Raw genomic sequence first — 57,671 nt, 5'->3', positions numbered from 1 at the left:
TGAATTGTTCCAGGGATTCCCGACTGACCTGATCCAGGATATGTCCGGAGAACTCTACCGCATTCGATTGGCCAAAGATGTCCTTCTTTTTCGTCAGGGTGACATCGCCGATGCGATTTATCTGGTCCTGAACGGAACGCTTCGCGTCACGGTGAAGCAGCCAGAAGGGCATGAACAAACCGTGGGCACGGTGCTGGTGGGGCAACCAGTTGGGGAAATTCAGGTTTTGACCGGCGGCAAACGGACCGCCAGCGTGTATGCCGATACTGAGGCTATGGTCCTGAAAATTCCACGGGCCACGTTTGAACATGCCATCAGCCGCGTTCCCGACCTGATCAACCGCGTCACTCAGATTATTCAGGTTCGGCTCCAGCGGGAGCTAATGCTGACGGTGCTGCCTCCGCTGGTTGGTTCAATGGATGATGAAGCCCTCCAAATGGCCGAAGAACACGCCGAATGGGTATATCTGCAACAAGGTGAATGTCTGTTTTCACAAGGGGATGTCGGAGGCGCCGTGTATCTGGTCATGAGTGGTCACCTTTATGCGGTGCTCAATGATCAAAGCGGAAATCAGCGAGTCCTCAATGATATTGGCCGTGGAGAAATCATTGGGGAGATTGCCTTTTTCACTCACGAATCTCGCACCGCCAGCATTTTTGCCTCACGTGACAGCATTCTGATTCGATTTAATCATGCCAGCTTCACCCGGTTGAGCGAGCGCTACCCAAACATCACCCAGTTTATTATTCAAACACTGATCAAGCGGCTGCGGACGCGTGAACTCCATCAAGGGAACAAAGGCAGCATTCGCTACGGAGGACTCGGTCAGCAGTCAACGTCGCGCATCCGCTGGTCATCGGTCACCCGCAAAATTTCAAACATTGCGATCATTCCACTCAGTAACGGGTTGCCGGTTGAACGCTTTGCTCAAAAACTGGAAGCTGCCCTGCACACCTTTGGCAAGGTTTTGGTGTTGACGGCGCAACGGGTTGATGCTGAGTTAGGAAATCCGGGGATTTCCCAGTCCAGTGTGGAAGACCCGCTGAGCATCCGGTTAACCGCCTGGCTTGACCGACAGGAATTACTCTATCAATTTGTCGTGTATGTGGCCGAGCCTGGGGCCTCGGCCTGGACGCAACGCTGTATTCGGCAAGCAGATCGAATCCTGCTCACGGCGTTCGCCCACGAATCACCCAAACTGCGAGAAGCCGAAGAGCGCTTTCTGGCCGGGATGAATTCGATCACATCGCCACCCCAATCGCTGGTGTTGATCCACCCCAACCGCGATCAACTTCCAAGTGGCACCAAACAGTGGATTGATCTGCGCCCGGTGGAAAACCATTTTCATATTGTCATAGACCGGCAGGAAGACTTTGAACGACTGGCGCGGGTAATGACTGGCCATGCCGTAGGGCTGGTGTTGGGTGGTGGTGGTGCCCGGGGCCTGGCGCACCTCGGGGTTTATCGAGCGTTGCAGGAAATTGGCATTCCAATTGACATCATCGGAGGCACCAGCATGGGCGCCATTGCCGGGGCTCAAATTGCGCTTCAGTGGAATTGGGAACAACTCAAGCACCGGAACAAAATCGGATGGGTTGATATGGAGCCAGCTTCGGATTACACCATCCCGGTGTTTGCTTTTTTGAAAAGCCATCGTGCCCTCAGAGCCATCCAGTCTTCATTTGAAGACCATCAAATTGAAGACACCTGGATCAATTTCTTTTGTGTTTCCAGTAATTTAACCACGGCTGAAATTATGATTCACCGCGAAGGGCCGCTCGTCAATGCCTTGCGGGCCAGCAGTTCGCTCCCTGGTGTCTTTGTCCCGGTCATTGATGGGAAAAATATTTTGGTTGACGGCGCCGTCTTTAATAACTTACCTGGAAACCTTGTCCGCGATTTTGGGAGTGGGTTTAACATTGTGATCAATGTGAGCCCGGAAGAAGATCTGGTCCCCAAGCGCGAACAGTTTCCTTCGGCCTGGGGCGCCTTGAAAGATCGGGTGCTGCACGGTGAAAAAAACCTCGGCGTACCGACTATCCTCGATACAATTATCCGGTCGTTACTGCTCAGTAGTACCAACGTCGCCAATGCCGTCCAGCGGGATGCCGATTTATATCTGGCGCCGCCAGTCAGTGAGTTTGGAATGCTTGAATTTACCGCCTTTGAACAAATCATCGAGGCCGGCTATCGTTACGGGGTTGATACCCTCAGGTATTTTAAGTTGCCCTGGACCTGAAGAATGAAGAATGAAGAATTGAGAATGAACAAATATGTCAGCAAACCCAAAGTACTTGTATTCATTAGAAATGACTGACTGACAAGGTGACAAGGTGACAGGGTGACAGGGTGACAGGGTGACAGGGTGACAAGGTGATTTTTTTCATCCCTCATCCTTCATCCCTCATCCCTTGAAAGAGAATCCCGAACCCCGATTCAGCCACCCAACGGCAGTTTCCCTTCCCAACTGACCACCACGCCATTTTCAAAATTCACCGTGAATTTAATCTGATTGGGTTTGCTTCCGGCATATTTCCAGGTCACATGGTTTTTGCCTTGCAGGAGTTTAGCTTCGGTTGTGGTCGGCGAACCGATGATGGCTTTGACAATTTCCTCGCTATCGCCTTTTTCAATCCGGCTGATGTTGATGCGTTCGGCGACAAAGCGGCCAAACAGCTTTTCAGCCGTTACCTGGCGGATTTCAAGTTCTTCAGCCGTCAGGCTTGAAAGTTGACGCCGATCAAGCCAGCCCATGGATTCTTTTTCCTCACGGGTCAACGCGGCCAGTTCAAGCTTGCGCGACAGCATACAATCGGTTGGCATCCAGTCATTCAATTCAGCGGCAGTTCGAAACGGTGTGATCGGTGCCGCAATCGCCGTCCGCGAACACTTGCGCCGCAATTTGAACTGTTCAAAAAAGCCGAAGACATCCACATTTTTCAAGTTTAAAAAATCAACCTTGATCCACTCTACCCGTGGAACCTGGACGCTGAGCAGGTACTGATCTTCCATGACTCCGGTTTGGGCATTGGGGCGTTGCGAATATCCCGACAAAATGACTGATGTCACCTTCGGAAGCGCCCAAAAAATTTCACCAACCACGCGAAAGGCAACCGAATGAATATGATGGATGTATTCTTTTTGGCGGCGATAGGTTGACCGTGGGTGCACGTTGAGGCGAAATCCAGGGAAATCAATCGTCGCGGTGTAGGCCGGCATGTCTTCAATTTCCGGGAAATCCACATCCACCCACACGGTTTGGGCATCAGGTGTCACTTCAAAACTGGCGGTCGTTTCCCGAAACCAGTCAATTTCCTTAAACACTTCTCCGAGCAAATCTTCCATTGCTTCGGGGTTGCCTTCGCGGCCATTGGTCAAGGCCGACTGACGCACCCGATTGCGCTCGGTGATATCAGCCTTGAGCCGTTTGTAATTGGCCAGTTGGTCCTGGTAATCGGCCATCGCTTCGGTTTTATAGGTCGTGTGGGCATTGCGGCGGCGTTCCCATTCGCGCTGGGCCTGGACGTAGGCTTCACGCAACCGGTTATTCTCAGCTTCAATCTGGTCGCGTTTGGATTTCAACAATCCGCCGAGGAACCCCGGAGTCTTTAATTCCGGCGGAAGTGGAATCGGTTCTGAAAAATCGAAAATCTCAGGTGGCGCCGGCACACTGCCGGCCAGGATCAGCTCCGGTAAATCAAAGGATTTGCGCGGTGAAGGCGTTTCCAGATGCAGGTCTAATCCGGAATCCTGGTTATAGGCCGCCGCTTCGCGTTCCAGAATTTCAGTCACGGCCTTCCAGTTCTGTGAAACCAGTTGCTCAAGCCAGGTATCAGGAATCACCTGCCCATATTGATTATAAAAACAAATTCGTGAGTCAGTATTGAGCCCAATCGAGGCCGGAACCACCGTCGGCTGGGTGCCCGGAGGTGAAGGTTGCTGGCTCCACCCAGGTTGGGTGCCAGGTAGTGGTGGCAGGGGCGTGGGCGGTGGCGGCGTCGCCGGGTTCTTGCGGCGATTGCTGGATACTTTTGTCCGATACGACAGCCCGGTGCCAGGTAAACCGAGATTCAAAAATGTGCCGGCAGAGCCAACATTGACTGAAGCCCCCTGTCCACCAACAGTCAAACTCATGCCTTTGGTGCTGAGATTGACCTTGAGACCTGGTGCAATTTTGATGGATTTGCGAAACCGAAAGCCCATGGCATTTCCAAATGACGAAGTGGTTTTTTGGTGCTTGGTGCTTGGAAAGAAAGAGAAACTTCAACCCAAAGCCCGAAGTCTTCAGCCCCAAGCCCGAAGTCTTCAGCTCCAATTCGCAGCATAGCCTAATTCCATACACTGATTCCACCTGCTCGATACTGGGAGCCGTGTTGATTCTGCCTCAAGCTTGGCTATAATCGCGCCGCTTTTGTACCTTCCAGGCAGACTTTCCAATTGTGTTCTGCCCGTTTCAAGTCGTGAAAACAAATCTGCTTTCAAACACAAGGAGAACTTTCAATGGTCAAAGAATATGATCTGGTCGTGCTGGGTGCGGGTCCAGGCGGATACGTGGCAGCCATTCGCGCCAGTCAACTCGGCCTCAAAACAGCCATCGTCGAAAAGAAATACTGGGGCGGAGTCTGTTTGAACGTCGGCTGCATTCCGTCAAAGGCATTGCTCAGAAATGCTGAATTGGTGCATATCCTCAAGCACAAAGCCAACCAGTTTGGAATCAAAGTGGATGGGACGCTCAGTTTTGACTATGGTGAAGCCTTTCGCCGCAGTCGCAAAGTCGCCGATGGACGCGTGAAAGGCGTCCATTTTCTGATGCGCAAGAACAAAATTGACGAATACGACGGGTGGGCAAGTTTTCAGGATGCCAACACGCTGGAAGTTGCTCTCAACAAAGGCGAAAGCGAAACCATCAAGTTCAAGAACTGCATTATTGCCACTGGGGCGACGACCCGTTTGATTCCAGGTTCGAAATTGAGCGAACGCGTGGTGACCTACGAAGAGCAAATCCTTGAAGACAAAGTTCCGGGCAGCATCATTATTGCCGGGGCGGGCGCGATTGGGGTCGAATTTGCCTACGTTTTGAGCAACTACGGCTGCCAGGTAACGATTGTCGAATTCCTGGATCGGATTGTGCCGCTTGAAGATGAAGAAATTTCGGCTGAACTCAAAAAGCATTATGAACGCGCCGGCATCAAAATCATGACCAGCACTCGCGTTGATCTGATTGAAGATACTGGCTCAAACGTCCGGGTCACCGTGGCCGATGGCACAGGTCAGCAGAAAGTACTCGAAGCCGACAAAGTGATGCAGGCGATTGGATTCAAACCACGCGTTGAAGGCTATGGCCTGGAAAAAACCGGTGTGAAGCTGACCGACCGTGGGGCCATTGAAATCAGTGACTATATGCAAACCAATGTGCCGCACATTTATGCCATTGGTGATGTAACGGCCAAATTGATGCTTGCCCACGTGGCCGAAGCGATGGGGGTCATTGCCGCCGAACACATGACCGGAACGGAAACCATGGGCCTCAATTTTGTGATGATGCCTCGCGCAACTTACTGCCAGCCGCAAGTTGCCAGCTTTGGCTACACGGAAAAACAGGCGATTGAACAGGGGTATGACGTCAAAGTCGCCAAATTCCCATTCACCGCCAATGCCAAAGCCCACGGCTTAAACGACGCCATCGGCTTTGTGAAACTCATCAGCGACAAAGCCCACGGTGAATTGCTGGGTGGTCACTTAATCGGCCCGGAAGTCACCGAATTGCTCCCCGAACTCACCCTGGCACAGCAGTGGGAACTGACGGTTGAGGAAATGTCGCGCAACGTTCACGCTCACCCAACCCTGTGCGAAGCAGTCAAAGAAGCCATCCATGGTCTGGCTGGCCACATGATCAATATGTGAAGAATTGAGAATGAAAAATCTTTTTAGTGCTGGACGCCTGGTGACTGATGCTTGGGGTCAATATCTTCTAATACCAGTTTGTAGTCAGTAGATCGTAGTCAGTAGTTCACTAAATTCAATTGATTGAATTACTTGACTGTTCCCTAATACGATAACTTCATTCCAAAATGGTATAAGACCCAAATAGTGATTGGTATTTGGTGTTTAGCACTTAGTACAAGTCCCCATAAAAGGGGGATGAAATTCGACCATTCGTTGGCAGAACCATTGGTTTTCGCCCGGATGGGCGGTGGAAAATAGCCGGTGGCAAGTGTCGCTTTGGACACGCGGCCACCGGACAGAGTCGCCATCACGGGTTCGCGCCCGGATGGGCGCTGGAACAACGGTGAGAGAGAAGCTGAAAATTCCATAAAAACCGGGATCAAACCAGCTTCCAGCGCCCATCCGGGCGAAAGCCAATTCGGAATCACCGAAATTCCATCCCCCTTTTATGGGGACTTGTACTTAGAAATCAATAGCATCCAAAAACAAAGAACCAATCAGTTTCTTCATTCTTCATTCTTCATTCTTCATGCTGCTCTTTTTCCCGTTCAGTCAGCAAAATCAACCATTCAGAAATCATCGTTTGGCCTCGCGAGCAAATCCTTTTAGCGTGACTGAAATTGACACATTCACGTTACCAAGGAGATTCACGATGGCCAGACGATTTTTTCTTTTGTTCGGATGTATTGGGTTCATGCTGATAAGCGGAACTGATTTCTCAATTCTGGGACAAGCACCCGCCAATAAACAAGCGGCCCAACTGGCAGCCATGAAAAAGCTGGAGGGCATGGTCGGAGACTGGACGGGAAGCGGATGGATCGAATTTGGACCACAACGCCAAACCTTTACCAGTGTCGAAACGATTCAATCCCGGCTGAATGGCATGATTTTGATTATCGAAGGACTGCATAAAGCCAAAGCTGAGACGAACAGTCCTGAAAAAATCATCCATCACGCTCTGGCCTGGCTTTCATTCGATGACCAGACCAATCAGTATCGCATCCGCCCGCATAAAGCGGATGGGGCTTCCCTAGACACGGTTTTAGTTCCAACCGAAAATGGAAGCTGGCAATGGGGAATTCCAAGCCCCAACGGCGGAAGCATCCGCTATACCATTACTTTTAAAGAGAATAAGTGGCAGGAAGTCGGCGAGTTTTCAATGGATGGCAAACAGTGGCGCAAGTTCTTTGAAATGAATTTAGAGAAGAAATAGCCGGGAAAGAGCGAGATAGTGAATAGCGAACCAATAGCGAGTAGCGAGTAGCGAGTAGTGAGTAGTCAATCCAGGGTTCTTTTTGACTAACACCGAAACTCCAGGCTCAATTTACCAAACCTGGTGTTGCAACCAGGGAGTTTTGTTTTACTACCCGCTACTCGCTACTTACTTTTTCTGACTACTCGCTACTCGCTACTCGCTATTCGCTATTGGTTCGCTACTTCGCTCTCACTCCTACTCACCCATAACTTTTTCAATCGCTTTGAGCAAGCCTTCCGGGGTAAAGGGTTTTTGGATAAAACCACTTTTTAACTCACGTTGGGCGTCTACATACTGAGTGACGTCGAGATAGCCGGACATAAACAATATTTTCATTTCCGGGTATTCACGCCGTAACAACTGGGCCAGATCGGTGCCACTCATCGTCGGCAAAACCACATCGGTTAACAACAAATTGATTGGCTGTTTGGAACGCTTGATGATTTCAAGTGCTCTGGGGCCATTTTCCGCTTCAAGGACAGTAAATCCTGAGAGTTGCAGGATTTCGACGGTCAGGCGGCGAATATTGTCGGCGTCTTCAACCACCAGCACCGTTTCGGAACGACTGGATTGACCTGCGGAAATTGTGGTGGCACGGGTTGAAGCAATATCAAACGCCGCAGCCGGAAGGAAAATCCAAAAGCGACTGCCTTTTCCAACCTCACTGGTGACAAAAATATGGCCGTCTGATTGACGAACAATGCCATAGACCGTGGAAAGTCCAAGCCCGGTGCCCTTTCCATCTTCTTTGGTGGTATAAAAGGGTTCAAAAATCTGACTCAACACATCAGGGGCAATTCCGGTGCCGGTGTCAGTCATCGTGATGCTGACAAACTCACCTGGTGGCACGGAAAATTCAAACACGCCCTCTTTTTCAGCGGTGGCATTCTGGGTTTTGAGTTCCAGTTTTCCGCCCTTCGGCATGGCGTCACGGGCATTGACGGCCAGATTGAGCAGAACCTGTTCGAGTTGGCCAGGGTCGGCCTGCACTGGCCGCAGATCGGTGGAAAGGGTGACTTCCAGGAAGATATCCTCACCAATCAACCGCCGCAGCATTTTTTCCAGATTGGCAATGACTTTGTTTAAATCCAGAATTTTTGACTGAAGCACCTGTTTGCGGCTAAATGCCAGCAACTGACGAGTGAGGGAACCAGCACTTTCACTGGCTTTTTGGACTTCAACAAAAAATCGGTAGATCGGATCTTGTGGATGGGTTCGCCGCAGGGCAAGTTCGGTGTACCCACCAATAACCGTCAGAAGGTTATTAAAGTCGTGGGCAACACCACTGGCTAACCGGCCAATCGCCTCCATTTTTTGGGCCTGCAAGAATTGCAATTCTTTCTGGCGGAACTTCTCCTCCGCTTCTTTGAGTTCAGTGATATCCGTAAAGGCGGTGACGAGTTCAGTAATCGAGCCATCATCATCCACGTTTGGGACACTCCGCAGTGAAAACAGGCGATACCCGTTGCCACCAGTTTGAATCAAAAATTCTCCCTGGGCAGAGGTACGGGTTTGAATGGTGGTCTCCAGTAGTTGCGAAATGATGGGTCGGTGGTCAGGATGAAACCCATAGATCCACCCCTTGTCAGCCAGATCTGCGATGGGTTGACCAGTCAGGGCGGCCCAGGCCGATTGATTCCCCACCAGATGACCCTTGATATTGATTGACACCACAACCTGAGCTGAAGCATCCACCAGGGTTCGATAGCGGGTTTCACTTTCCTTGAGGGCCACTTCGGCCTTTTTCAAGGTTGTAATATCAATGGCAACGCCGCCCACCAGCAACTGAAACTCAGAGCGGATCGGAAACCGATAGATCAGGAAAAATCCAGTGGCACCATCTGGACAGGTCAGGGATTCGGTAACTTCAATCGCACGTTCCGTGGCGCACACTTGCTTCATTATAGCCAGGTGATGTTCAGCCTGAACGGGAGGAAACAAGTCCTGAATCAATTGCCCAACTGGATTGCCGTTTCGAAGTTGAAACATCTGGGTAAACCGCTGGTTGGCATACTGGATTGCCCCGGCCTGGTCTGTGATCCAGGTTGCCGCCGGGTTGTAATCCATAAACTCCTGGAACCGGCGTTCGCTTTCTTTGAGCGAGAGTTCAGCCAGTTTGCGCTCTGTAATATTGATATGCATCACAACGACGCCAGCGAACGGCGTTGCCGGCAACGGCGCCACCAGTGCCTGAAACCAGCGTTGTTCGGTAGGGGAATGGCAGGGATATTCAATTGGGTCATGAACCTGCTGGCCAGCCAATGCCATCTCAATTGCCGATTGAACCGCCAGCGCGGAATCTCGATCCTCATCCGTGACACAATCACAGCGCTCAAGGTAGCTTTCGCCAATCCCAAATGGCTCATGGAGCCCGTTCATTCTCCCAAAAGCCTGCCAGGATTCATTCACGGTTTGAATGACACCTTGTTCATCCAAAATCGCAAGATGGACAGGCAACGCATCCAGAATAGAGGTAGTAAGATGGGCCAGGGATTGCTGCTGGTGGATTGTCGCACGGAGGGTCCGCTCAACCTGTTTGTGTTTTGTAATGTCACGTAAGGTTGCGAGCAGCGCGGGTGATTCATCCCATTGAATCTCAACCGTCTGGATTTCGACTATTACGGGGCTTGAATCAGGACGAATCACCTCAGTTTCGATTCGTTCATCGCTGACAATCGGAATCCCCAACGGAAGTCCCACCAGTTCACTCGCGGTCTTGCCAAGAAGTTGCTCAGCCGCCGGGTTCATCAAACTGACTCGGCCTGCCTGATCAAGAACCAGCATGCCATCCGGGTTTTTTTCAAACAAGAGACCAAAGAGATCACCATCCACCTTGCCTGGATGCAAATGTTGAGATTGGCCTTTGAGAGAGTGCGAGATGAGATCTGACATGAAACACCTGGTTCAATGATAATAGGGTCATACCATTTTGGGCTTATGGGGTATCGGGCTAAGAACCATAAGCGCCAGGACAAGGAAATGAGAGCCTGGTTGAGACACGGAGAAGAAGAGGCACGGAGACAGGGAGACAATTTCACAGAGTGTGTCAGCTTGAACGGACTCCGGTTGGGAGCGGAGGAATGAGACTATTGAAGGTGTCTCCTTGTCTCCTTGTCTTCGTGTCTCCTTGTCCAGATCAGACGTTGTTCCCTTATCCTGGCGCTTATGGGGTATCGGGCTAAGGGCTGAGGGGAATACAAGTTTATCAACAACTTAGCCTTTTGCTCATGTGATGGCATCATTTCAAAATGGTATCAGGTAGGTTTTTGGATACTTTCATTTTGAGCATGCAATTGCAAAACCACAGTATTCATCTAATAAAAGAATATAGTAATAGTTCCATCAACTACTTACTTAAAAAGAATTTACATTATTTTCCGCCAAACAGAAAAGCAAGAGTACTCTAACTTTGTAATCCACTCAATACCAGATTGACTCACCGATTTCTGTCCCTGTGTCAGAAAATTGACACCCAGACATTAAACTAAGGTCGCCTTCTGTTCCTCTGTACTTTTCCGTTACCAAAAACGAAAAGCGGTGCAGGCAAACTCAAATCCAGAATTTCACGTATCCCAGAGAACTCATCCAGGAAATCAATTTGGCAACTCAGCCCACAGCCTATTTTTTGAAACCAATTTTGAGGAAGTCCAATGAAAGTTTTTGTGTTTTTTGTTTTATTCGCCTTGCTGGCAAATGTGCCAGTTGCAGCCTCACCGCAAAACCAGCAGCAAGTGATTGAACCCTTTTCAGTTGAATCACTCGAAGAAGAATACAGCGTCTATACCGCGATTTTAAACCGCTACCTGAGCCCGACGTCAAACGTCCAGGTTCTGGTCCTTCGAGACTTTGCCCAAACCGAAACCGAATCCAAAAAGCAACTCCACGACCGGGTCAAATTTGTCAGCCAAAACCTGCCGGCGCTTGAGAAAAAAACCGCTTCCAACTTCAAGAAACAGAACCGAAAGCCGTTCCCGCTTCAGGAACGATTTACACTCTCGGTTCCAGTGCACCTCATTAGTGACGAAGAATTTCGGCAACTGGTGCCCAGCGCGGCTGATTGGAGTGGTTTTTACAAAGCCTATCCAGGTTCACCGGGATTGCTAACCTTTTCCCGCGTAGGCTTTAACCGTGATCTCACCCAGGCCGTGGTCTACCTGTCACAAGTAGCCGGCCCACTCGGAGGTGAAGGCGTCTTTGTCCTACTCCAAAAAGAAAATGGCGTCTGGACACCGACCGAAGAAATCACAGTCTGGATTTCCTGAAAAAGGCAGAATGAAGAATGAAGAATTGAGAAGCACTCTTATCAGGGTTAAAAAGTGACCAGAAATTGAATGAATTCCACGTGGCAAACCACTTGCTCACACAGATGGTACTGATTTGACTCCATCTCTTGTTCGTTCCTGGTGAGTTATCCTCCAATAATGTCTATTCTTCATTCTCAATTCTTCATTCCTTACAGATCAGCCAGCAGAACGCGCCCGGTGGGTTGATAGGTGCGCTGTTGTTCTTCATCCAGACTTTCGTGATGCTGGCTCAAATCAAGGCCAATCACTTCCTGATCAACTCTGACCCGAAGCGGCATAATGGCGTTGGTCAGTTTGAAGAGCAGATACGACCCTCCAAAGGTATACACACCCACAATCACCAACGCATACAAATGATGCAGAAATGTTGTGAACTGACCTGACATCAGGCCAACTTTATCCGCAAACACCGCCGTCAGGATCATTCCGACAATCCCTCCGACCCCGTGGCAGGGAAACACATCGAGCGTATCGTCAAGGGTTGATTTCGACTTCCAGTGAACGGCGGCATTACTGATTACACTTGAAATTGAGCCGATAAAAATACTGGCCCCAACCGTCACAAAACCGGCGGCGGGGGTAATGGCAACCAGCCCAACCACGGCACCGATACAGGCGCCAAGGGCTGATGGAGCACGCCCTTTGAGCATGTCAAAGAAAATCCAGGCCAGCATGGCCGCCGCCGAAGCCGTGTTCGTGGTCAAAAATGCCTGGGCCGCCAGTTCCGAAGCCGCCAGGGCCGATCCGGCATTAAACCCAAACCAGCCAAACCAGAGCATTCCCGTGCCGAGCAACACATAGGGAATATGGGCCGGCATGCCATGGTCGCCGCCTTTATGAACCTGACGCCGTCCCAGCACCATCGCCCCAGCCAACGCTGCAAACCCAGCCGACATATGGACCACGGAGCCTCCGGCAAAGTCGAGCACTCCCATTTGTCGCAAAAACCCTTGCGGATGCCAGGTCCAGTGAGCCAGCGGGGTATAGATAAAGAGCGTGAACAGGCAGATAAACAGCATATAACTGGTGAACTTGACCCGTTCAGCAAAAGAACCAGTGATCAATGCTGGCGTGATAATCGCAAACTTGAGTTGGAAGAGGGCAAATAAAATCAGAGGAATCGTCGGAGAAAGATCCGGGTGAGTTGCCCCAGTGACTCCGCGAAACATAAAGTAGGTCAACGGATTGCCGATTACTCCTTTGATACTATCGCCAAAGGCCAGACTAAACCCCACCACAACCCACAAAATACTGATCAATCCCATGGCAATAAAACTTTGCAACATGGTGGAAATCACATTCTTGCGTTGAACCATGCCTCCATAGAAAAAAGAAAGCCCTGGTGTCATCAATAACACCAACGCGGTGGCGGTCAACATCCAGGCAACATCACCAGTGTTAATGGGCCCACCTTTGACTGCGGCTGTGGAGGCTGGAACAAAGGCTGCCGCACAACTGATAACCATCAATAACCCAAATGGAAGCACACGTTTAAATTCCATGAGCTGTCTTTCACTCCTCAAATCTTGAATGCAGGCAAATGAACTCTCTTCAGCGGAAAATGCCGGGGGTACCAAACTTGAAGGTGTATCACCCCTCAATGAGTGGTTGTCTCCGGCCAGGTCCGGCGATCTAAACACCTAAAAGCAGTTGGAATCTGAAGAGAGGGCCAGGGGGAAAAGAGAGCGGATTGTACTCTCAAGGTCCAGGCGGTGACAAACCAGAAATCACTTGAATTCACACCGGCCTTGCATCAATGACAGATAAACTATCAATCAAATCAGCCACTTACCTTTTTTCATTCTTTGACGCAAAGTGTCATTTCACATCAAAATTTCCGGCAAAAAACCACAAAAATAGCTTGAACCCGGTCAGCCTCGGATCCATACTCCCGTTGCCCTCCTCGTTGGCCTGCCTCAGATACCTGAATCAATTAGTTGTGGAATTCTCCCCTTAAATCTGATAAACAATGGGTGGCCCTCTCAAACACACGCTTTTTTCTGCAACCCAAACCGATTGAATTCATCCCTGCAAGTTTTATTTTCTGGAGAAAACCCACGTGAATCGGCTATTCGCGTTTTATCGAACGACAACTGGAAAGAAGGCGGTGATGGCAATCACCGGCCTGATCGGGTTCGGGTTTGTGATTGTCCACATGCTTGGAAACCTTCAGGTTTTCCTTGGCCCCGAACAACTCGACACGTACGCCAAACTCCTTAAATCCAATCCACTGGTGCTGTGGGGCGCTCGCGCCACCTTGCTCGGTGCGGTGGTGGTGCATATTGTGGCGGCGTTGCAACTCACCCACCAGAGCACCAGTGCGCGTCCAGTGAGCTATCAGCAGTGGAAACCACAGCGATCCAGCTTTGCCTCGCGTACCATGAAGTGGACCGGCCCGATGCTGTTCTTTTTCATCGTGTATCACCTGCTGCACCTGACCAATGGCATGGTTCATAGCGAGGCGTTTCACGATCATCAGGTCTATCGCACTGTGGTTGAAAGCTTTAGCAATCCGTTGATTTCCGCCACCTATATCATCGCCATGCTGCTGCTGAGCTTCCACCTCTACCACGGAGCGTGGAGTCTTTTTCAATCACTGGGGTTGAATCACCCGAAATACAACCCATTGATTCGCTCAGTCGCCACCCTCGGTACGGTGGTTGTCATTGTCGGAAACATCTCGATCCCGACGGCAATCCTGTTGAACCGGGAGTACTTTGAACGCAAGCTCCAAAAACCAATCGTCCAGCAAAAAGTCCATGAAACTAGATTCCAAGATTCCATCCGGACCAATTGAACAGAAGTGGGATAAGCACCGCTTTGACATGAAGCTGGTCAATCCCGCCAATAAGCGAAAATTCACGCTGATTGTGGTCGGCACCGGCCTGGCTGGTGCGGCGGCGGCGGCATCGTTAGCTGAACTGGGCTACAAGGTCTTGTGCTTCTGCTTTCAGGACAGCCCACGCCGGGCGCATAGCATTGCGGCCCAAGGCGGTATCAATGCCGCGAAAAACTACCGCAACGATGGCGACAGCATTTATCGGCTCTTTTACGACACGGTGAAGGGCGGAGACTTTCGCGCCCGTGAAGCCAACGTCTATCGGCTGGCCCAGGTGAGCGTCAATATCATTGACCAGTGTGTGGCCCAGGGTGTCCCGTTTGCCCGTGAATACGGCGGACTGCTCGACAACCGGTCATTTGGCGGTGCCCAGGTTTCGCGAACCTTCTATGCCCGTGGCCAGACCGGTCAGCAATTGCTGATTGGGGCCTATCAGGCCCTGGAGCGCCAGATTCATCTGGGAAACGTCAAAATGTTTCCCCGAACTGAAATGCTGGATCTGGTAACGGTCAACGGCGTGGCGCGGGGAATTGTGACCCGCGACCTGGTCACCGGAAAGATTGACTCCCACGTCGGAGATGCAGTCATTTTGGGCACTGGTGGATATGGGAACGTATTTTTCCTGTCAACCAACGCCAAAGGCTCAAACGTGACGGCGAGTTGGCGCGCCCACAAGAAAGGCGCCGCGTTTGCCAATCCCTGCTTTACCCAGATTCACCCGACCTGCATTCCAGTCAGTGGCGACTATCAGTCAAAGCTCACCCTGATGAGCGAGTCGCTGCGTAACGATGGTCGCATCTGGGTGCCGCTGAAGAAAGGCGACAAACGCTCGCCTGATCAAATCCCGGAAAATGAACGCGATTACTACCTTGAGCGCAAATACCCAAGTTTTGGAAACCTGGTGCCGCGCGATATCGCCTCACGCGCCGCCAAAGATGTGTGCGACCAGGGACGGGGTGTCGGTGAAACGGGCCTCGGCGTCTATCTCGATTTTGGAGACGCGATTAAACGGGTTGGCGAAAAGGTCATCAGCGAAAAATACGGCAACCTGTTTGATATGTATGAGCGGATTACCGGCGAAAACCCATACAAAGTCCCGATGCGAATTTTCCCGGCGGTGCATTACGCCATGGGCGGTCTGTGGGTTGACTATAACCTGATGAGCACGATTCCAGGTCTCTTTGTCCTGGGTGAAGCCAACTTCTCGGACCACGGCGCCAACCGGCTGGGTGCCAGCGCCTTGATGCAGGGACTGGCTGACGGCTATTTTGTTATTCCGTACACGATTGGAAATTACCTGGCCCAGGCCAAACTCGATAAACTGGATCAATCCCACACCGATTTCCAAAAAACCGAAGCCGATGTCAAAGGCCAAATCAATAAGCTGCTCAATCTGAAAGGAAAACGCACGGTTGATTCCTTCCATCGCGAACTCGGCAAAACCATGTGGGATTATTGCGGTATGGCTCGCACCGAAAAAGGTTTAACTCAGGCGCTGGCCAAAATTCCTGAGATCAAAGAGGAATTCTGGAAAAACGTCAGTGTGCTCGGCAGCGGGGAAGAACTCAACCAGTCGCTTGAAAAAGCAGGCCGCGTGGCTGACTTTATTGAGCTTGGCGAATTGTTGTGCCGTGATGCCCTCAACCGCAATGAATCGTGTGGCGGTCATTTCCGGGTTGAATACCAGACCGAGGAAGGGGAAGCCATGCGCAATGATGAAGAATATTCCTACGCCGCAGCCTGGGAATATGCCGGCGAAAATAAGGCCCCAATTCTGCACAAAGAACCCCTCGTCTTTGAATATGTGAAACCTAGCCAACGGAGTTATAAATAACATGAAACTGACGCTTTACGTTTGGCGACAAAAAGGCCCGAACGAAAAGGGCCAGATGGCGAAATACGATGCACCCGACGTCAATCCGGATATGTCCTTTCTGGAAATGCTTGACGTTGTCAACGAAGAACTGACCGCGAAAGGGGAAGAACCCATCGCATTTGACCACGACTGCCGCGAGGGGATTTGTGGAATGTGCGGAGTGGTCATCAATGGAATGCCCCACGGTGGACATCGTGGAACAACCACCTGCCAGCTTCATATGCGACACTTCCGCGATGGTGATTCGGTCTATATTGAACCCTGGCGGTCAAAGGGCTTTCCCGTCCTCCGGGATCTGGTGGTTGATCGGGGCGCTTTTGATCGGATTATCGGCGCCGGGGGCTATGTTTCCGTCCCAACCGGTGCTGTTCCGGACGCCAACGCGATTCTGGTCCCGAAACCCGATGCTGACCGGGCCATGGACGCCGCCGCCTGCATCGGATGTGGTGCCTGTGTGGCAGCCTGTCCAAATGGCTCCGCCGCGCTGTTTACTTCGGCCAAAATTGGTCACCTGGGTGTCTTGCCACAAGGCCAACCCGAACGATACAAACGGGTTCTAGCCATGGTTGACCAGATGGACAGTGAAGGATTTGGCCACTGTACCAGTCATCGTGAATGCGAAGCCGCCTGTCCAAAAGAAATCAGCTTTGAATTTATCACCCGCATGAACCGGGATTACCTCAAAGCCAGCCTGACCGACAAAAACGGGAGCTGAAAAGACCAGGGCTCAGGGCTTGGGGCTGAAAAATCCTCGGGCTGAAGAAGGTAGGAACAGTCAGCCAGTGAGAAAGAAACCATAAGGACCTGTGATGACAGGTCCTTTTTGTTTTTCCGATTGAGCTGAATTTCAGAAAAACCCCGCGATAGCAGGTAACAGGAAGACATTGGGCTGAGAAAACCAGCCCTGAGCTTGCGAATCTTCAGCCCCAGGCCCTCAGCCCCGGTTTTCTCAGCCCGACGTCTTCAGCCCCAACCCGAGAAAACCCTTGATTTTTTTTGATCCATCTTAGAAAGTTTGAGGGACATCCCACTCACTCGCTTTTTCAACAATTTACACCTTCTCACTTTATCACCTATCAAAAACCTGAAGCATCGCCCTGGAGCTGAAATCAAAATACTCCCAGGACAAGGAAAGGGATTCGACATGAGGCATCTGTATTTGAACCGATTTATTTTGAGCACCTTACGTGGGATTTTAGTTATTCTGGCAATCTGTCTCTGTTCCTATCACAGTGCCAGCGCCCAGGAAGAACCCGAAGCCACCCGCTCGCTTTGGGATTCTGAGTTCCTTCAAAAACGGCCTAAAGCGACGAAATCACAGCCCACGAAATCAAAACCGAAACTCACCACCATTCGCTATAAACGCAAAGAAACCATTGCGGCGGCTGTTCCGGCAACCAGCAAACCTGAATCAACCAAGGTTGCCAGCAGCAGTCCGTCCAGGCTTACGATTGGAGTTACCGCCTGGAGACTTCGACCAGCCAAGGTTTCAGATGACAAAGCGGTTCGACTCCTGGAACGGACGGATGATGCCGACAGCCAGCGGGAATTGACCCCCGAGCGCATTGACCTGGATACGCCGCTTGAGGAAGGTCAAAAAATCCGACTCAGCATCGAAGTGCCACGCTCGGGCTATCTCTATGTCATTGATCGCGAAAAATATGCCGACGGCACGGTGAGCGAACCTTACCTTATTTTTCCGGTTCTGCGCGGCGGCAAACTGGAAAACAATCAGGTCAAAGCAGGGGTGCTGGTTGATATTCCCGGCGATGACGATCCCAATCCATATTTCAAAGTCACTCGCAGTGGTCCAACCCAGGTCGGGGAAGTTCTTACCCTGCTGATTGCTCCGACACCGCTGGCCGAACTGAAAATCGGCAACAAAATCCAGAAACTCCCTGCAGAACAGTTTGCAAGCTGGGAAAAACAGTGGAGCACCCAGGTGGAAATGCTCGAACTGGTTGATGGCTCAGGAAACCCGATTACCAAAGAAGAAAAAATTGCCGGAACAGGTGGCCGCATCCTGACCCGAGATGATCCGCCGCCACAAACACTGTACAGTGTTACCTGCCAACCCAACACCACCGTGATGGTGCCGGTAATGCTCAAACTTGAAAAGTGAATTGAGGGTTTGGGGTACGAAGGACGGATAACGGATAACGCCTTTTCATCTTTCATCTTTGAGCTTTCAGCCCTGGACAAATGCCATGTCAAACAACAACGAAGACAAAACACTGGTTCAGCAATCAGCCAGTCATAGCACTGCCGGAAAAAACAAAAGATTGAATGATCAGGAAACCATCGTTGATTCCAGCGGCAGTGATCAAACTGTGGCCTATGACACGTCGGCTGGTCGGAAAACCGCAGCGGAACAAGGCACCTTGATCCACCACAGCCAGGGAAGCACGGACCCATCAAAACGTGGAATACCAACCAGTCAACTTGTGGCGCCAGGAATGCTGGTTGGTGAAAAATACCGGATTGAATCTGAGCTTGGACGTGGTGGGATTGGGGTCGTCTATCGGGCCCTCGATACGAAAGTTCATGACCGCCCGGTGGTGATCAAAGTGTTGTTGTCTGATTCGGATGACACTGACTGGCTGGTGAAGAAATTCCGCCACGAAAGCGAGGCCCTCTCCCGCATTGAACATCCAGGCGTGGTCAAAGTCCTGGACCGGGGTGTGTTGGAGAACGGAAAGCCATTTTTTGTGATGGAATTTATCAAAGGCGAGATTCTGCGGGCGCGAATTCCATCTGGCGGCATGGATTTCAAAACGGCGGCTGACTATTTGCGCCAGTTAGGTCAGGCCCTGGACGCCGCCCATGATGAAGGAGTCGTTCATCGGGACCTCAAACCCGAAAACATCATGATCCAAAAACTGAGCGGTGGCGGTGAGCAAATCAAGTTGATTGATTTCGGAATTGCCAAGGTTCAGAAACCAGGGACTGAAAATCTCTCAACCGCCACTTTTCCAGTCGGCACGATTGTCTACATGGCGCCGGAGCAAATCGAGAAGGCTGAAACTTCACCGGCCAGTGACATTTACACCCTGGGAATTATTGCCCATGAAATGCTCATCGGCGCCCGTCCGTTCCGGCCTGATTCAAATCTGCCGTTTGCCGCGATGCAACAAATGGTCAGCATGCAGGTCAATACCCAAAAATATGTCAAACCACTCGAACGCCGCGCTGATTTGCCGGTTGAAGTGGCTGACTTGCTGCTGAAAACACTCAGCTATAACCCACAGGATCGCCCGGCCCATGCGCGGGAATTTTGTGATCAACTGGCTGAATACCTCCTGAAGACCCATCAATCCACTTCCCCCGACAGCCAGCCACCAGTTCACCTAGACCATCTGGCCACCAAACTCCACGAAGCACGAGCCACAATGGGGGCTCATCAAGGTGATACCGCCCCTAAACCAGTTGAAGTAAAAGAGTCCTCTCTAGCTCGCCCGGATTCAATTGCGACGGTGCCGCCGCCAGTGAAAAAATTTCCACTGGTTCCAGTTGGAATTGGGACCGTGGTACTGGTTATTGCCGGAGCGATTGGAATGACGATGTTGTCACCATCTCCGGCCCCACAGCCTCCACCAGGTGAAAAACCGCCGCCGACTGTGGTGAAACGATCTTTCAATTACTGGCTGACCGTGCGTAAAAACCCGGAACTGTTTCCCAAAGACAAACCATTCCGGCTGCCTGGCGAAATCATTTTTTCGGCTGGGGATGAGGTCTGGATGACCTTTTCGAGCCCGAATGAGGGCAATTTGTATATCGTGAATGAAGGTCCGGCCAATATCCAGGGATTGCCACATTACGTCCTGCTCTTTCCCAAACCCAACCTCAATGACGGAAATGCCCTGGTCAAAGCCAATCAGGAACTCCAACTTCCAGGCGAAAAACCCTGGCAGATGGATCAGCAGGAAGGGACCGAGAAAATGTGGATTATCTGGGCAAAAAACCCCATTTCCTCTTTGGAGGCAGTCAAAGGACAGGTAAACCCAACTGACCGGGGCCTGGTTACCGATACAGCGCACATCAAAGCCATTCAAGAATTCCTCACCCAAACCACAGCCAAAAAACCCGAAGTTACCAAAAATGATGAAACCAGGCTTTCCATCGTCACGGGTGAAGGCGATGTCACCGCCCATCTGCTCAAACTGGAACACCACTGAATTGAATGAAGAATGAAGAATGAAGAAAGTGGTTAGTGGTTAGTGGTTAGTAATTGGCTCTGGGCTCTTGGAAGGTATTGATTTCTAACCACTAATCACTAATGCCAGTTAAGAGTTGAAAAAACGAGCGGATTTGAACCTGCGAAGCGGGTGGAAGGCTCGTAGCCCAGGGTTTTAACCCTGGGAAAACGTTGCCTCCACACTCCCGCCCGGCCAGCCGCCGCCTACGGCGGCTGGCCGGGCGGGGCAAAAGTGGGGAATGACCCGAATTCCCAGGGCTCGAAGACTCGCCCTGGGCTACAAGCCGGCGCCCACTTCGTGGGCTGAGAACCAAAACGGCTTCAACTCTTCACTGGCATCACTAATCACTATCCACTAACCACTAATCACTAACCACTAACCACTTTCTTCATTCTTCATTATGAACCGTGCCTACCGTTATCTGGTCGCTCCATCGTCTCGGATGGTGGCAACATCGGTTGCCATTCTGGGTCTGATGGAGCTGGCTTTGGTTTGGCACCGTTCGTGGTTTATTGGTCAATATCGTTTTTTGGTCACCTACCTGGTTCAAGCCAGCCAGTTGCCGGTTTCATTTGAGCTATTTTACTTGCAAGGGACTTCCGCGGTGATACCAGTTGCGCAACTGGAGGTCCAATCGGTTGGACGACTGTGGCTCTGGTTGGGTGTTTCAATGGGAGGAATCGCGCTGCTTACACTTCGTAAGCTTTTTGAACTGCCGCTTCGCTATTTTGTGAATGCAAATTTTTTGCTCATTGGAATCTCAGTACTTTGGGAATGGCTGGTTCTGCCGCTCAAAGATCAATCCGCCGCCTTCAGTTTATTTTATCTTCAAACAGCGGTTTTGCTGTGGCTGACCGCACCGTTGTTATTGGGCATTTTGAGTTGTTGCTTTCCGGCTGCCTGGTGGTGGCGTGGGATTCTGCTCGCTGGCGTTTTGGGATATGCGTTTCTCTTCTCAGCCGTGAAATATGTGATGTGCCTGTGGGTGCTGACCTGGATGGGAACGCCATTCATTCTCAACCTCTATTGCTTTTTGGGTCCCTTGCTCGACATTGTGCTGGTTTCTGGGTTCTTTGCCGTCTTTTTGTCGCTGGTGTCAAGCACCATGAATCAATCGCCGAACCAGGAGAAAATCTGGCAATGGTAGCCATACTCCAGCTTTGGGTTCTCCTGGTGGTTGGGGTGGCGATTGTCTACACTTTTCGCAACTGGATGCTGACGCTGCACCGGCTGTTTCGTCCGCAACGCCTCTATTATCAAGATATTCTCGACAGCGATTTGCCCGCCATTTCGGTCTTGATTCCAATGCACAACGAAGAAGTCGTTGCGGCCCAAATTCTGGAAACCCTGCTTCGAAGCGACTATCCACGCGACCGACTCGAAATCATTCCCATCAACGATCATTCCTCAGACCAGACGGCCAAAATCCTGGACGGGTACGCCCGCCGGTTTGAATTTATCCAACCGCTCCATCGCCAGACTGGTCAGCGCGGCAAACCTTCCGGCTTAAATGAAGCCCTGACTTGTGCCGCGCATGAAATCGTGCTCGTGTTTGATGCTGATTATCAACCCAGCCGTGGGCTTCTGCGGAGTCTGGCGGTTGCCTTTTTGGATCCGGAAGTTGGCGCGGTAATGGGCCGTGTGATTCCCAAAAATGTTTCAGCCGGAATCCTCACCCGACTGCTTGATTTTGAACGCTCCGCCGGATACCAGATTGACCAGCAAGCCCGATATTCGCTTGATTTAATTCCTCAGTATGGCGGCACAGTGGGAGGATTTCGCAAATCAGTGATTCAAAAACTGGGCGGATTTGACCCACGAATGCTGGCTGAAGACACCCATCTCACCTTTCAACTCTATCTGGCTGGCTGGCGGGTGGCTTATGCGAATCGGGCGGAATGTTATGAAGAAGTCCCTGAAACCTGGGAAGTTCGCTATCGGCAGCTCCGTCGCTGGGCGCGGGGTCATAATCAGGTCTTTTTTCGCTATGCCTGGCCTCTGGTCAAATCATCAAACCTGACCCTGTGGCAAAAAACGGACGGCTTGCTGGTTCTGGCGATGTATGCCCTCCCAGTTTTCATGTTGAGTGGGTTTCTGGCCAATCTGGTTTTGTTCCTGTTTGGGGCCAAACCGGTTGCCGCCTGGATGGTCTTGATACTACTCGTGGTGCAATACAATTCGTGCGGCAACTTTGCCCCGTTTTTTCAAGCTGGAGCCGCCGGCGTCCTGGATGGAATGACCAATCGCCTGCGAATGCTCCCGTTTTTGTTCATCTTGTTTATTTTCAATACCTGGGTGGTGCTGTGTGGTTTTTGGGATGCTGTCCTCGATTTAGCCTCACGCCGGACGCCAGTCTGGGATAAAACCGCCAGATTTCAAAAGAATGAAGAATTCAAGAGGTGAAAGTAGAATGTAGAATGTAGAATGTAGAATTAAGAAAATATTTGGTGCCTGGTTGTTGGTTCCTAGTCTCGAAAACCCGGAACCCGGTTCTTCTTCATTCTTCATTCTCAATTCTTCATTCTTCATTCTTCATTCTTATGCTGGCTCTTATCGCCTGTGCTTTTGTTCTTTTATTAGGTGTTCCGCTGGTGCCGGGACTTTTGGAACTCCGCCGCCCACAGGATGGAAAACCGCTTGCGGTTGATCCCGAATACAGCCGTGACCCACGGTACTTTGGGAGGCAGTTTCGAGCTCAGCTTCTTCACCGACTGGAGCGAAACCCACTTGAACCAGCCACCTGCTCGCTCCAGGACCAGCTCCTGATTGAACCTCATCTCAAAATCCTTGACACTCTCACGCTGGCCGATCACTCCAATCAATCGGTTTTGCTCGTCGCTCGCCGAAAGTCAACGATTGGGGAAAAATGTCTTCTCGGAGATTGTTATTTTGCAGATGGAGTCACCCTGGGCACCGGCACCACCGTTACCTGTCTGGCGGCTGATGCTGATACCTGGATTGGGGCTCATTGCCAGATTGATCAGTGGATTGATGTGGAAGGAAATTTATATCTCAAAAACAACTGTGTCCTGGGAAAATCAGCCACAGCCGAAGGAAAGCTTCAATTGGAAGAAGGTTGTCACTTTCATCGTTTGTGGGGGCTTCCGATTCAAACGACTTCTTCCAAAGCCAGTATCCCAACTCAGAAAACTGGATTGCCGCTTCCTTCTTCCATTGATCAGGCGGTCGTATGGGGAAACCGCAAACTCAGCCTTCCGAAGGACACCATCCTGAGCCGTGATCTGGTGGTATATGGAGATCTGGAGATTGGAGAAAATAGTTCACTTTTTGGCAATATCAAAACCCACGGAACTCTGACCGTAGGGGCCGGAGTCCGAATCGAAGGAAACATATTTTCTCGAAAAAGCATGTTCCTCGGGGTAAACAGCCAGATTCTGGGCAATGTGTTTTCTGAAAAAGAGATTTATCTGGCATCTGGCACCACTGTGGGAGATACCTTTCGCCAGAAAAGCGTGATTGCCGCCGGTCAGATTCGAATTGAACCTGAAGTCATCATCTTTGGCTGGGTTCTGACTGAAAAAGGCGGCAGTACGGAGTGAAGAATGAAGAATTGAGAATTGAGAATGGAGAAGAACTCGGGTTCCGGGTTCCGGGTTCCGGGTTCCGGGTTCCGGGTTCCGGGTTCCGGGTTCCGGGTTCCGGGTTCCGGGTTCCGGGTTCCGGGTTCCGGGTTCCGGGTTTTCGAGACCAGGAACCTGGTTCTTCTTCATTCTTCATTCTCAATTCTTCATTCCTTTAGGTTTCGATCACGCGAGTGCTATAGCCGGCCAGGTCGCCAGTTGAGGTTTTTCCGACCACAAAGACGTCAATGCTGATCTCTCCCAGGCGATACACCTGAATATCCGTCAAGCGTGTCTTGAGTAATTCAAGCACCTGACGAAATCGGGCAGCGGCTTCTTCTCCATACAAATCATCGCGGATGGCGTTGCGGAAGAAATTATCAACTGTCCGGGTCTCAACCAGCGTTCCGGCTGGATGCCCGGATTTGGCTAACAACACGTCAGTATTAAAACCATCCGCCGCTTTTTCCCACACAAAAGCTGTTAAGGGGTAGTCATTTTCACTCATAAACAGCAAACCCTCTGAGGCTTGCTGCAATTCCTGAAGCAGTGAAGGCTGGTTTGTATTCTGTTCCATAAGAAATTTTGATTGTTTTCGTTTGGGTGGTGTGTGTTGTGCGGATTGGACAGAGGATTTGACGGGACGAGTCAGCGTCATTGCCTCAGCCGGAGATGCTGTCAAAAGGACAGGCAAAAAACAGGAGATAATACAAATCAAGAAAAATTGATTTTGGGTCCAGGTTGGTTTCATTGTAGCTCTTTTGGCCTCCAGAAGAAAAGAAATAGCAGGGTTACCTGCGGTTGGAAGCGCAATGAGCAAAGGCCGGGCCAGAGAAAGGAATTGGACTTTTACACGATTCAAGCCCTAATCGAACTATCTTATTATGAATAAGTTAGAGATTCTATCAGGACAATTTAGAATCAAATTCAGGTCAAGGCAACCACCTCCTTCTCAGCCAGTCAGTTCCAAACAGTGATGGTCTTGGGGTAAATTAATTTAAAAATTCAATTGCAACAAAAATAGAACGTGTCAGTACCACCTGCGTGAGCGGGTTGGGTGAGAAGCACGCCGACCCACCCACTGACGCGGGTGGTACTGACTCAGTGGGTTCGGCTGATTTGCCGCCAACACAAAATCCGGTCGAAGCAGCAATAACAGCCAATTTAATCATTGATTTTTTTTTGTTTTATTTGCTAATTTTTTTCGAAAAAAATAGATTTCAATTTCTCAAAAAGCTATGGCGGAACCTCTCGAAATCAACCAATTCATCACGATTCCAACCGAAAACCTGACCTGGAAAGCCGTTCGGTCGTCAGGTCCAGGGGGTCAACACGTCAATACCACCGCGACCTGCGTTGAACTCCGATTCGATCTGGCCGGCTGTGCCGTGCTGGGCACCGGCGTCAAAGAACGCCTGTCCGCCCTCGCTGGGTCGCGACTGGTGGGAGGCGATACCGTGCTCATCACCAGCCAGTTGTCCCGCGATCAGGCCCGCAATCTCGACGACGCCCGCGAAAAACTCCGGAAACTGATCCTGCATGCACTCGAACCGCCCAGGCCACGCCGACCCACCGCCCCGACCAGAGCGAGTCAGGAACGGCGAATCTCGGAAAAAACCAGGCGCGGCCAGACCAAGCGAATTCGCACTGGAAAACCGGATTTCGATTGATTTTTTCACCTGGGACTCAAAAACCGGGTGGGAATCACCTGCCAGCATAGCGCTCAATTGCGTTTATTTGACCACTGAGCGATTTTTCACCTACTCATCAACACATTACATATCCCGGCCTTCAAAAACCCCGTAAAAGTCAAATAAACCCGATTTCAAATTTCCCTTCCTGAGATTTCCCTTACAACCGCCCCAGTTCCTGCAACGCCAGCTTGCGACCGACCAGCCACGAAATGTGCTCGTGGAGGACGTTTTTTTCCATCCGGGCATAGACTTTCCAGTGCTCCGACTTGCGCAGGGTTTCGAGTTCGGAGGCCACCAGTGAGATGCGCTCCCCCTCGGACAGGCGGGAAAAAAGCTCTTCGCCAAGCGTTTCCAGCCGCTGAGATTCCTCGATCTCGGCCTTTTCGGCGGCCAGAATTGGGTCTTCAGGCTCCGGAGTCGGCGGGGCCGGGGGCACAGGCAGGCTTTCAGCTTCGAGCAAGTTCAGTTGCCAGGTTTCCAGAGCCTGGTCGGTGTACTGCACAATCCCGTTGAAACTCTTGGGAACAAACCGGGTTTCCTTCGACGCCTTGAGGCTGAAATCCACAATCCACCGGCTTTTTTCGCGAGTCAACTGGTACTCGTAAATCAACTCCCTGGCCTCAGCCAGCTCGGTTGGGCGGGGGTGTTTGCGGTTGATGCGAAACGTTTTCAGGAAATATCGCACCAGGTCATCGCTCTCCTGATCCAGGTCCAGTCTGGCTTGAACCAGTTCGGCAGACTCGGGGGGTTCCCCGCCGTCAGCCGGGTCGTCCCCAGTGATGATGGGCGCAGCAGGATTGGTTTGGTTGGCGGAAATCGGTGCTTGATCCCCCACTGGTTCGGGGTTATGAAGGTAAGCCCGCTCCACAATGAGCTTGAAATCCTTGCCGCCGCGGGTTTTGTCGAGCACCAGTCGCAGGACGCCTCCACGTGAGGTCGGTTTGTCTTGTAAAGTCGGTAAAATACGCTCCAGCGTGCGTTTACGGCGTGAGACGAACTTGTATTCGTTGCCCTGGAGTTGCAAATCGTCAAAGAGTTCACGGGTTCGGCGTTCGTAGTGGTCGTTGTTGGCCAGCATCAGGTCCAGGTGGCTGTAGAGCATCTGGGCAATTCCATCCTCAAAGCTCACAACTGTTGTAAACAAAAGAGGTTTTGTGTATCCGTTGAGCAAATTCTTGTAAATCAGTTCGTGAAATTCGCAGTAACATTCCTCGGTCGTGCGGTGGCCATCCACCGATTCCTCGGCGATTTTGAGGTCTGAAAGGATGTTGAATGTGCCCAGGGTTTTGATGGTTTTCTGGTTGGTACTGTCGTAAAACGAGTCGGTCCAGACGAAGAGCGTGCCCCGTAGCCGGAACAGCGAATCGTTAATGGCCTTTGATACCTTTGACCCCCATTGTTTGCCCAAAATCGTCGCAATGCGTCGGCGCGAAAACACGATCCGGCGCTGGCGGCCACTGTCTTCCCAGATTTTTTGCAGTGCGTAGTAAAGCTTCTGATCCTCCGTCGTGAGCGGGCCATACTCGCTGTTGGCCGTGGCCACGACGCGGGCCAGGAACTTGTTGTTGAGCTGCATCACCTCGCGTTCGATGACGACTTTGTTTTGTTTGTTCTTCGACTGGATCGGCTGCCAGAGCGCCGGCCACTTTTCGAGGTTGAGTTCAGGACGAATGACGTCCAGGTTTGTGGTTTCGTCGTCGAGAGGGTGTTCTGGGAAGAGCATAAACCGGCTGGTTACCTCGCTTGCCAAAGTGGGACCTGTGTTTTTGTTTGAAGTTTGAAAAAGAGAAAAACACACACACACACAAGTTTTCAAGCACACACCAAGACCGCCTCGCGCGCATGGCGCGGCACGCGCGCGCGCAGGCGGGATTGTGTGTGTGTGTATTTTGTATTTCATGTATTTACACAAAGTATTTAAGAAAGTAGGAGTTTTTTTTCCACAGGATAAACCATTGAAAATAAAAGGTTTGCGGATTCGGCTCTGGTCACGGGTACACCAAGTTCTGGTCACGGGTACACCAAGTGCTCTTTCGCCCTCCCTGTGGAAAAGTCAAACAACCAGTGATGGAAGATATAGTTAAATCTGGTTTGAAAACTGGTCACGGGTACACCAAGTTTGGTCACGGGTACACCAAATATTGGTCACGGGTACACCAAGTTGGTTAGACTTTCTGGTCACGGGTACACCAAGTTTGGTCACGGGTACACCAAGTCTGGTTACAGGTACACCAAGCCTGACTTCCACCGAAGTTTTATCTTATAAGGCAACGCACTGAGCTCCGTTCTGGTTGTTTTCGCCAGTGCAGTTCAAATTGAGCTATAGATAGCATCTATTTATTTTTCTAATTTGATCTAATTAAGAGATTTTTTGAATATTTACTCGGAATTGATTTGCCTGACAAAATCAGTATTTGATCCAAAATTCCTGGCTGAAACCTCTAAATTGGGCACGGGTACACCAAGTTTGGTCACGGGTACACCAAGTTGGGGCTGTAAAAACCAGGGCTGAGGGCTGAAGACTCGCAAGCTCGGAGCAAAGGAAGGGATGAGGGATGAAGGATGAGGGATGAAATAAAACCAATTCTTCAGCCACGTTCTTCAGCCCTCATCCCTCAAGCCCCAAGCCCTGGTTTTTTCAGCCCGACGTTTTCGGCATCATTTCAAGTACAATTTTCTGACGAAATTCAACCAGTTCTGATGGGAGTTTTTCTGGGAGAAAACAGGCATCTATTTCACGGGCAATTCCTTCGAGTTTTAATTTCCATTCGGTGAGTGCTTCAGGAGTGGTGGGTTTTATGGTGAGCAGGTGTTCTGCCGCACGGGCAATCCGCGTGGCTCTGGCCAATGGTCCCTGGGAGGTTTCTTCAGCCAGCGATGACAGTGCCTGATTTTGGGTGTGTTGAAGCAGATCGCGGAGCGATTCGCGGGCGACGGCCTGTTGTTCAAGCGTTGGCACGGTCAGCACAATTGGCCAGACATCGCTTTCCGCTGGTTGATTTCGACCAGCGAGCACCGCGGCGGCAGCCACCAGCCGCTGTGCTTTGACAACCCGACGATCAGACAAGAGCACCCCAGCCTGTCGAAGCCGCCGAATGGCGTGGGCCAGAATTCCCCGAACTGTTCCCATCTCACACTTCCGGGCTGCTATTGCCAGTAAGTCAAGGTCTGCCACCGATGCCGACTGGCCAGGAGACTGGAAGGCTGACTGGCCGGCCAGTGACCAGCCGCCTTCGAGTAATTCTTCAAGCCGTGGGTCAGGGATTGGTTCCACAAACGTGTGAATCAAAAACCGGTCAGCAAAAGCTGCCAGCGAATCATCATCCGGCAATCGGTTGGATGCGCCGACACAGATTCGGAGCGGAACCGCCATTCGGGTGTGTCCACGTCGAAAGACCCGTTCGTTCAACAAATTTAAAAGTGTATTTAAAATAGCCGTTGACCCAAGGAAAATCTCATCCAGAAATGCAATTTCAGCTTCGGGCAGCATGCCCGCAGTTTCGATTTCGACCACACCGGATTTCAGTTTTTGGAGGTCAATGGGGCCAAAAATTTCACTGGGTTCTGTAAATCGTCCTAGCAGGTATTCAAAGTACTGACCGCCCAATGCTTGAGCAACCCGACGGACAGCCTCACTTTTCGCGGTTCCAGGTGGACCGATGACAAGGACATGTTCGCCAGCCACTGCCGCCAGAACAATCGTCTCCACCAGGGATTCACGTTCGATCAAACCCTGGCTGGCTTGAGTGACAGCCGCTCGAAGCGATCCGGCTGCCTGTTGCGTTGTTTTTTCAAGTTCGTTGGTGTTCATGTACAATTGTACCGGTTAGGGTTTAGCCTTGAGAGAAAGGCAATTTGGCCAACCATATCACATCTTTGATCTCCCTGGATTTTGTGCGGGGAAAAACAGGTGTTAAGGAAACAACTGGTATCTTTGATGCAGGTATTTTGGGGTCGAGAGGCAGAGAGGCTCTCCAGCCCGGTCCTCCGCTTACAAAATGTGTAAAAATCAATTTCTTTTCGGTAAGGACGGTAGAAAAGGGAATGGCTATTGGTGTAGACACCCTTTTCACTTTCAACATTCCCTTTCATCCGGTAAAGGACTTTCTTCTCATGCGAATTGTTGCTGTTGTATGTTGCTTTTTTTGGCTTGGTGCCTGGTCGCCGTTGCTGGCTCAAAGTCCCCTGGCATCTAACGAAATAGAAAAAAACTATCGAGAAGCCGCCGCCAAAATCATTGGAACCGCTATGGTTGACCACGGTGATTTTGCCAAGCTGGAATATTTAACCGACCGCATTGGCAACCGACTGAGCGGCAGTCCACAGCTTGACCTGGCTATTCAATGGGCCGTTGCTGCCATGCAGGCAGACAAGCTGGATCGGGTCCAGGCTGAACCTGCAAAAGTGCCCCATTGGGTGCGTGGGAATGAAAGTTGTCAGCTTCTCACCCCAAAAAAGCAGAAACTGACCATGTTGGGGTTGGGAAACTCGGTAGGAACGCCTCGTGAAGGCATTACGGCGGAAGTTGTGGCGGTCCGTGACTTTGAAGAATTGAAGGCCCTCGGAGACGCCGTCAAAGGGAAAATCGTGTTGTACAGCTATGCCATGCGAAAAGACCTGGCACCGGACACTGCCTACGGTGATGCCGTAGAATATCGCGGCCAGGGACCAACCGCTGCGGCACAGCAAGGGGCGGTTGCTGTTTTGATTCGTTCCGTCACAACCCGAAGCCTCAGCACTGCCCACACTGGTTCCACTCATTATGCTGCTGAATTTCCAGCCATTCCAGCGGCGGCTTTGTCACCTGAAGATGCCGATTTGTTGACCCGTCTTTGTGCCGTCGGGCAGAAACCAACCGTGACCTTGATGATGGAAGCTCATATGCTCCCCGAGGTTGAATCAGCCAATGTGATTGGGGAAATTCGCGGGCGGGAAAAACCAGATGAAATTGTGCTTATGAGCGGCCACCTTGATTCGTGGGATGTCGGTAGTGGCGCCAATGACGACGGGGCCGGATGCGTGATGGCCATGGAAGCTGCCCGTATTTTGAAGAAACTAAATCTCCGACCCCGGCGAACCATACGGGTGGTACTCTTTACCAATGAAGAGAATGGACTTGGAGGGGCACGAGCTTATGCTGATGCCCATAAAGCAGAGTTTGAAAAGCACATTGCTGCTATCGAATGTGATTCCGGCGCCGGGCGGACAGCCGGCTTTTCATTTACCGGAAAAGGTCGGAGTCTGGCGACTGTAGAACAGATCGCCGTACTTCTCAAAAGCATTGACGCCCAGCGGATTCGCCATGAGGATCGGACTGGGGCTGATATTTCGGTGTTGACTGCCGCCGGAGTTCCCAGCTTTGGAATGGATTCTGACCAGACGCATTATTTTGATTTTCACCACACCCATGCTGACACGCTGGACAAGATCAATCCAAATGATTTGGCTCAAAACACAGCGGCACTGGCCGTACTGGCCTTTATTCTGGCTGATTTACCTGAACCGTTAGCTCGGGACTAATGTCCATAAGCGCCAGATTCAACCCGACCACTGGGGAATCTTGCGCAAAGAACCAGATTTTTTCACTATTTTGATTTGATCAAGCCCCGATCAGGTCGGGAGAAAATCGTGGTACGGGCTTTGCAGACAATTTCTTGCAGATTACTTCTGGCTCAAATTCCGCCTCCGGTGTCGCGTGATTTCATCTTTTGACTGCGGGAGGTCTGTATGAAAACTGCACGCCTGTTGATTCCCTTGCTTTTATTCCTACTTTTTATTGATACGGGTGCTCAAGCTCAAAAACCATCCTCAGAATTTTTTGAATCAGCCCGGCCTCGACTGATCATTCTGGTTCACGGTGCAACCGATGAACCCCGCTATCACCCAGAAAAACACATTGGGACGCTCCAGCACGCCTGCAATTATTGGGAGTACACCTTTGTTCAAAACCTGATTGGGGCCACCTCGGATTTGAGCACAGTGTCAGGTGTTCGGCTCAACTCTGAAACGTGGACGGAGGCAAGATTGCGTGATTCTGAGTCTCTGGATCAGTTTATAATTCCAGATTCAGCCCTCAAAGCCGTCAAAACTTCACGTCGCTTACCTGAGTTGAGCGTCCTGCTGACCTATCGAAATGGCTCTGAAACCCTGGCCAGTCAGGGGCGGGCCATCATTCGTCAGGTTTATGCACAATACACGCAACTGGCTCAGGTGAGTGACGTTCAGCCGCAAATTATCTGGGTTGGCCATAGCATGGGCGGCAATGTGATTCGGTATGTTCTGAGTAACCCGATTGAAGCCCTAAACAATATTCGGTTGACGGCGGGAGAACGAACCCAGGCTGATTTTCTCCGGGATCGAACCCTGTTTGCGGTTACCCTGGGAACGCCGCACGAAGGGTCGCCACTGGCTGATAAATTCACACAAATTGCACAATTCCTTGGTCAAAACCCCTCGCCACTCCGTGAATTTTATGCCCTGGCCGGGATGAATTCCCCACGCGAGCACGTGATTGGCTGGTTAGGTGCCGATTCGGATTCAACACGCCATCTGCGAACTGACTTTTGGGCCAATCAAAACATTAGCGCTCTGGCACCGGAACGGGCTTGCCGAACCGATGCAAGTTTGATTCCGATTTATTGTTTGGGCAGCCGAAGTCCAGGCCGCACGTTTTTTGATGATCCAAATCGTGATCCGGTCACGCTGGCTGGCGAAGTCGGTGGGCAAGACACCAAAACATTGTATGAAACCATTGGCCTGATGTCGTTGGATTATGCCCTGCATGCCACGCCTGGGACGCCAAATCACTGGGGACTTGTGCCGCCATCGTCACGCGATCTGGACTGGGTTCGACGAGCTTTTTTGACGCTTTTGCCACCTGGCGAACTCTCTGAACCTCGTGATCAGCCAGAACTTTTTCCGCTGTATTATCTCAAAGTTCCATGGCGGAGCGAGCCGCGAAGCCTGTTTGATTTGCTGCCGACATTTGTACCTTCAGGGGAAAATCGTCCAAATACCGACAATAGGTATTCAACTCGTGCCGCTGACGGCGAAATTGATAATGACGGCATGGTCGGTATTGACTCGGCCTTGGGGGTTAAGCTCGGCACCACCACGCTCGAATACTTTGACCACAACCGTGAATGGCCAATAGCGGGTAATCTGGTGCGGGGATCGTGGTACCGGCTCTATTCAGGTCCGTGGAACTGGGATGACCATGGATCACTCCGACGCAACCCGGAAACTGCCCGCTGGTTACGTCAACATCTCTTCAGGTCGGCTGGCCCCTGGGTGGGAACACCTTCCATCAGTCAGTGGGATCCAGAACAACTGGGCAGTCTTGAATGAATTATGAATTATGAATTATGAATTATGAAAATCAGGAACAAGCTGGATGAGAAGCGGAATGTAATGATGAATGGAGTTCCATTTCATTAAAATCAAATCACTTAACTTCTTCATAATTCATAATTCATAATTCATATGGTGAGGGGAAAGGAGGGCTCGTTATGGGACACATACATCTTCCCCATCGCTTTGAAGAACCTGGATATAAAGAAACGCTGTTGCTGCGTGGCATTATTGAGTTGTTGATTCTGCTCCTGGCCGCCGGTTTGATTGTGCTGTCGCTGGAGATTAAAGCTACTTCAGCACCATATCCGCAGGATGACAAAACCAAAAAGGAGCAAAAGAAACTTCGCGAATACAGCAAGGACATCAAGGAAGTTCTGGAGTTAAAGGACTATGGCCTCAAAAAACTCCAGGGCAAAGAGGATGCGGACATGGATTTTAAATCTGACGTGGTGCGGGCCTATAACGATATGCGGCGCACCCATCAGCTTCAGGCATTTCGGGTCAATACCCGTCCACCACTTCGCGTGATGGGCGACCTGGAAGGCGAAGGAGGCAACTTTGCCGCCCGTTCCAGTGGTGCTGAGGCTTCTTCGGGCGGGATGGATGCCTTATATGACAACCCGATGCTGCAGGACTATGTTAGTCGAATTGGTCATCGGTTGGTACCGGCAAATTCCCGAAAGCTCTATGCCTTTAAGATTCTACAAGATCCGCTCCCACGAGCTGACTCGCTCTCAACTGGGACGATCTACCTTTCAACCGGATTGCTCGGGATGCTCGATAACGAAGCCCAACTGGCCTACATCCTGAGCCACGAAATTGCCCACGTTGAAATGGATCACTGGTTTTATCAATCCATGCTGCCGATTGCCCTGGCCGAAAAAAATGAAGATAAGGAAAAGAAACGGCAGCGAATTGGCGCTTTGATGGCGCTGGGTGGACTGGCGCTGGGTGCGAAATCAGACGGGTTGCAAGGTGCCTATCAAGGGGCCTCGCTCGGCTACGGATTGGGCCATTTGATCGGCGACCTGGCCATTCGGGATGTGCGAATTACCGAATGGAACATTGCCGACGAAGATGACGCCGACCGGTTTGCTTTTCAAAACTGTCTGGCTAATGGGTTTGACGTGCAGGAAGTCCCGAAACTCTTTGTCAATTTGTACAATGCCGTGCTGGCTGACCAACGAGTCGGGCTTGGGTTTATGTCTTCGTTGCAGCACGTGTATGAACGCAATGAAGGTGTCAAACTGCTGCTCAAGGAAAACGAAAATACGATCCGACAACTTTCCAGCCAGGGGAAATTGATTGGCAGCCATTCTGAATTTGAAGTGTTAATGGCTGAATTGAAACGAGATAATGGTGTGGTGGCTTTCTACTACGACATGTTTGATATGACTCGCAAAAACCTTGAGTGGTCGTTGCGAATCCGGTCTGACGATGCCAAAGCGCACTATTACCTTGGACGGGTGCTGAAATTAACCAGTCGCACACCAGAGGAACGAGAACGCGCCCGGCGCGAATTTGCCACCGCGCTCAAGCTGGACGAAACACGTGGGTCAATGCCTGGAATTCGGCTGCAACAGGCGTTGAGTTTGCTCGATACCAGTGACCCAACGAAGTTTCCGGAAGCCGTTGGCTACATCAAAGAATATGTCCGGCTCTATAAGCTCAACAATGGCGGCAGTGTTCCACCAAATATGGACATTTTGTATGACTACATGAGTCAAGCCGGAGAAACGGCCTGGTTTGTCCCGCCAACTAGCAATGTCACGGCTCAGGAGGTTTTTCCCGTGGTGATGAAATCCAGCCCGGTGACGACTCCGCCTGCCAACCAGCCGCCGCCAAACACACAGGTTCAAAAGAACCCAGGGAAGAAAAATTAGGGTTCCGGGTTCCGGGTTCCGGGTTCCGGGTTCCGGGTTCCGGGTTCCGGGTTTTCGACGCTTGTCCTTTTCGTCCCTTTTGTCCTTTTTGTCCTTTTTGTCCTTTTTGTCCAGGAGATGGCCATGCGCACCCACACCAGACTGTTGATTGCCATTGTGAGTTTACTGCTGGTTGTTCCGTTCGCGGTGGCTTCGATACGACCAGGGGAAATTCAGGAACTGCCGTTTCTGGTGATGTTTCCCGAACTGAACACCACCCAGTTTGTGCCACCACAAATCCCGATTCCGCATACCCGGTTGACCCGACTTGAAGTGCTAATTCCAAAACCGCTGGCGGACCAGGTGACCTATGGTGGCATTTTCCTGTCAATCAATGGGCAGGCAGCCAATCGGATTCTGGATAAGGTCAACACGCCAGCGGGCAAACTGATGAAGATTGACTTGCGGCGATTGCCAGGGTTTTTGTTGCGTGAAGGGAAAAATTCAATCGAAGTGCTGGCCGAGCTGGCCGATGGGCGCGAAGTGTATAACGCCTGTGTCATTTCGACGCCCTATGGCCTGTCGGGGGTGGGAATACCAAAGCCAGGCAGCTCCGTCGTGCAGTTTACTGGTCAAAAATATGCGCTGGTGATTGGGATTTCGCGCTATCTCCATGGCAATTCGCTCAAATTTGCTGATGCCGATGCACGGGCGTTTCGTGACTTTCTGCTGAGTCGCCAGGGAGGAAGTTTCCGACCGGAAAATATTCTGTTGATTGAAAATGAATCAGCCACGTTAGGCGGTATCCAGCAAGCACTTGAAACCGTGGTCAAGCAGGTGACTTCAGATGATTTACTGGTATTTTTTCTGGCTGGACATGGCGGCCCCGATCCTGGAAGCCGCAAAACCCGCTACTTTATGACCTATGACACCGGGCAGGATTTTACCCGGTCGGCGCTCCCGATGACGTTGCTCCGTGACCGCTTGACCAAGGATCTGCGGGCGAAACGGCTGGTTTGTTTCATTGATACCTGTCACAGCGCCGGTTTGGCTGGCGATCCACAGGCAGGTGGCTTTGGTATGCGGGATTTCGGGTTGAATTTGATCAACCAGGATTTTGAAAGCCTGCTTTATGGGGCGCAAGGAATTGCGGTGTTGACCTCAAGCGACATTGACGAAAAGTCATATGAAAGCCAGGTTTGGGACGGGCATGGTGTCTTTACTTATTTTCTGTTGAAAGGGCTCAAAGGAGCAGCGGATGTGGATCGGGATAACCTGGTCACCGCTGGTGAAATTTTTGAGTACGTCCGGGGTGAAGTTCCAAAAGCGGTTGAGAGTCACATTCAGTTGCTCCGACAAAAAGGCATTACGGCTGAACTCACCGGGCAGCATCCACGGGCGGCTGTCGGAAATAACGACGGACTGCAACTGGCAATTGTGAAGTAGGGTTCGGGGTTCAGGGTTCAGGGTTCGGGGTTCGGGGTTCGGGGTTTGGGGTTCGGGGTTCGAGGTCTTCGAGTTTATGTCCTTTTGGTCACTTTAGTCCTTTTTGTCTTTTTCTGTTTTTACCCCAAGCCCTCAGCCCTCAGCCCCAAACCCTAAAAGGAGGTCCCACCATGCTTGCACTCCAATCGCTTCTGCAAAATCGGTATCGGATTGAATCCTTGCTCGGGAAAGGTGGCATGGGGGCCGTATATCGAGCCACTGATACCAGACTCAGCAACGTGGTGGCGCTCAAAGAGACCCTGTTTCAGGACGAGCGTTTACGGCGGGCGTTTGAACGCGAAGCCAAACTCCTGGCGGGACTGTTTCACCCGGCACTTCCAAAGGTCAGTGACTATTTCAGCGAAGGCGACGGTGTTTTTCTGGTGATGGCTTATGTTCCAGGCGAAGATTTGCAGCAAATGGCCGAACGCCAGCCGGGACCGTTCCCACTGAGTCAGGTGCTTGACTGGGCGGATCAGATTCTGGACGTGCTCGAATATCTTCACACTCAACAGCCGCCGATTATTCATCGCGACATCAAGCCCGCCAATTTAAAGTTGACTCCTGAAGGTCGGATCATCCTGCTTGATTTTGGAATGGCCCGAGGCGGTGGCGGCAGCAGCGTCGCTGGATATTCCGTCAATTATGCGCCGCCAGAACAAATTGATCAGATCAGCACCGATGCCCGGAGCGACCTCTATGCACTTGGCGCCACGCTCTGGCATTTGCTTTCAGGGGAATCTCCGCCCAATTCAGTAACGCGGGCGATGACCGTGGCCAATGGCGAGCCGGATCCAATGCTTCCGGTTCATCGGCTCAACCCAGGAGTTCCACAGGAGATTTCGGGAATCTTGCAACAGGCGATGGCCCTGGATCGGGAGCGCCGCCCGGCCTCAGCCAAAGTGATGCGTCAGATGTTTCGTGAGGCGGCACAGCCAGTTTTAGCTAAACAGTCAGCCAAAACATTGATTCCTGGTGGGGTAGGGCCTACGCAGCTACCCGGAACCCGAATGGCGCTCAAAGTTGAAACGCCACCGCCACTGGCTGCCACTCAAATGGCCGAAACCATTGAATCACCAGTCTTTCATCCTCAGCCAGCGCCAGTTGGGTATCAATCGCCGCCAGTTTCAGATTTCCAACCGATCCAGCCGGAAGGTCCACCACCGATCATTGGATCTTTCCAACCACCAGCCGGATCTGCGGTTCATCATCGGGCAAATCGCAGTTTGTTGTGGGCCGGAGTAGTGGCTGTACTGGCAATTGCTGGTTCGTTTCTTGCCTATCGGTACATTGCGGGAAATGCTGAGGGAAGTGGCGGGATAACCGGGAATGTTCGAGGTGAGGTCGTCGCCCTGACATTGGAAGTTGATCAGGGTGGAAAAACTCGGAAAACAACCGATGAAATAACTTTCAAAGCCGACGAAGTGTTTAAGTTTAAATTGACTCCGGTTCGTGATGGATATCTCTATCTGGTTGCACCTGGGGAAGATAAAACCCAAACAACGTTTTTGACGTCACAACCGGCAATTGATACGGGACTGACGACTAATCGTTTGCTGGCGAACCAGGAATTTGAATTCCCAGCCGGAAAAGAGCATTGGATTGGGCTTCGAGATGACAGCCCGACAACCCGGTTCACGATAATTCTTTCGCCAACCCAGTTGAAAGAGCCAAAGTTTTTCGCCAGGGAATCTGGAACCGCACTGACTGCGGGAGAAGTCAAAACTTTTGACGAGTTTTGTCAGACAAATCAGGTGCAACTCAAGCGAACCATTGAAGATGAGTCTGTCATTCGATTGGCGTTGCCTGAATCCAGGGAGGCTGGAAAACCGATTGTGTTTGAGATTGAGATAAAACGTGAAAAGTAAGATCGAATGAAGAATGAAGAATGAAGAATGAAGAATTGAGAATGAAGAATGAAGAATGAAGAATTGAGAATGAAGAATGTTCTTGGTTCTTGGAAAATATTGGTTCCCAAGTACTAAGCACCAGTCACCATGTACTTTCTCAATTCTTCATTCTCAATTCTTCATTCAAAAGGGGGCATTATGCGGCGCACATCTTTATTGTGGATGGTTGTGGTACTGGTGATTGGACTGTTTGGTCCCCTGGGGCTGGCTCAGGATACGTCTCAAACTAATGAGGAGACAGATGAGGGCGTGCGAAGTGCGTTTTTAGTAACCCGGAAAAAACCGGCTACACCGCCTGTTACAAAGGGGAAGCGTCCACCTAAAATCGGATTTCCGCTCTCTGTGCCGCGCCTGGGACTTGGAATTTCGCTCTATGCCAGATTGCGGGGAAATCCGACGGGAATGGCCGTTCGGGTTGATCCATCCCAGATTTTCCAGGCGGGTGACGCGTTACGGTTTGTCCTGGAGCCCAATACCAATGGTTTTGTGTATGTTTTTTACCGCGAAAATGACGGTGAACCGGTGATGCTGTATCCGGATGTTCGACTCAGTCGCGGATTGAACCAGATTCTGGCGCATGTCCCAATGGAGTTGCCTTCGAGTCGCGAGCTAAACCCTCAACTGCAATGGTTTTATTTTGGCAATAAACCGGCCATTGAACGCCTGTATTTTGTCGTGGCACGTGCGCCACTTCCGGGAATCCCGATTGGAAATGAATTACTGGCCTATTGTCAGCAATTTCCAGCCGCCTGTCCGTGGAAGCCTCCGCTGGCCGCCTGGCAGCAACTCGAAGGCTATTTGAGTAGTATTCCCAAACAAATGAGCAAATTAACCCGCCTGGGCCAGTCACTGACGGCTGGCGAAGGTCTGGCAATTCAGCGCGACTTCGGTTTGAAGCCAACCGACCCGGATCCGTCGCTGATTCAAATCAATACTTTTGCGGATGCCTCGTTGCTTATCGCCCAGGTGAATCTGGTGCATCAGTGAGGATGAAGAATGTGGTTAGTGGTTAGTGATTAGTGGTTAGAAATCAATGCTTTCGAAGAACGAAGAACCAAACACCAGTTACCAATCAGAATTTTCGGGAAGGGAATCCGATGTGGATGTGAGCACCGGTTGAGGATCCTGGAACCGCCTGACGAAATGCCTGAAACGGGATGCCGCTGGCGCGAAGGTGTTCCATCAGCGCCTGACCTTCAGCGCTATCTGGATGAACGCCGACGTCCATTGCATTATGGTGGTCATAGCCTAACTTGTCGTGAGTGGCTGACTGACCAAAGGCGGTAATCGGGAGCTGGCGGCCAAACCGGTTGAGGTAAAATTGCTGGAGGAAACTGGCTTCTGAAATGGACCAGCCGCGAGTACCGCTGTATTTGATGGAAACGGTGGTGTATTTCGAAAATCGAGCGGTGGTTTGCGCCATCCGGTTGAGTTGTTCATCAAGGGCGAGGACTTCGACAATCATTGAATCTGCCTGAGTGATCTGGTTTTGGGCAGTACTGATTTTGGCCTGGATAGAGTCAATGGCTTGTTGCTGGGCGTCAAGTTCGCGGCGGGCGATGAGACCCTGCTCAAAAAGGGTTTGGAGTTTTCCAAGGCGTTCCACCTGGTTTTGAGCATCGGTCTCATACAGGGCAATCAATTTTTCAAGACTGGTTTTATAACTTTCGGTCGCTTCAATAAGGTCCTGGTGGCTTTGTTTAGCTTTTTCGGCCAGGGTGGCGCGGGATTCCGCTTTTTGAGCCGGTTTTTTTTGTGCCAGGACAGGGTGTGGGGTTGCGGTGGTCAGCAACGCCACACCGAGTACAAAAAGGAATAATTTAATAGCAGGGCTGGAATTCGCCATTGTGAAAATCCTCAATCAAATTTCTGGGAAAAAACGAACATCGTGTCAATGAACTGCATTTGGCTTTGATCTGCCGCAGGAGTTCTTTGGCACCTTCGTCCTGCAGTGTAACCCCGGAAACGTTGATTGTGATGTTGCTTTGCACGCGGTCCATCAGGTCGGTGCAAATGTTTTCGAGCAGCTTCGCTTCAGCCTGGGTCAGAATGCCTTCGACTAAAACGTCTGCGTTTTGAGCGGTGCGGTCAATGGTTTGTGAAATTCGAAATGTCATTTGCCGTTCCTCCTGATGCTGTGATGAATGTTGCGGCTTTGGGTTGTGCAAATTGCTTGCCAAAGCGTGCAATATTTTTCCGGGACTCACAGCAAGTGCTTGCGAACGCACAAATTACGGTTTCATCATTCAGAAGTTTCAGTCTAATTTCCTGCGTTGTCCAGTGTTGGATGCGTCAAAAGATTCACACCCTGTCAAAAATATACCAAAGCGTAGTCAAGAATGAAGAATTGAGAATCAAGCATAAACCACTGTCACTGTGTCATTTTGTCACTCCATACTGGGTCGCCATCCAGGTTTGGTATTCACCACTGCGGACGCGGTCAACCCAGGTGCGGTTTTCCAAATACCACCTGATGGTTTTGTGGATGCCGGTTTCGAACGACTCAGCGGGCGTCCAATTTAATTCCTGTTGAATTTTGGTTGAATCAATCGCGTAGCGCCAGTCGTGACCGGGTCGGTCTTTGACAAAGGTAATTAAATTGGAGCGTGGTCCGATGGGCAACGGCTCAACCATTTCATCTAGCAATGTGCAGATGGTCTCGACCACGGCCAAGTTTCGGATTTCATTGTGGCCGCCGATGTTGTAGGTCTGTCCGCATCGTCCTCGATTCATCACCGTCCAGATTGCCGTGCAATGGTCGCGGACATAGAGCCAATCGCGCACATTGCGACCATCGCCATACACTGGCAACGGCTTGCCTTCGAGCGCGTTGAGAATCATCAGCGGAATCAGTTTTTCCGGGAAATGATAGGGGCCGTAATTGTTGGAACAGTTCGAAATCGTCACTGGCAACCCGTAGGTTTTACAATAGGCCCGAACCAGATGGTCCGAACTGGCTTTGGAAGCTGAATAAGGGCTGGTCGGACGATAGGGGGTATCTTCCGTGAAAAAGCCTTCGTCGCCGAGACTGCCATAGACTTCGTCAGTGCTGACGTGATGAAAAAGTGAAATCCGGTCTGTGCGCTGACGGGCGGCTTCAAGCAAGGTGTAGGTGCCGACGACATTGGTCTGGATGAACGCCCCCGGATTGACAATCGAGCGGTCAACGTGTGATTCGGCGGCAAAGTGACAGACCGCATCAATCTGGTGACTGTCAAAAACTTCGGCCACTTTAGCGGCATCACAAATATCAGCCTGAACAAACAGGTAGCGCTCTGGAAACCGCATTGCCAGACCGGCCAGGTTTTCCGGATTTCCGGCGTAAGTGAGTACGTCAAGATTGATCACACGCCCGGTAAACTCTGATTCTTCAAGCAGATATCGAATAAAATTGCTTCCGATGAAGCCGCATCCACCAGTCACAAGCAGGTTTTGCATAAGATCTTTTCCAAATTCCATTAAAATCGGAGTGATTACTGTACCAGTTTGCGAAAGCTTTCGAGCGTGAGTTTTAACCCTTCGGCCACTGGCATTTGGGGTTTCCAGCCAAAGCGTTCAAAGAGTTTGCGCGAGGTGAGCACGCTCCGGAATTGTTCACCGGCTTTGGCCGGACCGTAATGTTCAGGGGCATCCAGGCCCGATGCTTCGCGGAGGTGGCGAAAGATATCAACCACTGTGGTTTCAACACCCGTGCCAACGTTGTAAATATCGCTGTGGTCATCGTTGAGGGTAAACAGGTTGGCTTTGACAACATCACCGACAAACACATAATCACGAGTTTGCAACCCTTCGCCATTGATCACCAGCGGTTTGCCGGAAAGCATCCGTTCGCAGAAAATTGCGACCACTCCGGCTTCACCATGCGGGTTCTGGCGTGGACCGTAAATGTTGGCATAGCGCAGGATAGTCGTCTTCAGACCGTAGATCAGCCGGTAGTAATCCAGGTATTTCTCAACCGACAGTTTGGCGATGCCATAGGGTGAACAGGGGCGCAACGGATGGTTTTCATCGGCGGGAAAGTAATCTTGCTCTCCGTAAATCGCGCCGCCGGTCGAGGCAAACATCACGTGTTTGACACCAGCCTGACGGGCAGCTTCAAGCAAGTTAATTGAACCCAAAATATTGACCTGAGCATCAAATCGCGGGTCGCTGACTGATTTGCGAACGTCAATCTGGGCGGCATGGTGGCTAATAACATCAGGAGATTCAGCCCTCAGAATGTCAAGCAACGAATCGTCGCACAGGTCGCCTTCGATAAATCTGGCCTGGGGATTGATATTTTCACGTCGTCCAGTCGAAAGGTTGTCGAAAATGACGACTTCATGACCAAGGTTCAGAAATGCGTCGGCTACGTGTGAGCCAATAAACCCGGCGCCGCCGGTGACAAAGAGTTTCATAGGACCTCAATCAAAAGTGTGCTGTCTCAATATACAGACAAGTATCGAAAATTCAGACACCTGTCAAAAAATAGATGGTTTAATTCGGTTTTTTCAGCCCGGTTGCACACCAGCAATCAACCGGCGTCATGCGTTTTCGTTCAAGTGAAATGAGCTGGAACCCGGCTTCCTGCAACTGAGTGACCAGGGTCGTTCCCGTTTTCTGAAACTGATCATCGGTTTTGGCAAAAAAAGGCTGAACGGTCACCGCGATTTTTCCTTCTGGTTTCAACACTCGGAGCAGTTCGCGAAACCCTTCGACCGGGTCGGGCCAAAAAAAACTGGAATTGATGGTGAGCGCTTTGTGAAAAGAACAATCAGCAAATGGAAGCGGTGCCACAGTTCCAACCTGCAATGTGACCTGACCCGTTTGAATCGCTTTGAGATTGCGCCGATGAGCCTGCACAAACATGGTTTCAGAATGATCAATGCCTGCAATTTGAATCTGTGGTGTGCTTTGGATAAGTTTTTCAATGGCAACTCCGGGACCATATCCGATTTCAATCAGCCGTTCTCCCGGATGAACCCCGAGTCGTGATAATGTCCAGTCAATTCGATCATTGTTTTTGACAGCCATCAGCCAGCCAATCAATCGTCCTATCAGACCACGTGGATTTCCAAACTGAGAATACAGGTACTTCATCTTTTTTTCTCCAGGTTTTGGTGATTTACTATTATGACAATTTGATTGTCATAATGACAATTTGATTGTTATTATGAGATGAAGTCAAATAAAATTGGAAAATTTACCCTGGTTGCCGGGAGAAACCAGGGTGGAGGCCAACTGAGTCTTCTGTCTCCAAAGCTTGACAAAACCAGTGAAACCCGGACAAATAGCGGTTTTTGAGAATGGAACCTTACAGATGAACCCCAAACCAGATCTGCCATTACCCTCGCCAGCCCTGGCCCAGGCGCTTGAAACCCTCTTGATTGAGACGCTGGAAATGTTTTTTACCCTCCGGGCGGCTGGAAAACAGATCGGTGTGGTGACTCAATCAGGTGGTGGATACTGGGGGATGCTCCGCCTGCTCAAGCTCCATGGCCCACGCACCGTGCCGCAACTGGCTCGCCTGCGTTCGGTCACCCGTCAGCGGATGCAGGTTCTGGCCAACGAACTGATCAAAGATGGCGTGATTGAGTTGATCGAAAACCCTGACCATCAGCGCTCCAAACTGGTGCAACTGACGGCCAAAGGTGAAACGGTCTTTGAAGAGCTTTCAACCAGGATTTCAAATGAACTGATTCCTCTGATTGCCGGCGTGGACGTAACTGAGGTTGAGACCGCCATCCAGGTCTTACAACGCATCCGGCAACATTTTCAAAACTCATTCAAATCACAAAGGAACTCTCACGATGAAGGAACCTAAAGTTGCCATTATCACGGCAGCCAGTCGTGGAATGGGCGCCGCCTGTGCGCGTGAACTTGCCAATCGCGGCTATAAACTGGCACTGATGTCGCGTTCGACCGAAGCCGAAGACCTGGCGGAAGAACTTGGCGGATTTGGCATTACTGGTTCGGTAACCGAAGAAACCGACATCCGACGACTGGTCACCGCCACACTCGAAAAATATGGCCGGATTGATGCCGTGGTGAACAACACCGGCCATCCAGCCAAAGGCGAGTTACTCGATATTCAGGACGAAGACTGGCACAAGGGGCTGGATTTGTTGCTCTTAAATGTGGTGCGGATGTCACGACTGGTCACCCCGGTGATGGAACTGCAGGGTGGCGGCGGAATCGTCAATATTTCCTCATTCACCATGCGCATGCCGTCTTTGCCAATGCCGGTATCGTCGGTTTTGCGTGCGGCGCTATCGAGTTTTACCAAGCTCTATGCCGACCGCTATGCTCGCGTCAATATCCGCATGAACTGCATCTTGCCTGGATATGTCGAAAATTATGAAATTTCAGACGAAACACGACAGGCCATCCCAATGAACCGCCCGGCACAGCTTCAGGAAATTGCTCGGACGGTGGCCTTTTTATTATCAGAGGAAGCTGGCTACATCACGGGGCAAAGTGTCACCGTGGATGGCGGACTTACCCGGAGCTACTAAAAGCGAGTAGCGAGTGGCGAGTGGTCAACCCAGCTTCTTTTCTCTGTCAAGGTCTCGGCAAATCATACTGTACATCACTGAAAGTCCAGTGTTCAGCCTACGATCCGGTTGCTCTTTCACTGGCACTGAATGATTTTTGGACAGGCTCTCATCAACAACCTGGGGAAAAATCCTCAGTTGGTCCAGGTGTTGACCATGTCTCGGGTGAAATCTCTTGACTCTACGGTACAGACATATTTTGGCTAACAGTCAATGAAACTCTGATGGTCGCCAAATCACTGGGAAATCAGATATTCCAGCCATGGTTGAAATCTAGCGGCCATTTTGATTTCCAGGTACGTGAATTGCCTTTTCAAAATCGAGGATTCAGACATTTCTCGTCTGGTCCAATGGAGGCATTATGGAAATCAAAGTTGTGCTTTGTAATTGTAAGGGGATGTGTACATCCTTTAAAGATGCTGACATGAACACACTTCCATTCCAAATCGAGTCAGATTTGGATGTGAAGTACAGCCTGGTCAACCCACAATTGTGTGGTCAAGGAGGGAACGCGGCCTTGATGGACATTTTTCAATCGGCAGGCCCGGATACCTATATTCTGTCAGGTGCCTGTGCTCCAGAAGTGCAATCAAAGTTGTTTAAGCGGATCATTCGCAACACCGGATTTAATGAGGCTCATTTTTACCCGGTTGATATCCGTGGCACCACCAACGAAGGGATTTTGGAGCGGTTGCGCACAGCCGTGGCAGACATCATTGTACGTGAAAGCCACCACGTTGCTGTCTGAGCCGCAAACCAGGAGCGAAATAGCGAAATAGTGAAATAGTGAAAGGCTGTTTTGACAGGGCACTACTTGCTATTTCGCTATTTTGTTGCTATTCACAATGATATTTTGAAATGCTAACGTGACAAGCAAACAGGGAATGGTTTCATCCCTTACATCCTTCAAAGAACCGGAACCCCGGAACCCCAATATGGATTCACCAAAAGACATCGAACGCATAGGGGCTCTCTTGCGCGAAACCGCCCGATTGCACCTTCAATTACAACGACTGGCAGTGGCCGGTTGTGACCAAACGACGTCAACCCAGTGTTTTATCATCAGCGAACTTGGGCGAAATGGAATCTTGACACTGGCGGACCTTACCCGCCGGGTCGGGTTGGATAAAAGCTGGACGAGTCGGGCGGTTGAATCGCTGGCGCAGGAAGGTCTGATTGCCAAGGTTCAGAGTGATGAAGACCGCCGCGCGGTTTTGCTCTCGCTGACTGAAGCCGGACACAAGCGGTTTGAGAATCTCAACACGGTACTTGATACCCAGGCGGAACGCGTTTTAAACCGGATCGGCTCTGAACAACAACCTCAGGTTTTTGAAGCACTTCGCCTGATTCGAGATGCGTTGCGAATCGAACTTTCCGGTTCGGTTGCTTGTGGTGTTTCCACATCACTGCCTGATGAAAATTTAACCTTCCAGGCAGTTGGCCCAGATCAGCTTGAGTCAATCCGAAGCCTGTTACTTGATTCGCATCTTCCCGTGGCTGGGATTGAATCACCAAATCTTGAATTAACCAGTGTGTATCGAAATGGAAAGCTGGTTGGGTGTGCCGGGATGGAGCGTTATGGAAAAGACGCCTTGTTGCGCTCAGTAGCCGTTGCAGAATCAGAGCGCGGAAGTGGAGTTGGAAAACAGCTTGTTTCCAGATTGCTTGGTCAGGCTGGGCAGCAGCGGTTGAAAAAGATTGTGTTGCTGACAACCACGGCTGAGACTTTCTTTCGCCGCTTTGGTTTCCAGAAAATTCCGCGTAGCCAGGCGCCAAAGTCCGTGCTGGCATCGGTCGAATTTCAAATTGCCTGCCCCAAATCGGCCACGGTGATGGTGTATCGCGTGCCGAACTATTAGGGTTTAGGGTTCAGGGTGTTTGAAAGGTGAGAAATTCACCCTGTCACCCTGTCACCTTGTCCCTTGTTCAGATCAGACTCTGTTCCCTTATCCTGGCGCTTATGACCCCAACACTTGACCTTCTTGGTGTAAGACCTGATAATGCAGCGCTTTGGAAGCAACATCCAAACGGGCCACCGCGTCACACTCCGGCCCAACACGAAAAGCACCACTGAGTTAGAGGAACAATCTGTGATACTTGAGAAATCCGATATTTCTTCCCCGAAGTTTGAATGTCGGCCCTGGGGAAGCTACACGGTTTTGGACGAAGCCGACGGCTATAAAGTCAAGCGCATCGAAGTCTTACCTGGAAAACGACTGAGTTATCAGAAACACACCCACCGCACGGAACACTGGTTCGTCGTGCAAGGCGTTGGAAAAGTCACGCTCAACGGTGACGAAGTGCTGCTCGAACCAGGCCAGGTAATTGATATTCCGGTTCAGGCGGCACACCGCATTGAAAATCCCGGCCTGGAAGTGCTGATATTTATTGAAGTTCAACGCGGCGACTACCTTGGTGAAGACGATATCGAACGCCTTCAGGATGATTTTGGGCGAATTTCCCCCATTTTTATAGATCACATCGAAGACTTCGCCGGGATTTCCTGAGTAGAAACCAGGGCTGAGAAAACCAGGGCTAAGGGCTGAAGACATCGGGCTGAACCCTGAGAACCTGGGTGTTGAAGGAAAAATCGCAGATTGAAACAAATTACTTTGCTGGGTTAAGCAATTTGTTTTCAATAAATTGCACAAATTGTTCGAGGTCGAACATTTTGTCTTCTTCAGCCCCAAACCCTCAGTCTTCAGCCCGCTGTCCTCACCTGATCTTGCTCGGACTCCGGAATTGACCAACACCGCTTCCAACTCCACCGAGCGGTGCACCCACCAAACCAAATGAGATTGGAGTTGTCGGATTCAAACTCCCTTGAATCCGATTATTGGCGCTATCCCCGATAATTAGAGCCGAAGTTCCTGCTGCACCACCGAGCAAAATTCCCTGACTGATCGTGAGGCCCTCCGGCAACCGCACCTGTCCCAGGGGGCTGCCTGTATCACAGAGCAGCGTTGCCGGCCCGGGGGCTCCACCAGCAAAAAACAACACCCGATTGTTTCCGGTATCAGCGACAAAAAGATTCCCAAGGTTATCAACCGCAACGCCTTCCGGAACCCGAACATGTCCAGGAGACAGGCCCGAACCGACTGTTGCCACGATACTGGCGGTTGGGGACCCGCTGGCATTGGCCAGTTTCTGAATGCGGTTGTTCATCGTGTCAGCGATAAACAGATTGAAACTGGTATCAATCGCCAGTCCACGCGGACCGGTGACTTTGCCAATTGTCGTGCCGCTGGGGGCGACCACGACGGCTGGGCCTGGAACACCTCCGTTAAACCTGAGAACCCGATTGTTTCCAGTATCCGCCACATAGAGATTTCCCAGGACATCGAGCGTGAGTCCTTGCGGGGCTCGAACCTGACTCAACCCTGAGCCGGCGATGGCCAGATTGGCCCAGGTTATGCCTCCATCCGTTGAATAATGGATTCGATTGTTTCCGGTATCCGCGACATAAATCCTTTGTCCGGTGATGTCTGCGGTAACGGCTTCTGGTAGTCGGAATTGACCGGGGCCAGTTCCGGTGGTTCCAGCTCCAATAATTGACCAGGTTGTGGCGTCAAATTTTTGCACCCGGTTGTTGCTGGTGTCTGCGACATACAGCAGGCTCAATTCAGTGGCCAGAACCTGTAACGTCGCGCTGGCACTGGTATCGGTGCCGCAGTCAGATACCGCCTGGACAAAGTAACAGCCTTGTTCGCTGAACATGACGTTGGTCAGTGTGAGCGTGGTACTGCCAGCATCAGAGGTAATGGTGACCCGGCCATCACGGTCTCCGTTATTGAGCGCAATCGCTGAATTTGGACCATCACAATCGCTGTCATAAAACCACTGGAACGTAATGGTGCCGGTTCCAGTCGCTGTCACTGTAAATGTTGCCGTTTCTCCGGAATTCACCGTGTCGGAAACCGGATCCAAAGTAATGGTAGTGGCTGGGTTGACGGTTACCGTGGTCGAAGCCGTCACTGAAACACAAGTATTACTATCGGTTACAGTGACGTTATAGACTCCGGCATTGGTCAGCAAAGCCGCCAGCGTTGGATTCTGGAGTGTTGAAGTAAATCCATTTGGCCCGGTCCAGCTAAAGCTAAATGGGCCGTTTCCAGATGGCGTTGAGTTGAGTTGAATCGTCGTGCCTTCGCAAAACGGCCCGGTGTTGCTGGCCGAAACGGTCGGCAATGGATTGACCACAACCAGGGTGGTTGCTGGAACAGATGAACTGCAATTGTTGGAATCAGTTACCGTGACAGAATACATTCCGGCATTCGCCATGGTCGCTGCCAGCGTTGGATTTTGAAGGCTTGACACGAAACTGTTTGGTCCGGTCCAGCTAAAGGTGAACGGTCCATTTCCGGTCGGAGTAGCCTGAAGCTGAATGACCCCGACGCCTTCACAATACGGCCCGGTGTTGCTGGCCGAAACGGTCGGTAGTGGATTGACCACCACCGTGGTGGTTGCGGCAGTGGATGAAACACAACTATTCGAATCAGTGACCATGACTGAATACAAACCAGCATTGGCCGCTGTCGCCGGTCGGGTTGGATTTTGATCCGAAGCGGTAAAACCATTGGGTCCAGTCCAGCTAAAAGTAAACGGTCCATTTCCCGATGGAGTCGAGTTGAGTTGAATGGTTGTGCCGTCACAGTACGGGCCGGTGTTGCTGGCCGAAACGGTCGGCAGTGGATTGACGACAACCGTGGTGGTTGCGGCGGTGGACGAAGCGCAAGTGTTGGCATCCGTGACGGTCACCGAATACAGACCGGCATTGGCGGCTGTGGCTGCCAGCGTTGGATTTTGGTCCGAAGAAATAAAACTGTTCGGCCCCGTCCAGCTAAAGGTGAATGGTCCATTTCCGGATGGAGTGGCGTTGAGCTGGATGGTGCCGACGCCTTCACAATAGGGCCCCGTGTTGCTGGCCGAAACGGTTGGCAACGGATTGACCACCACGGTGGTGGTGGCAGCCGGAGAAGAAACGCAATTATTCGAGTCAGTGACCGTAACCGAATACAGACCGGCATTGGCCGCCGTGGCCGGACGAGTTGGATTTTGATCCGAAGAGGTAAAGCCATTTGGACCAGTCCAGCTAAAGGTAACCGGTCCGTTTCCGGATGGAGTCGAGTTGAGTTGAATCGTGGTGCCGTCGCAGTAAGGACCAGTATTGCCGGCTGAAACCGTTGGCAATGGGTTGACCACGACCGTGGTGGTTGCGGCGGCGGATGACGTGCAATTGTTGGCATCGGTGATGGTCACCGAATACAACCCGGCATTGGCCGTCGTGGCTGGACGGGTTGGATTTTGAACCGAAGAAGTAAACCCTCCGGGCCCGGTCCAGCTAAAAGTGAACGGTGCTGTTCCAACCCCTGGCGTAGCATTGAGTTGGATGGTGCCGCCTTCGCAGTAGGGTCCCGTGTTGCTGGCCGAAACGGTCGGCAATGGATTGACCACCACGGTGGTGGTTGCAGCGGTGGAACTGCAATTGTTGGAATCAGTAACCGTAACCGAATACAGCCCCGCGTTGGCTACTGTGGCTGGGCGAGTTGGATTTTGGTCGGTTGACGAAAATCCTCCTGGACCGCTCCACACAAATGAATATGGCGCGGTTCCACCGTTTGGTGTGCAGTTCAGTTGGATTGTGCCGCCTTCGCAGTACGGACCGGTGTTGCTGGCCGTCACCATCACCATACACACGACATCCAGTGTGAAACTGGTGTCGGTTGTGTCTCCACAGTTGTCAGTGGCGCGAATCGTCACCACATAACTCCCCAACGGCCCGGCATTGGTGACTGAAACAACACCCGTTCCGTCATCCACCAGAATCGTGCCGGTAAATGTATTGGGTACAATGCTCAGAAGGTCAATTGAGGAAATTGTTCCGTTGTCGAGCGGTCCGGTGCTTGGAAAAATTGTTTCAGGGCCTCCCAACAAGACTGACTGGGGGCTGGCATAGGACAATGTCGGTGGCGGATTGGGGGTCACCGTCACCGCCAGAGTATCAGTGTCAATCTGGCTGACATTGTTGGTTACTGAAAGCGTAAAGGTCGTGTCGGTCGCATCGCAATCTGCCACCACATCGGCGTGGACAGCTCCGGCTTCATCAATCACGAGGTTTGAAATCATCACGCCATTGCTGGTTGCCGACGCGCCGCCGTTAATGGTGACATTGAGTGTAAACACGGCCTGGTTTGGGTCGGTGACATTGGCAATCACCATATTTGAAGCTGGACTGCCTTCGGTGACCGTCGCCGGCGCGGCGGTAATATTGAGCGCCCGGTTACAGATGGAAAATTCAGAGGTGTTGCCATTGGCATCCGTGGCCGTGGCCGTAATGATGTCTTTACCGGCCACTGGCGTGAAGGTAAAGAGCACGGTTCCCGGCGCCGCCAGCGACGTTGAGCCCAGGAATTCATCGCCTTCGCCTGCACCAAATTGATCGCAGGCTTCGTTGGCAAAAAATTCCAGCCGAACTGGATAGGCCGTGTTGCTGGTCGAACTGTCGAGTGTGGCATTGACCGAACTGGCTGAAACCGGGCTGATGGTTGGGTAATTTTGAACATTGTTGGCACCGGTATCTGGATCAAGCGCGTCATTGAGGGTGAGATCTTCATTGGCCAGATCAATTCCCAGGCGTCCATTGCCGGTAATCCGGTTGCCGAGGATCCGGTTGCCAGTGCCGGTGTTAGCCACGAAAACGCCCTGTCGGTTACTAAAGGCGATTACGTTGCCTTCATTGGGGTTGGTGCCTCCCAGCAGGGTGTTTGAAACTGGCCCAAACCCAAAGGCGGAGCCGATATCAATGCCGACTTCGTTCCCCAATGGGCTGGTGCCATTGGCGGCCACACCGATCAAATTATTTTGAATGGTGATATTGGTTGACTCGTCGAGATAGATGCCATGGATGGTATTTCCACTAATGACATTTCGGGCCCCAGTCGCTGTACCTCCAATCACATGACCGCTGGTTGATCGGCTGGTTCCAATTCCGGTGACGTTTCCAAGGGCCATATCCCCCGCCGGGTTGGTGCCGATGTAGTTGCCCTGGATTATGGCATTGGTCGTGGCATCCACGATGCCCACGCCAATATCGCTTCCACTGAGAATGTTGCGTGCGGCTGAGGTTGTTCCTCCCACCAGGGCATCCGCGCTGTTTTCGACCTGGATTCCCGCAAACGTGGGAATGACCGCCGTTCCCGCTGCATTGAGTCCAAAAATATTTCCCTGAATTGTCGCATTGGGAACCGCATTGGCCAGGTACAGGGAAATTCGGGACCCACTCGCCAGGTTCCCAGCACCCGGACTGGTGCCGCCAAAGACAAGCAAGCTGGAGTTGAAACAAAACACACCGTTACTGAAGGCCGCTGGTGTCAGGTCAGCCGTTCCCGCCGCATTTGGACCAATGTAGTTTCCTTGAATCGCAAGATTGGAACTGTTGTTAACAAAGACATTGGCATTGGTTGCTCCACTGAGAAGGTTGCGAGCTTGGGGTGTTGTTCCACCAATCAGCGTTCCCGAGCCGCTAAAGATCTGGAGGCTGAAATGGTTGGCCTGATCCGTCGTTCCAGTCGGATTCACTCCGAAAAAATTCCCGTCAATCGTGTTGGTGTCGGACCGAATCCCTAGCGCCGTGGCTGAAAGGGCTGCGGTTCGATTCATCACCAGTCCTCGGATGCGACTACTTGACGAACCAGTTCCCAATTCAAGTGCCCGCTGATTGACTCCAACCCCTGTTCCGTCAATTTCGACCAGCAACGTGGCATCGTTCCCAGCCACAAGCGTGTTTGGTGATGTCCCTGATTGCGTGTATCCGTCAATGGTGACGGGTTGGGTAATCACCGGAAGTGGCCCGGTTAAAGTAATGGTCTGAACTCCGGCCCCAGGAATGTTGAAATTGATCGTATCGGCACCGGGCGAAGCATTGGCCTGGGTGATGCAATAGCGCAAATCCCCCGAAGTTCCGCTTCCAGCGCCGGTGTCTGAGGTACTGATGACTGTAAACGTCGCCATCGGCTGGGTTTGAATGATGGATGGCCGCTTGCGGTTTTGATGGAAAACCACCAGATCATTGAGCCCGTCTCCGTTGAGCTGCATGGGAAGTACCAGGACTGGCTGGCCCACTGTTGAAGGTACGTCAACCTGCACGGCCTTGAGAGCTGAAGGAGTTCTTTGGTTTTTTGACGAGTCATCGGAAAAACAGGTCAGGACCTGCAAACTGGATGGTTGACCAACTGTAATCAAATCATCATGGCCCAGGCTGGAAGACCGGGTGCGAACCAGCGTTTCCGCCGTGGTGACCGGTTTTCCAAGTTGAACCAGTTCCCAATCTGAAAGCTGATCTCTGGCCGGGTGTCTTAACAGGTGAACCTGCCCTTCATCGGCTAACAATGCCAGTTCGGGGTGTTCACTCCCTGAAAAATTGCCGATGACCACTGACTTCAATCCAAATGGAAATGACCGCCGATCAATGTGGATTGGGGCGACATCATCATCGCTGATCGAGAGTTTCCGGTTGCGGCCTTGAATGAGGACCAGTTCATTGCCCGCAGCAACCACAATGTCGGTTTCCGGACCTCCACTAATTTCACCAATTGAGATGGATCTCGGCGGCGCTGAGAGTTCAATCCCTTCCGGCGCGGCACGGAGCGCCCCTTCTGGACCTTCAAAGCACAACAATTGACCGCCGGATTCGGTGGCAATGCCGATGACTAAATCTGACAGGCCATCGGCCCGGTTGATATCACCTGTGGTCAAGGTTGTGAGTGGGCCCGGAAGTCCCCGCACCGAAGCTTCCGCAAACTGGCCCTTTCCAGTTCCCGCCATCCAAAACAATCGGGTATCACCCCGACGAGCCAGCGCAATATCAGCTTTTCCATCACCGTTAAAATCACCGGCGCCGAGGAAATCAGGACGCGTCGGAACTGAAATCCACAGGCTGGTTTCCCGCAGTGGTGATGCCAGTATCGGCTCCGATTTTTGTGATCGGTGACCTGGGAAAGCGGCTTCGGCCAAACCTTGATAGAACACCAGCATGCCGCCCGTTGCGGTTTGATACCCGGCCATGACATCCGGCATTCCATCGCTGTCAAAGTCAGCCGTTGCCAGTGAGACCGGAGACAGGTCAGTGGTTGCTGATTTTGCCGATGATTCATCAGGGGCAATAAACTCAATCCCATTCTCAAATTGAAAATGTGGATTCCCCCGCTGTGTAGCCTTGAAGCTGACAACGTGAAAGTTGTTGGTGAGCGAATTGGATTTGGTTGGGAAAGTGGAATGGTGAGTGGAAGAGGAAGTGAACGAAACTGACACAAAAAGGCTACCGATTACTCCAGCCAGACAAAGCCGGGCCAGCGGAGTGCACGGTATATGGCGTGACGAAGGCATATACCTTTGGCTCCTGTTGGAATTTTCCCGAAACCTCGATACAGGAAGGTGATTTTTTGGTCTGGAGGATTTTGTTTCAACTGGTATACCAGAAACGGTATGTCAGAAAAAGCCCAGTTTTGAATCGAGACCAGAGTCACCTATGCCATAAATGTGTTTGCCGAAGGCAACCCCCTGGAAATACTTGAGGTTCCTGCCCCAGGAAAACACGCCGCCACCCAACACAGGCGATGGAAAATCTACTCCTGCACGAAAAAAAAACAGACCAGTCTCGGCCTGGATGACTGACACCTGGAACTGGTCTGTGAGGTTTCTGGGTTAGGAACAAAAATCCATTCTGACGAAACGGATCTCTAGGTTCAGTGAAAGAGGAGTGAACCCGTGAAAAACGGTAGCGGTAAGTGAAGAAAACTGTCTTGGAGTTTCGTGCGGATCTGAGGAATTTCTTGCTATCGGGAACGATATTTTCCAGGGGAGATACCCAACAGGGTCTTAAAGTGGTTGGTCAGGTGACTTTGATCGGTAAAGCCGACTGCCTGGGCGACGTCGGCAATGGTCAAATTTCGGTTGAGCAGCAATTCCTTGGCCTGTTCGACCCGCAACTTGATCAGATATTGGTGCGGAGAAAGTCCTGTTGAGCGCTTAAACAGCCGGGCAAAGTGAAACTGACTGACATCAACCAGCTCCGCCAGTTGTTCGAGCGTCACTTTTTGATCCAGATTGGCTCTCAGGAAATCAGTCACCCGGCGAAGTTGGGCTGGTTCAAGTCCGTTGGTATGCGTTGGAATAACCAGTGGTCGAGTGGCATAACTCTTGAGTAAATGGATGACCAGAGCGGTGCCAATCGAATCACCAAACAAGGCCCCGTTGGGGCAATCATCTTCAAGTTCAACCTTGAGTACTTGAGCCAGGTTGAAAATTCTTACGTCCACAATATCGCGCCGCAACGGGAGTTCGCTGGTGGGTGACAGTCCTTCCTGGGCGGCGATGCGATCAAAAAAACTGGGCTCAATCGCCACCCGCAGAATATCCACCGATTGATCCCACCGACCTGCCGGGAGTGTCGCGTGGGCGGGGAACAGACACACATCCCCCTGTCGCATCACCCGATTTTCAAACTGTCCGCCAATTTTCCATTCCAGATTGCAGGGTTTCGGGCTGAGATGAATGCTCAACGTGTGTTGATGCGGCACCAGGTCTGGTTCGTCTTCAAGCGGCGGCAGACGATGGATTTCAATACACAGTCCAGTCCAGGGCGAAGCGGTGCTTTCAAGCTGAACGAACTGCTCGTCAATTTTGAAAACCGGTACCTGATTGGACTTGAATAACAATCGGCGCATAGAGGAAAACAGCAAAGTAGCGAAGTAGCGAAAGAAAAGCGAGTAGCGAGTAGTCAAACCACCTGGGTGATTTGAGTCAGTTGTCAGTACCACCTTCGTGAGTGGGTCGGGGGTTTTGCTGGAATAACTGAATGGATTGAATCTATGGGCAACAAGTTACAGGCTTTGGATGAAAATTCAAGGTACAATGCCTGAAACCCAAAACCCTGAAACTCCAAAACCCTGAATCATATGACAACCAGAATATTGTTTGATCAGCTTGATATTTTCTATGACTACTGGGATATGGCGAACTATCTCGAACAAGGACATTTTTACACTGATCGCTGGAGTGTGATTTCGTGCCGCGCGGTGAAAGTTGGTGACCAGGTTTTCTTTCTGGACAACTGGATGGAGGAAGACGAATGCGGAATTTTTGCGCGGGGAACGATTGTGGCAGCCGAAGAAGATGAGCAAAAGCGATTTCTGGATGCGGAATATGCCCGATTGAGCCCGTCGTACTGTCCTTATTATGAAGCTGACGATGAAATTGAAGCCGAAGACGGATCAGAAGTCCTGTTTGTCCGCTTTGAACTGGACTCGGCGGTTCGTGACCGAAGTGACACGCTTCAATTGAAAGAACTCAAAAACCTGCCAGCCGCCAAAGGGCTCAAATACAAGCCGAAAAAAAGCGGTGAAGCCTTTCCTGGGAAATTTTCAGTCCTGTTGGACGAGCAATGGCAGGCACATATTGAAAAACTGAGTAACCTCAATCGAGTTGTCATCAAGGGCAGAATGAAGAATGAAGAAGCCATTTAGTGGTTAGTGATTAGAAATCAATAGCTTCCAAGAACCAGGAACTAACCACTAACCACTAACCACTTTCTTCATTCTTTTTAGCAGCAGGTTCGAACGACAATCAGGCGGTTTCCCTGGCGATATTGTGGGCGCAGGAGCCAGACATGCAGACCGGCCATCACCAGAGTTCCAATCAGTGTATTGGTACCGGTCATTTTCAGAAATGGTGTCAGGCTGGTTGGCAAAAGGACACCAGCATCAAGGCTCCAGGCAGCCAGCGGCTTGCTAGCAAAAAGGAACGCCAGGGCCAGTACCTGAAAAATGGTAATTGCTACGTGAAGGGCATATTCAAACGAGGTCAACCCACCCAGTTCTCTTCGGCTCTCGTTTTCGGAAAACACGTCCCAAAATTCGACGACAAAACCAATCAATACAAACAGTAAACCCACCCAGAGCGCGATTCCGGCTGAATTATTCGCAAACAGCAAATACAGGGTTGGAATAAACAAAAATGCCCGTAACGTGTGCAATTTATGCTCAAAAACAGTTTCTGGTCGGGCATGAAGGCGATATTTCCACAGGTGCAAATAAATGCCGTCAACGGCGGCAAAGATTGAAAAAAGGGCCAGTGAAATGGCGGCGGCAATCTCTAAGTGTTCCATAGGTGTTTATTGAACCTCCTGAATAAAGTCAGTGAGCCAGGTACGGATTTCATCGCGCACGCGTCGAAATTCAGCCAGTCGTTCTTCGTCAGTTCCTGTGACGGCAGCCGGATCGTCAAAGCTGAAGTGGATGCGCCGGATTTTGGCTGGAACATAAGGGCAATTTTCTTTGGCGTTGTCACACACAGTGATCACATAGTCAAATTCCTGCCCGGCGAAATCATTCACCGATTTTGACCAGTGACTGGTGATGTCAATGCCGATTTCACGCAACGCAGCAATGGCTTCTGGGCGGACCAGGCTCGGTTTGGTTCCAGCCGAATGGACTTCAAACGCCGGGCCGCCATCGTGGCGGAGTAACCCTTCAGCCATCTGGCTGCGGGCGGAATTTCCAGTACAAAGGATGAGTGTTCGAAGCGGTTGATTCATATAGGGTTCAGGGTTCAGGGTTCAGGGTTCAGGGTTCAGGGTTCAGGGTTCAGGGTTTTCGAAACCCTTAGGGAGCGTTAAAAAATAAGTTCCTGGGGGCGGGGCGTCCTGTTACGCCCAGGTTTTGGTTTTGCACCGCGAAGCGTTGCCGGTCGGATAGCCGGTCGGTTGGCTGCTTTGGGCCTACCACCGGATCCAAGGGCTACCCATTGTTTCTCCCCACTTCGCCCGCGCCCATGGGGGCG

General features: G+C 51.2%; 41 protein-coding genes (1 of these 41 only partly in view). 25 read left to right on the top strand and 16 right to left on the bottom strand.

All coding sequences use genetic code 11. The annotated features are described in order from the left end of the window. Positions 1–2,239 carry the 3' portion of a cyclic nucleotide-binding domain-containing protein gene (locus HY774_23170; protein MBI4751391.1) on the top strand. Its footprint begins 62 nt before the window's first position, so the window shows 2,239 of its 2,301 coding nt (coding positions 63–2,301); its start codon lies beyond the left edge, outside the window; the stop codon is at positions 2,237–2,239. A 197-nt stretch (positions 2,240–2,436) separates the two neighbouring features. On the opposite strand, the gene HY774_23165 is transcribed toward HY774_23170, so the two are convergent. Beyond that, a complete protein-coding gene (locus HY774_23165) occupies positions 2,437–4,203 on the bottom strand; it encodes a DUF4236 domain-containing protein (protein MBI4751390.1) in 1,767 nt (588 codons plus the stop codon). 297 nt (positions 4,204–4,500) lie between these two features. Here HY774_23165 and lpdA point away from each other — a divergent pair, with 297 nt between their 5' ends. Next, positions 4,501–5,904: a dihydrolipoyl dehydrogenase gene (lpdA, locus tag HY774_23160; protein ID MBI4751389.1), complete on the top strand. Its 1,404-nt coding sequence runs from the start codon at positions 4,501–4,503 to the stop codon at positions 5,902–5,904. A gap of 143 nt (positions 5,905–6,047) precedes the next feature. Here the strand turns inward: lpdA and HY774_23155 are convergent, their stop codons facing one another. Continuing rightward, a complete protein-coding gene (locus HY774_23155; protein ID MBI4751388.1) occupies positions 6,048–6,374 on the bottom strand; it encodes a hypothetical protein in 327 nt (108 codons plus the stop codon). Positions 6,375–6,598: 224 nt separating this feature from the next. Between HY774_23155 and HY774_23150 the strand changes: the two genes are divergently transcribed. Further along, positions 6,599–7,159, top strand: coding sequence for a hypothetical protein (locus tag HY774_23150; protein ID MBI4751387.1), 561 nt, complete (start codon positions 6,599–6,601; stop codon positions 7,157–7,159). A gap of 237 nt (positions 7,160–7,396) precedes the next feature. Here HY774_23150 and HY774_23145 read toward each other — a convergent pair whose 3' ends face one another. Further along, positions 7,397–10,093, bottom strand: a complete 2,697-nt coding sequence (locus HY774_23145; protein ID MBI4751386.1) for a PAS domain S-box protein — start codon at positions 10,091–10,093, stop codon at positions 7,397–7,399. 758 nt (positions 10,094–10,851) lie between these two features. On the opposite strand from HY774_23145, the gene HY774_23140 reads away from it, so the two are divergent. Then, positions 10,852–11,463: a hypothetical protein gene (locus HY774_23140; protein ID MBI4751385.1), complete on the top strand. Its 612-nt coding sequence runs from the start codon at positions 10,852–10,854 to the stop codon at positions 11,461–11,463. A gap of 191 nt (positions 11,464–11,654) precedes the next feature. On the opposite strand, the gene HY774_23135 is transcribed toward HY774_23140, so the two are convergent. Then, on the bottom strand, positions 11,655–13,007 hold the full coding sequence (locus HY774_23135; protein MBI4751384.1) for an ammonium transporter: 1,353 nt from the start codon (positions 13,005–13,007) through the stop codon (positions 11,655–11,657). A gap of 608 nt (positions 13,008–13,615) precedes the next feature. On the opposite strand from HY774_23135, the gene HY774_23130 reads away from it, so the two are divergent. From HY774_23130 to HY774_23095, 8 genes are all read left to right on the top strand, one after another. After that, complete coding sequence (locus HY774_23130) at positions 13,616–14,302, top strand: succinate dehydrogenase cytochrome b subunit (GenBank protein MBI4751383.1); 687 nt, start codon at positions 13,616–13,618, stop codon at positions 14,300–14,302. Then, positions 14,265–16,178: a fumarate reductase/succinate dehydrogenase flavoprotein subunit gene (locus tag HY774_23125; protein ID MBI4751382.1), complete on the top strand. Its 1,914-nt coding sequence runs from the start codon at positions 14,265–14,267 to the stop codon at positions 16,176–16,178. Before HY774_23130 ends, HY774_23125 begins: the two co-directional genes overlap by 38 nt. Position 16,179: 1 nt before the next feature. Beyond that, complete coding sequence (locus HY774_23120) at positions 16,180–16,935, top strand: succinate dehydrogenase/fumarate reductase iron-sulfur subunit (protein ID MBI4751381.1); 756 nt, start codon at positions 16,180–16,182, stop codon at positions 16,933–16,935. A gap of 429 nt (positions 16,936–17,364) precedes the next feature. Beyond that, complete coding sequence (locus HY774_23115; protein ID MBI4751380.1) at positions 17,365–18,342, top strand: hypothetical protein; 978 nt, start codon at positions 17,365–17,367, stop codon at positions 18,340–18,342. A gap of 85 nt (positions 18,343–18,427) precedes the next feature. Beyond that, positions 18,428–20,395 carry a protein kinase gene (locus HY774_23110; GenBank protein MBI4751379.1) on the top strand — a complete coding sequence of 656 codons (1,968 nt, stop codon included), beginning with the start codon at positions 18,428–18,430 and terminating at the stop codon, positions 20,393–20,395. A 421-nt stretch (positions 20,396–20,816) separates the two neighbouring features. Further along, on the top strand, positions 20,817–21,563 hold the full coding sequence (locus tag HY774_23105; protein ID MBI4751378.1) for a hypothetical protein: 747 nt from the start codon (positions 20,817–20,819) through the stop codon (positions 21,561–21,563). 65 nt (positions 21,564–21,628) lie between these two features. Further along, entirely contained in the window at positions 21,629–22,819 is a 1,191-nt protein-coding gene (locus tag HY774_23100; protein MBI4751377.1) for a glycosyltransferase family 2 protein, read from the top strand. 137 nt (positions 22,820–22,956) lie between these two features. Continuing rightward, positions 22,957–23,976, top strand: coding sequence for a hypothetical protein (locus HY774_23095; GenBank protein ID MBI4751376.1), 1,020 nt, complete (start codon positions 22,957–22,959; stop codon positions 23,974–23,976). Between the two features lie 196 nt (positions 23,977–24,172). On the opposite strand, the gene HY774_23090 is transcribed toward HY774_23095, so the two are convergent. After that, positions 24,173–24,574, bottom strand: coding sequence for a nuclease A inhibitor family protein (locus HY774_23090; GenBank protein ID MBI4751375.1), 402 nt, complete (start codon positions 24,572–24,574; stop codon positions 24,173–24,175). Positions 24,575–25,235: 661 nt separating this feature from the next. On the opposite strand from HY774_23090, the gene arfB reads away from it, so the two are divergent. Next, positions 25,236–25,667, top strand: coding sequence for an aminoacyl-tRNA hydrolase (arfB, locus tag HY774_23085; GenBank protein ID MBI4751374.1), 432 nt, complete (start codon positions 25,236–25,238; stop codon positions 25,665–25,667). A gap of 181 nt (positions 25,668–25,848) precedes the next feature. Here arfB and HY774_23080 read toward each other — a convergent pair whose 3' ends face one another. Both HY774_23080 and HY774_23075 read right to left on the bottom strand, forming a co-directional pair. Beyond that, entirely contained in the window at positions 25,849–27,441 is a 1,593-nt protein-coding gene (locus HY774_23080) for a hypothetical protein (protein MBI4751373.1), read from the bottom strand. Positions 27,442–28,329: 888 nt separating this feature from the next. Continuing rightward, complete coding sequence (locus HY774_23075) at positions 28,330–29,502, bottom strand: AAA family ATPase (GenBank protein MBI4751372.1); 1,173 nt, start codon at positions 29,500–29,502, stop codon at positions 28,330–28,332. 302 nt (positions 29,503–29,804) lie between these two features. Here HY774_23075 and HY774_23070 point away from each other — a divergent pair, with 302 nt between their 5' ends. The 6 genes from HY774_23070 to HY774_23045 all read left to right on the top strand — a co-directional run bounded on the left by HY774_23070 (position 29,805) and on the right by HY774_23045 (position 39,288). Further along, positions 29,805–31,211 carry a M20/M25/M40 family metallo-hydrolase gene (locus tag HY774_23070; GenBank protein MBI4751371.1) on the top strand — a complete coding sequence of 469 codons (1,407 nt, stop codon included), beginning with the start codon at positions 29,805–29,807 and terminating at the stop codon, positions 31,209–31,211. Between the two features lie 207 nt (positions 31,212–31,418). Then, positions 31,419–33,038, top strand: coding sequence for a hypothetical protein (locus HY774_23065; protein ID MBI4751370.1), 1,620 nt, complete (start codon positions 31,419–31,421; stop codon positions 33,036–33,038). Positions 33,039–33,199: 161 nt separating this feature from the next. Next, a complete protein-coding gene (locus HY774_23060; GenBank protein ID MBI4751369.1) occupies positions 33,200–34,927 on the top strand; it encodes a M48 family metalloprotease in 1,728 nt (575 codons plus the stop codon). A gap of 123 nt (positions 34,928–35,050) precedes the next feature. Further along, complete coding sequence (locus HY774_23055) at positions 35,051–36,352, top strand: caspase family protein (GenBank protein ID MBI4751368.1); 1,302 nt, start codon at positions 35,051–35,053, stop codon at positions 36,350–36,352. Positions 36,353–36,522: 170 nt separating this feature from the next. Then, positions 36,523–38,259 carry a protein kinase gene (locus HY774_23050; GenBank protein MBI4751367.1) on the top strand — a complete coding sequence of 579 codons (1,737 nt, stop codon included), beginning with the start codon at positions 36,523–36,525 and terminating at the stop codon, positions 38,257–38,259. Between the two features lie 180 nt (positions 38,260–38,439). Continuing rightward, positions 38,440–39,288: a DUF4384 domain-containing protein gene (locus HY774_23045; protein ID MBI4751366.1), complete on the top strand. Its 849-nt coding sequence runs from the start codon at positions 38,440–38,442 to the stop codon at positions 39,286–39,288. A gap of 85 nt (positions 39,289–39,373) precedes the next feature. Here the strand turns inward: HY774_23045 and HY774_23040 are convergent, their stop codons facing one another. From HY774_23040 to HY774_23020, 5 genes are all read right to left on the bottom strand, one after another. Further along, entirely contained in the window at positions 39,374–40,147 is a 774-nt protein-coding gene (locus HY774_23040; GenBank protein MBI4751365.1) for a hypothetical protein, read from the bottom strand. Beyond that, positions 40,122–40,418 (bottom strand): hypothetical protein, encoded by a 297-nt coding sequence (locus HY774_23035; GenBank protein MBI4751364.1) that lies wholly within the window; start codon positions 40,416–40,418, stop codon positions 40,122–40,124. The genes HY774_23040 and HY774_23035 overlap by 26 nt, the downstream gene beginning before the upstream one ends. Before the next feature lie 262 nt (positions 40,419–40,680). After that, a complete protein-coding gene (gene rfbB / locus HY774_23030) occupies positions 40,681–41,739 on the bottom strand; it encodes a dTDP-glucose 4,6-dehydratase (protein ID MBI4751363.1) in 1,059 nt (352 codons plus the stop codon). 35 nt (positions 41,740–41,774) lie between these two features. Then, positions 41,775–42,698, bottom strand: coding sequence for an NAD-dependent epimerase/dehydratase family protein (locus HY774_23025; GenBank protein MBI4751362.1), 924 nt, complete (start codon positions 42,696–42,698; stop codon positions 41,775–41,777). A gap of 79 nt (positions 42,699–42,777) precedes the next feature. After that, positions 42,778–43,380 carry a methyltransferase domain-containing protein gene (locus tag HY774_23020; GenBank protein MBI4751361.1) on the bottom strand — a complete coding sequence of 201 codons (603 nt, stop codon included), beginning with the start codon at positions 43,378–43,380 and terminating at the stop codon, positions 42,778–42,780. A 283-nt stretch (positions 43,381–43,663) separates the two neighbouring features. Here HY774_23020 and HY774_23015 point away from each other — a divergent pair, with 283 nt between their 5' ends. The 5 genes from HY774_23015 (at position 43,664) to HY774_22995 (ending at position 47,341) form a co-directional block, all read left to right on the top strand. After that, positions 43,664–44,104 carry a MarR family transcriptional regulator gene (locus HY774_23015; protein MBI4751360.1) on the top strand — a complete coding sequence of 147 codons (441 nt, stop codon included), beginning with the start codon at positions 43,664–43,666 and terminating at the stop codon, positions 44,102–44,104. Beyond that, positions 44,091–44,795, top strand: a complete 705-nt coding sequence (locus tag HY774_23010; GenBank protein MBI4751359.1) for an SDR family oxidoreductase — start codon at positions 44,091–44,093, stop codon at positions 44,793–44,795. The genes HY774_23015 and HY774_23010 overlap by 14 nt, the downstream gene beginning before the upstream one ends. A 400-nt stretch (positions 44,796–45,195) precedes the next feature. Next, positions 45,196–45,582 (top strand): hypothetical protein, encoded by a 387-nt coding sequence (locus tag HY774_23005; protein MBI4751358.1) that lies wholly within the window; start codon positions 45,196–45,198, stop codon positions 45,580–45,582. A gap of 187 nt (positions 45,583–45,769) precedes the next feature. After that, complete coding sequence (locus HY774_23000) at positions 45,770–46,693, top strand: GNAT family N-acetyltransferase (protein MBI4751357.1); 924 nt, start codon at positions 45,770–45,772, stop codon at positions 46,691–46,693. Between the two features lie 141 nt (positions 46,694–46,834). Beyond that, the gene (locus tag HY774_22995; protein ID MBI4751356.1) at positions 46,835–47,341 is read left to right on the top strand and encodes a phosphomannose isomerase type II C-terminal cupin domain; all 507 of its coding nucleotides are present in this window, start codon (positions 46,835–46,837) and stop codon (positions 47,339–47,341) included. A 208-nt stretch (positions 47,342–47,549) separates the two neighbouring features. Here HY774_22995 and HY774_22990 read toward each other — a convergent pair whose 3' ends face one another. Beyond that, positions 47,550–54,218, bottom strand: coding sequence for a VCBS repeat-containing protein (locus tag HY774_22990; GenBank protein MBI4751355.1), 6,669 nt, complete (start codon positions 54,216–54,218; stop codon positions 47,550–47,552). Between the two features lie 449 nt (positions 54,219–54,667). Beyond that, complete coding sequence (locus HY774_22985; protein ID MBI4751354.1) at positions 54,668–55,558, bottom strand: helix-turn-helix transcriptional regulator; 891 nt, start codon at positions 55,556–55,558, stop codon at positions 54,668–54,670. 231 nt (positions 55,559–55,789) lie between these two features. On the opposite strand from HY774_22985, the gene HY774_22980 reads away from it, so the two are divergent. Continuing rightward, the gene (locus HY774_22980) at positions 55,790–56,356 is read left to right on the top strand and encodes a hypothetical protein (GenBank protein ID MBI4751353.1); all 567 of its coding nucleotides are present in this window, start codon (positions 55,790–55,792) and stop codon (positions 56,354–56,356) included. 77 nt (positions 56,357–56,433) lie between these two features. Here HY774_22980 and HY774_22975 read toward each other — a convergent pair whose 3' ends face one another. After that, on the bottom strand, positions 56,434–56,997 hold the full coding sequence (locus HY774_22975; GenBank protein ID MBI4751352.1) for a hypothetical protein: 564 nt from the start codon (positions 56,995–56,997) through the stop codon (positions 56,434–56,436). 6 nt (positions 56,998–57,003) lie between these two features. Next, positions 57,004–57,426 carry an arsenate reductase ArsC gene (locus HY774_22970; GenBank protein MBI4751351.1) on the bottom strand — a complete coding sequence of 141 codons (423 nt, stop codon included), beginning with the start codon at positions 57,424–57,426 and terminating at the stop codon, positions 57,004–57,006. Between the last annotated feature and the right edge of the window lie 245 nt (positions 57,427–57,671).

It is taken from the genome of Acidobacteriota bacterium, from assembly GCA_016208495.1.
Classification (GTDB): Bacteria; Acidobacteriota; Blastocatellia; order Chloracidobacteriales; family Chloracidobacteriaceae; genus JACQXX01.
This window is presented reverse-complemented; position numbering and strand designations above follow the sequence as displayed.

Coding starts and splice junctions, on each gene's coding strand:
- HY774_23165 (MBI4751390.1), bottom strand. CDS start 4,203: ATGGGCTTTCGGTTTCGCAAATCCATCAAAATTGCACCAGGTCTCAAG.
- lpdA (MBI4751389.1), top strand. CDS start 4,501: ATGGTCAAAGAATATGATCTGGTCGTGCTGGGTGCGGGTCCAGGCGGA.
- HY774_23150 (MBI4751387.1), top strand. CDS start 6,599: ATGGCCAGACGATTTTTTCTTTTGTTCGGATGTATTGGGTTCATGCTG.
- HY774_23145 (MBI4751386.1), bottom strand. CDS start 10,093: ATGTCAGATCTCATCTCGCACTCTCTCAAAGGCCAATCTCAACATTTG.
- HY774_23140 (MBI4751385.1), top strand. CDS start 10,852: ATGAAAGTTTTTGTGTTTTTTGTTTTATTCGCCTTGCTGGCAAATGTG.
- HY774_23135 (MBI4751384.1), bottom strand. CDS start 13,007: ATGGAATTTAAACGTGTGCTTCCATTTGGGTTATTGATGGTTATCAGT.
- HY774_23130 (MBI4751383.1), top strand. CDS start 13,616: ATGGCAATCACCGGCCTGATCGGGTTCGGGTTTGTGATTGTCCACATG.
- HY774_23125 (MBI4751382.1), top strand. CDS start 14,265: ATGAAACTAGATTCCAAGATTCCATCCGGACCAATTGAACAGAAGTGG.
- HY774_23120 (MBI4751381.1), top strand. CDS start 16,180: ATGAAACTGACGCTTTACGTTTGGCGACAAAAAGGCCCGAACGAAAAG.
- HY774_23115 (MBI4751380.1), top strand. CDS start 17,365: ATGAGGCATCTGTATTTGAACCGATTTATTTTGAGCACCTTACGTGGG.
- HY774_23110 (MBI4751379.1), top strand. CDS start 18,428: ATGTCAAACAACAACGAAGACAAAACACTGGTTCAGCAATCAGCCAGT.
- HY774_23105 (MBI4751378.1), top strand. CDS start 20,817: ATGAACCGTGCCTACCGTTATCTGGTCGCTCCATCGTCTCGGATGGTG.
- HY774_23100 (MBI4751377.1), top strand. CDS start 21,629: ATGCTGACGCTGCACCGGCTGTTTCGTCCGCAACGCCTCTATTATCAA.
- HY774_23095 (MBI4751376.1), top strand. CDS start 22,957: ATGCTGGCTCTTATCGCCTGTGCTTTTGTTCTTTTATTAGGTGTTCCG.
- HY774_23090 (MBI4751375.1), bottom strand. CDS start 24,574: ATGGAACAGAATACAAACCAGCCTTCACTGCTTCAGGAATTGCAGCAA.
- arfB (MBI4751374.1), top strand. CDS start 25,236: ATGGCGGAACCTCTCGAAATCAACCAATTCATCACGATTCCAACCGAA.
- HY774_23075 (MBI4751372.1), bottom strand. CDS start 29,502: ATGAACACCAACGAACTTGAAAAAACAACGCAACAGGCAGCCGGATCG.
- HY774_23070 (MBI4751371.1), top strand. CDS start 29,805: ATGCGAATTGTTGCTGTTGTATGTTGCTTTTTTTGGCTTGGTGCCTGG.
- HY774_23065 (MBI4751370.1), top strand. CDS start 31,419: ATGAAAACTGCACGCCTGTTGATTCCCTTGCTTTTATTCCTACTTTTT.
- HY774_23060 (MBI4751369.1), top strand. CDS start 33,200: ATGGGACACATACATCTTCCCCATCGCTTTGAAGAACCTGGATATAAA.
- HY774_23055 (MBI4751368.1), top strand. CDS start 35,051: ATGCGCACCCACACCAGACTGTTGATTGCCATTGTGAGTTTACTGCTG.
- HY774_23050 (MBI4751367.1), top strand. CDS start 36,523: ATGCTTGCACTCCAATCGCTTCTGCAAAATCGGTATCGGATTGAATCC.
- HY774_23045 (MBI4751366.1), top strand. CDS start 38,440: ATGCGGCGCACATCTTTATTGTGGATGGTTGTGGTACTGGTGATTGGA.
- HY774_23040 (MBI4751365.1), bottom strand. CDS start 40,147: ATGGCGAATTCCAGCCCTGCTATTAAATTATTCCTTTTTGTACTCGGT.
- HY774_23035 (MBI4751364.1), bottom strand. CDS start 40,418: ATGACATTTCGAATTTCACAAACCATTGACCGCACCGCTCAAAACGCA.
- rfbB (MBI4751363.1), bottom strand. CDS start 41,739: ATGCAAAACCTGCTTGTGACTGGTGGATGCGGCTTCATCGGAAGCAAT.
- HY774_23025 (MBI4751362.1), bottom strand. CDS start 42,698: ATGAAACTCTTTGTCACCGGCGGCGCCGGGTTTATTGGCTCACACGTA.
- HY774_23020 (MBI4751361.1), bottom strand. CDS start 43,380: ATGAAGTACCTGTATTCTCAGTTTGGAAATCCACGTGGTCTGATAGGA.
- HY774_23010 (MBI4751359.1), top strand. CDS start 44,091: ATGAAGGAACCTAAAGTTGCCATTATCACGGCAGCCAGTCGTGGAATG.
- HY774_23005 (MBI4751358.1), top strand. CDS start 45,196: ATGGAAATCAAAGTTGTGCTTTGTAATTGTAAGGGGATGTGTACATCC.
- HY774_23000 (MBI4751357.1), top strand. CDS start 45,770: ATGGATTCACCAAAAGACATCGAACGCATAGGGGCTCTCTTGCGCGAA.
- HY774_22995 (MBI4751356.1), top strand. CDS start 46,835: ATGCAGCGCTTTGGAAGCAACATCCAAACGGGCCACCGCGTCACACTC.
- HY774_22990 (MBI4751355.1), bottom strand. CDS start 54,218: ATGCCTTCGTCACGCCATATACCGTGCACTCCGCTGGCCCGGCTTTGT.
- HY774_22985 (MBI4751354.1), bottom strand. CDS start 55,558: ATGCGCCGATTGTTATTCAAGTCCAATCAGGTACCGGTTTTCAAAATT.
- HY774_22980 (MBI4751353.1), top strand. CDS start 55,790: ATGACAACCAGAATATTGTTTGATCAGCTTGATATTTTCTATGACTAC.
- HY774_22975 (MBI4751352.1), bottom strand. CDS start 56,997: ATGGAACACTTAGAGATTGCCGCCGCCATTTCACTGGCCCTTTTTTCA.
- HY774_22970 (MBI4751351.1), bottom strand. CDS start 57,426: ATGAATCAACCGCTTCGAACACTCATCCTTTGTACTGGAAATTCCGCC.